This is a genomic window from Effusibacillus lacus, assembly GCF_002335525.1.
Lineage (GTDB): Bacteria > Bacillota > Bacilli > Tumebacillales > Effusibacillaceae > Effusibacillus > Effusibacillus lacus.
In genome coordinates this window covers 1-57,231 of record NZ_BDUF01000015.1, presented here as the reverse complement: position 1 = coordinate 57,231, position 57,231 = coordinate 1, and the positions used below count along the sequence as shown (strand labels likewise).

The 57,231-nt window shown below is 49.9% G+C and carries 61 protein-coding genes and 2 pseudogenes; 8 read left to right on the top strand and 55 right to left on the bottom strand.

Annotated features, from left to right (window positions below):
- Positions 1-435: 435 nt before the first annotated feature.
- Positions 436-687 carry a hypothetical protein gene (locus tag EFBL_RS04260; protein WP_096180894.1) on the bottom strand — a complete coding sequence of 84 codons (252 nt, stop codon included), beginning with the start codon at positions 685-687 and terminating at the stop codon, positions 436-438.
- A 209-nt stretch (positions 688-896) separates the two neighbouring features.
- Between EFBL_RS04260 and EFBL_RS04255 the strand changes: the two genes are divergently transcribed.
- Both EFBL_RS04255 and EFBL_RS04250 read left to right on the top strand, forming a co-directional pair.
- Positions 897-1,412, top strand: a complete 516-nt coding sequence (locus EFBL_RS04255; RefSeq protein WP_096180893.1) for an RNA polymerase sigma factor — start codon at positions 897-899, stop codon at positions 1,410-1,412.
- Positions 1,409-2,785 (top strand): hypothetical protein, encoded by a 1,377-nt coding sequence (locus EFBL_RS04250; RefSeq protein ID WP_096180892.1) that lies wholly within the window; start codon positions 1,409-1,411, stop codon positions 2,783-2,785. Before EFBL_RS04255 ends, EFBL_RS04250 begins: the two co-directional genes overlap by 4 nt.
- Before the next feature lie 48 nt (positions 2,786-2,833).
- Here EFBL_RS04250 and EFBL_RS04245 read toward each other — a convergent pair whose 3' ends face one another.
- Entirely contained in the window at positions 2,834-4,303 is a 1,470-nt protein-coding gene (locus tag EFBL_RS04245) for an L-lactate permease (RefSeq protein ID WP_165912738.1), read from the bottom strand.
- Positions 4,304-4,381: 78 nt separating this feature from the next.
- Here EFBL_RS04245 and EFBL_RS04240 point away from each other — a divergent pair, with 78 nt between their 5' ends.
- Positions 4,382-4,498, top strand: a complete 117-nt coding sequence (locus tag EFBL_RS04240) for a cupin domain-containing protein (RefSeq protein ID WP_269432677.1) — start codon at positions 4,382-4,384, stop codon at positions 4,496-4,498.
- A 49-nt stretch (positions 4,499-4,547) separates the two neighbouring features.
- On the opposite strand, the gene EFBL_RS04235 is transcribed toward EFBL_RS04240, so the two are convergent.
- The 4 genes from EFBL_RS04235 to EFBL_RS04220 all read right to left on the bottom strand — a co-directional run bounded on the left by EFBL_RS04235 (position 4,548) and on the right by EFBL_RS04220 (position 7,485).
- Positions 4,548-4,898 (bottom strand): type II toxin-antitoxin system PemK/MazF family toxin, encoded by a 351-nt coding sequence (locus EFBL_RS04235; RefSeq protein ID WP_096180889.1) that lies wholly within the window; start codon positions 4,896-4,898, stop codon positions 4,548-4,550.
- A gap of 4 nt (positions 4,899-4,902) precedes the next feature.
- Positions 4,903-5,178, bottom strand: coding sequence for a CopG family ribbon-helix-helix protein (locus tag EFBL_RS04230; RefSeq protein WP_172899639.1), 276 nt, complete (start codon positions 5,176-5,178; stop codon positions 4,903-4,905).
- A gap of 71 nt (positions 5,179-5,249) precedes the next feature.
- On the bottom strand, positions 5,250-6,371 hold the full coding sequence (gene alr / locus EFBL_RS04225) for an alanine racemase (protein WP_096180888.1): 1,122 nt from the start codon (positions 6,369-6,371) through the stop codon (positions 5,250-5,252).
- Between the two features lie 106 nt (positions 6,372-6,477).
- A complete protein-coding gene (locus EFBL_RS04220; protein WP_096180887.1) occupies positions 6,478-7,485 on the bottom strand; it encodes a DUF4367 domain-containing protein in 1,008 nt (335 codons plus the stop codon).
- Between the two features lie 170 nt (positions 7,486-7,655).
- On the opposite strand from EFBL_RS04220, the gene fadH reads away from it, so the two are divergent.
- Positions 7,656-8,435 carry a 2,4-dienoyl-CoA reductase gene (fadH, locus tag EFBL_RS04215; RefSeq protein WP_131927804.1) on the top strand — a complete coding sequence of 260 codons (780 nt, stop codon included), beginning with the start codon at positions 7,656-7,658 and terminating at the stop codon, positions 8,433-8,435.
- A 9-nt stretch (positions 8,436-8,444) separates the two neighbouring features.
- Here the strand turns inward: fadH and EFBL_RS04210 are convergent, their stop codons facing one another.
- The 4 genes from EFBL_RS04210 to EFBL_RS04195 form a co-directional block, all read right to left on the bottom strand.
- A complete protein-coding gene (locus EFBL_RS04210) occupies positions 8,445-9,344 on the bottom strand; it encodes a cation diffusion facilitator family transporter (protein ID WP_096180885.1) in 900 nt (299 codons plus the stop codon).
- 491 nt (positions 9,345-9,835) lie between these two features.
- The gene (copZ, locus tag EFBL_RS04205; protein ID WP_096180884.1) at positions 9,836-10,042 is read right to left on the bottom strand and encodes a copper chaperone CopZ; all 207 of its coding nucleotides are present in this window, start codon (positions 10,040-10,042) and stop codon (positions 9,836-9,838) included.
- Positions 10,043-10,070: 28 nt separating this feature from the next.
- Positions 10,071-12,275: a heavy metal translocating P-type ATPase gene (locus EFBL_RS04200; RefSeq protein ID WP_096180883.1), complete on the bottom strand. Its 2,205-nt coding sequence runs from the start codon at positions 12,273-12,275 to the stop codon at positions 10,071-10,073.
- 37 nt (positions 12,276-12,312) lie between these two features.
- Positions 12,313-12,585, bottom strand: coding sequence for a metal-sensitive transcriptional regulator (locus EFBL_RS04195; protein ID WP_096180882.1), 273 nt, complete (start codon positions 12,583-12,585; stop codon positions 12,313-12,315).
- A gap of 122 nt (positions 12,586-12,707) precedes the next feature.
- Between EFBL_RS04195 and EFBL_RS04190 the strand changes: the two genes are divergently transcribed.
- Complete coding sequence (locus EFBL_RS04190; RefSeq protein ID WP_096180881.1) at positions 12,708-12,983, top strand: ubiquitin-like small modifier protein 1; 276 nt, start codon at positions 12,708-12,710, stop codon at positions 12,981-12,983.
- A gap of 3 nt (positions 12,984-12,986) precedes the next feature.
- Entirely contained in the window at positions 12,987-13,271 is a 285-nt protein-coding gene (locus tag EFBL_RS04185; protein WP_096180880.1) for a MoaD-like domain-containing protein, read from the top strand.
- Between the two features lie 17 nt (positions 13,272-13,288).
- Here the strand turns inward: EFBL_RS04185 and EFBL_RS04180 are convergent, their stop codons facing one another.
- From EFBL_RS04180 to EFBL_RS04145, 8 genes are all read right to left on the bottom strand, one after another.
- A complete protein-coding gene (locus EFBL_RS04180) occupies positions 13,289-14,005 on the bottom strand; it encodes a hypothetical protein (protein WP_096180879.1) in 717 nt (238 codons plus the stop codon).
- Complete coding sequence (locus EFBL_RS04175; protein ID WP_096180878.1) at positions 14,002-14,964, bottom strand: phosphodiester glycosidase family protein; 963 nt, start codon at positions 14,962-14,964, stop codon at positions 14,002-14,004. Before EFBL_RS04175 ends, EFBL_RS04180 begins: the two co-directional genes overlap by 4 nt.
- 157 nt (positions 14,965-15,121) lie before the next feature.
- On the bottom strand, positions 15,122-16,924 hold the full coding sequence (locus tag EFBL_RS04170; RefSeq protein WP_096180877.1) for an aldehyde ferredoxin oxidoreductase family protein: 1,803 nt from the start codon (positions 16,922-16,924) through the stop codon (positions 15,122-15,124).
- A 172-nt stretch (positions 16,925-17,096) separates the two neighbouring features.
- Positions 17,097-18,290, bottom strand: coding sequence for an MFS transporter (locus tag EFBL_RS04165; RefSeq protein ID WP_096180876.1), 1,194 nt, complete (start codon positions 18,288-18,290; stop codon positions 17,097-17,099).
- Positions 18,291-18,444: 154 nt separating this feature from the next.
- Positions 18,445-18,924, bottom strand: a complete 480-nt coding sequence (gene rraA / locus EFBL_RS04160) for a ribonuclease E activity regulator RraA (protein WP_096180875.1) — start codon at positions 18,922-18,924, stop codon at positions 18,445-18,447.
- A 190-nt stretch (positions 18,925-19,114) separates the two neighbouring features.
- Positions 19,115-19,816: an iron-sulfur cluster repair di-iron protein gene (gene ric / locus EFBL_RS04155; protein ID WP_096180874.1), complete on the bottom strand. Its 702-nt coding sequence runs from the start codon at positions 19,814-19,816 to the stop codon at positions 19,115-19,117.
- Between the two features lie 17 nt (positions 19,817-19,833).
- Positions 19,834-20,067, bottom strand: coding sequence for a DUF2249 domain-containing protein (locus EFBL_RS04150; protein ID WP_096180873.1), 234 nt, complete (start codon positions 20,065-20,067; stop codon positions 19,834-19,836).
- Between the two features lie 67 nt (positions 20,068-20,134).
- Positions 20,135-20,767, bottom strand: a complete 633-nt coding sequence (locus EFBL_RS04145) for a LysE/ArgO family amino acid transporter (RefSeq protein WP_096180872.1) — start codon at positions 20,765-20,767, stop codon at positions 20,135-20,137.
- Positions 20,768-20,901: 134 nt separating this feature from the next.
- On the opposite strand from EFBL_RS04145, the gene EFBL_RS04140 reads away from it, so the two are divergent.
- Positions 20,902-22,350 carry an aminotransferase-like domain-containing protein gene (locus tag EFBL_RS04140; protein ID WP_096180871.1) on the top strand — a complete coding sequence of 483 codons (1,449 nt, stop codon included), beginning with the start codon at positions 20,902-20,904 and terminating at the stop codon, positions 22,348-22,350.
- 95 nt (positions 22,351-22,445) lie between these two features.
- Here EFBL_RS04140 and EFBL_RS04135 read toward each other — a convergent pair whose 3' ends face one another.
- From EFBL_RS04135 to EFBL_RS22060, 18 genes and pseudogenes are all read right to left on the bottom strand, one after another.
- Positions 22,446-23,258 carry a M15 family metallopeptidase gene (locus EFBL_RS04135; protein WP_096180870.1) on the bottom strand — a complete coding sequence of 271 codons (813 nt, stop codon included), beginning with the start codon at positions 23,256-23,258 and terminating at the stop codon, positions 22,446-22,448.
- A 95-nt stretch (positions 23,259-23,353) separates the two neighbouring features.
- Positions 23,354-23,704, bottom strand: a complete 351-nt coding sequence (gene spoVAE / locus EFBL_RS04130) for a stage V sporulation protein AE (protein ID WP_096180869.1) — start codon at positions 23,702-23,704, stop codon at positions 23,354-23,356.
- Positions 23,705-23,717: 13 nt separating this feature from the next.
- Positions 23,718-24,722 (bottom strand): stage V sporulation protein AD, encoded by a 1,005-nt coding sequence (gene spoVAD, locus EFBL_RS04125; protein WP_096180868.1) that lies wholly within the window; start codon positions 24,720-24,722, stop codon positions 23,718-23,720.
- A gap of 3 nt (positions 24,723-24,725) precedes the next feature.
- Positions 24,726-25,199 (bottom strand): stage V sporulation protein AC, encoded by a 474-nt coding sequence (gene spoVAC / locus EFBL_RS04120; RefSeq protein WP_096180867.1) that lies wholly within the window; start codon positions 25,197-25,199, stop codon positions 24,726-24,728.
- Between the two features lie 25 nt (positions 25,200-25,224).
- Entirely contained in the window at positions 25,225-26,085 is an 861-nt protein-coding gene (locus EFBL_RS04115; protein ID WP_096180866.1) for a DUF421 domain-containing protein, read from the bottom strand.
- Between the two features lie 55 nt (positions 26,086-26,140).
- On the bottom strand, positions 26,141-26,347 hold the full coding sequence (locus tag EFBL_RS04110; RefSeq protein ID WP_096180865.1) for a DUF1657 domain-containing protein: 207 nt from the start codon (positions 26,345-26,347) through the stop codon (positions 26,141-26,143).
- A gap of 49 nt (positions 26,348-26,396) precedes the next feature.
- Positions 26,397-27,287 carry an alpha/beta hydrolase gene (locus EFBL_RS04105; protein ID WP_096180864.1) on the bottom strand — a complete coding sequence of 297 codons (891 nt, stop codon included), beginning with the start codon at positions 27,285-27,287 and terminating at the stop codon, positions 26,397-26,399.
- A gap of 425 nt (positions 27,288-27,712) precedes the next feature.
- Complete coding sequence (locus EFBL_RS04100; RefSeq protein WP_096180863.1) at positions 27,713-29,233, bottom strand: solute symporter family protein; 1,521 nt, start codon at positions 29,231-29,233, stop codon at positions 27,713-27,715.
- Complete coding sequence (locus EFBL_RS04095) at positions 29,230-29,541, bottom strand: DUF485 domain-containing protein (protein WP_424955060.1); 312 nt, start codon at positions 29,539-29,541, stop codon at positions 29,230-29,232. The genes EFBL_RS04100 and EFBL_RS04095 overlap by 4 nt, the downstream gene beginning before the upstream one ends.
- Positions 29,542-29,768: 227 nt before the next feature.
- Positions 29,769-30,500, bottom strand: coding sequence for a LytR/AlgR family response regulator transcription factor (locus EFBL_RS04090; protein ID WP_341769664.1), 732 nt, complete (start codon positions 30,498-30,500; stop codon positions 29,769-29,771).
- The gene (locus EFBL_RS04085) at positions 30,460-32,292 is read right to left on the bottom strand and encodes a LytS/YhcK type 5TM receptor domain-containing protein (protein ID WP_096180861.1); all 1,833 of its coding nucleotides are present in this window, start codon (positions 32,290-32,292) and stop codon (positions 30,460-30,462) included. Before EFBL_RS04085 ends, EFBL_RS04090 begins: the two co-directional genes overlap by 41 nt.
- A complete protein-coding gene (locus tag EFBL_RS04080) occupies positions 32,280-33,836 on the bottom strand; it encodes a solute symporter family protein (RefSeq protein WP_096180860.1) in 1,557 nt (518 codons plus the stop codon). The genes EFBL_RS04085 and EFBL_RS04080 overlap by 13 nt, the downstream gene beginning before the upstream one ends.
- A gap of 193 nt (positions 33,837-34,029) precedes the next feature.
- Positions 34,030-34,248, bottom strand: a complete 219-nt coding sequence (locus EFBL_RS21810) for a monooxygenase family protein (RefSeq protein WP_165912737.1) — start codon at positions 34,246-34,248, stop codon at positions 34,030-34,032.
- Positions 34,184-35,860: a 2-polyprenylphenol 6-hydroxylase gene (ubiB, locus tag EFBL_RS04070; protein WP_096180858.1), complete on the bottom strand. Its 1,677-nt coding sequence runs from the start codon at positions 35,858-35,860 to the stop codon at positions 34,184-34,186. Before ubiB ends, EFBL_RS21810 begins: the two co-directional genes overlap by 65 nt.
- A gap of 45 nt (positions 35,861-35,905) precedes the next feature.
- Positions 35,906-36,199 (bottom strand): phasin family protein, encoded by a 294-nt coding sequence (locus tag EFBL_RS04065; RefSeq protein WP_096180857.1) that lies wholly within the window; start codon positions 36,197-36,199, stop codon positions 35,906-35,908.
- A gap of 22 nt (positions 36,200-36,221) precedes the next feature.
- A complete protein-coding gene (locus EFBL_RS04060; RefSeq protein ID WP_096180856.1) occupies positions 36,222-36,995 on the bottom strand; it encodes a patatin-like phospholipase family protein in 774 nt (257 codons plus the stop codon).
- A 288-nt stretch (positions 36,996-37,283) separates the two neighbouring features.
- Complete coding sequence (locus tag EFBL_RS04055) at positions 37,284-37,961, bottom strand: LexA family protein (RefSeq protein ID WP_096180855.1); 678 nt, start codon at positions 37,959-37,961, stop codon at positions 37,284-37,286.
- Between the two features lie 82 nt (positions 37,962-38,043).
- Positions 38,044-38,541: pseudogene (locus EFBL_RS22060) on the bottom strand (IS1634 family transposase); the annotation flags it as partial.
- Between the two features lie 107 nt (positions 38,542-38,648).
- Between EFBL_RS22060 and EFBL_RS04040 the strand changes: the two are divergent.
- Positions 38,649-39,104: a phosphate-starvation-inducible PsiE family protein gene (locus EFBL_RS04040; protein ID WP_096180852.1), complete on the top strand. Its 456-nt coding sequence runs from the start codon at positions 38,649-38,651 to the stop codon at positions 39,102-39,104.
- Positions 39,105-39,202: 98 nt separating this feature from the next.
- Here the strand turns inward: EFBL_RS04040 and EFBL_RS04035 are convergent, their stop codons facing one another.
- The 19 genes and pseudogenes from EFBL_RS04035 to EFBL_RS03945 form a co-directional block, all read right to left on the bottom strand.
- A complete protein-coding gene (locus tag EFBL_RS04035) occupies positions 39,203-40,447 on the bottom strand; it encodes a Glu/Leu/Phe/Val family dehydrogenase (protein ID WP_096180899.1) in 1,245 nt (414 codons plus the stop codon).
- A 68-nt stretch (positions 40,448-40,515) separates the two neighbouring features.
- A complete protein-coding gene (gene hypF, locus EFBL_RS04030) occupies positions 40,516-42,777 on the bottom strand; it encodes a carbamoyltransferase HypF (protein ID WP_096180851.1) in 2,262 nt (753 codons plus the stop codon).
- A gap of 18 nt (positions 42,778-42,795) precedes the next feature.
- Positions 42,796-43,047: a glutaredoxin gene (locus EFBL_RS04025; protein ID WP_096180850.1), complete on the bottom strand. Its 252-nt coding sequence runs from the start codon at positions 43,045-43,047 to the stop codon at positions 42,796-42,798.
- On the bottom strand, positions 43,040-44,212 hold the full coding sequence (locus EFBL_RS04020) for an SIS domain-containing protein (RefSeq protein WP_096180849.1): 1,173 nt from the start codon (positions 44,210-44,212) through the stop codon (positions 43,040-43,042). The genes EFBL_RS04025 and EFBL_RS04020 overlap by 8 nt, the downstream gene beginning before the upstream one ends.
- A gap of 39 nt (positions 44,213-44,251) precedes the next feature.
- Complete coding sequence (gene hypE, locus EFBL_RS04015) at positions 44,252-45,286, bottom strand: hydrogenase expression/formation protein HypE (RefSeq protein WP_096180848.1); 1,035 nt, start codon at positions 45,284-45,286, stop codon at positions 44,252-44,254.
- 47 nt (positions 45,287-45,333) lie between these two features.
- The gene (locus EFBL_RS04010) at positions 45,334-46,023 is read right to left on the bottom strand and encodes a HoxN/HupN/NixA family nickel/cobalt transporter (RefSeq protein WP_096180847.1); all 690 of its coding nucleotides are present in this window, start codon (positions 46,021-46,023) and stop codon (positions 45,334-45,336) included.
- Between the two features lie 25 nt (positions 46,024-46,048).
- Positions 46,049-47,167, bottom strand: coding sequence for a hydrogenase formation protein HypD (gene hypD, locus EFBL_RS04005; protein WP_243697781.1), 1,119 nt, complete (start codon positions 47,165-47,167; stop codon positions 46,049-46,051).
- 114 nt (positions 47,168-47,281) lie between these two features.
- Positions 47,282-47,569 carry a HypC/HybG/HupF family hydrogenase formation chaperone gene (locus EFBL_RS04000; RefSeq protein ID WP_096180846.1) on the bottom strand — a complete coding sequence of 96 codons (288 nt, stop codon included), beginning with the start codon at positions 47,567-47,569 and terminating at the stop codon, positions 47,282-47,284.
- Between the two features lie 57 nt (positions 47,570-47,626).
- Positions 47,627-48,727, bottom strand: a complete 1,101-nt coding sequence (locus EFBL_RS03995; protein WP_096180845.1) for an NHL repeat-containing protein — start codon at positions 48,725-48,727, stop codon at positions 47,627-47,629.
- Positions 48,709-49,557, bottom strand: coding sequence for a NifU family protein (locus EFBL_RS22055; RefSeq protein WP_096180897.1), 849 nt, complete (start codon positions 49,555-49,557; stop codon positions 48,709-48,711). Before EFBL_RS22055 ends, EFBL_RS03995 begins: the two co-directional genes overlap by 19 nt.
- A 2-nt stretch (positions 49,558-49,559) precedes the next feature.
- Entirely contained in the window at positions 49,560-49,937 is a 378-nt protein-coding gene (locus EFBL_RS03985; RefSeq protein ID WP_096180844.1) for a hypothetical protein, read from the bottom strand.
- 46 nt (positions 49,938-49,983) lie between these two features.
- Positions 49,984-51,021: a tetratricopeptide repeat protein gene (locus tag EFBL_RS03980; protein ID WP_231705679.1), complete on the bottom strand. Its 1,038-nt coding sequence runs from the start codon at positions 51,019-51,021 to the stop codon at positions 49,984-49,986.
- A gap of 321 nt (positions 51,022-51,342) precedes the next feature.
- Entirely contained in the window at positions 51,343-51,789 is a 447-nt protein-coding gene (locus tag EFBL_RS03975) for a hydrogenase maturation protease (RefSeq protein WP_096180895.1), read from the bottom strand.
- 58 nt (positions 51,790-51,847) lie between these two features.
- Positions 51,848-53,479: a nickel-dependent hydrogenase large subunit gene (locus EFBL_RS03970; protein WP_096180843.1), complete on the bottom strand. Its 1,632-nt coding sequence runs from the start codon at positions 53,477-53,479 to the stop codon at positions 51,848-51,850.
- Between the two features lie 78 nt (positions 53,480-53,557).
- Positions 53,558-54,520 carry a hydrogenase small subunit gene (locus tag EFBL_RS03965; protein WP_231705680.1) on the bottom strand — a complete coding sequence of 321 codons (963 nt, stop codon included), beginning with the start codon at positions 54,518-54,520 and terminating at the stop codon, positions 53,558-53,560.
- A 124-nt stretch (positions 54,521-54,644) separates the two neighbouring features.
- A complete protein-coding gene (gene hypB, locus EFBL_RS03960) occupies positions 54,645-55,340 on the bottom strand; it encodes a hydrogenase nickel incorporation protein HypB (RefSeq protein ID WP_096180841.1) in 696 nt (231 codons plus the stop codon).
- The gene (gene hypA, locus EFBL_RS03955; protein WP_096180840.1) at positions 55,321-55,689 is read right to left on the bottom strand and encodes a hydrogenase maturation nickel metallochaperone HypA; all 369 of its coding nucleotides are present in this window, start codon (positions 55,687-55,689) and stop codon (positions 55,321-55,323) included. Before hypA ends, hypB begins: the two co-directional genes overlap by 20 nt.
- Positions 55,682-56,209, bottom strand: a complete 528-nt coding sequence (locus EFBL_RS03950) for a helical membrane plugin domain-containing protein (RefSeq protein ID WP_096180839.1) — start codon at positions 56,207-56,209, stop codon at positions 55,682-55,684. The genes hypA and EFBL_RS03950 overlap by 8 nt, the downstream gene beginning before the upstream one ends.
- A 335-nt stretch (positions 56,210-56,544) precedes the next feature.
- A pseudogene (locus EFBL_RS03945) lies at positions 56,545-57,050 on the bottom strand (NUDIX domain-containing protein).
- Positions 57,051-57,231 lie beyond the last annotated feature (181 nt).

Here is a 57,231-nt window from a genome sequence, read left to right as displayed (position 1 = left end):
CTAAAACTAAGCCCAAGTGACACAAATAAGGGTTTGAAAGTCTCTTATTTGCATGTCAAGATCAAACAAAAAAGCCCTACATCCACAACAGGGACGAAAGGCTTTGCTCTCGCGGTACCACCCACATTATCGCCCATTAAAGTGACGTGAAGCTTTGCGGCCAACTCCGAGTACTTTAATGGGGCCCCAAAACCAGACACTTAAGGACGATCACTTTTGGCGCTGTAACGGGCACGAACCGGCAGGGATTAGCTGCGCTTGGAAGTAGCTTCGGATACCCTTCACAGAAGAGCCCTTTCAGCCTGGGGGCCCTCTCTCTGACTGTGGCCTGTATCTTACTCGTTTTCCTCATCGCGTTGTCGAGATGGGTTTGTCACTCATTATAACGATTTCCCGTTAGCCGCGTCAACCAGTCCGCTCCCCTGACCATCTCTGTCAGTCCGGCAGACAGTTACCGAACCGCTCTTTGATATCGGGAATCTTGGGAATCAGTTCGTTGATGATGTCGTTCACCTGATCCTTGTCCCGGGTCTGTTCAACTTCCACCACCGAATCCACGTCTAATTCCACTGCAAAGTGATATGTATTCCCTTCCCGTGTGACCAGGATTCCCGCATCATTGTGTTCGGCGATGAACTTATTGCCTACAAAATCAGACCTGCGCTGCAAATGAGGCTTCATGTGCATGACCGGCACCCCTTTTTTCTACAAATTTGTCAAGGATAGTGTTTCCAAATGTGCAACGAACCATCAATCCAAACGCGTCCAATCTTTTGTCGGGTGTTTTCGATTCATTGGGAATATAAGGAATTTAAATTAGGTGTAACCTGCCTGCCAATTTGTTCGTCTGACAGTTTGGATATCAGGTGTATAATTGGCAGAGAGGAGGGGGAACCATGGAGGAATTTATCAAGCGGGCGCTGGTGGATGAAGAGGCCATGACCACATTGCTGCAGGAGCTGGAACCGTTTGTGTTCCGGGTCTCCTATCACTTGACCCGGCATCAGCAGGATGCGGAAGACATAGCCCAGGATGTGCTTTACAAGATCTGTACCAAGCTGTCCTCTTACCGCGGCGACAGTTCGCTTCAAACATGGGTTTATTCCCTCGTCATGAATACGTATAAAGACTTCTTAAGAAAAAAGAAATTCACGCAGTTTGAGGAACTCCCCGAACATGCGGCAACCCGTTCGTTTGAAGATTCCTCGAACTCCCGAATCCTGCTGGAAAGACTCCTGCAGGATCTGCCTGAAATCGATCGCCATATTCTGATTCTTCGCTTTCAGAATGACCTGTCCGTCCGCGAAGTGGCGGATATCATGAACATCTCGGAAGCCAACGTCAAGACGCGGGTGTTCCGGCTGAAAGACCGGTTGCGAGCACTGTTTTTACAAGGAGGTGAAGCCCTATGAAATGTGCGGATGTACAGAACTCCCTCTGGTCAGGGAAACGGTCGCCAGACATTCAAGAACATATTCATACTTGTTTTGCATGCCAGAAGGAGTCTTATGAAATTCAGCAAATCATAGGCTCCCTTCGTTCGATTGAAATTCCCAAGCCTACCAGGTCTTTGATCCCAAGCCCCACAATGATTAAGGAAACTGTTGCAGCAAACCGGAAAAAACCGGTTTTTAAACTCACGAAGGTGGCTGCCGCCGCGACAGTCCTGTTGGCAACTGCAACCGGTGTCAGCCTGTACGGCATTCAGGCTGCGGACGGGCTCCGAAACCATCAATCGACACAAGAGATACCCCAATCCGATGTTTTGACCGAGAATACTGACAAGCCTAAGGTTGAGGTGCGGGACGGCGCAGGAAACCGTGAAATGCTGGCCGCCATTCAAAATTATCTGGCGGAAAACACCAACCCCAAAGAAGTGAAGCAGATCAAGATTCATGAATTCGTTCCAAAGCCGAAACCCGAAGAACCAAAGTCAAAGCCTGTTCAAGACCCCGTCGACCCGGAACCCAAAAGCGAGGAACCAATGGTAACAGGCTATGTGGCTCTGGAAGTGGAATTGCAGCCCAAATCCACATCTGAAAAATTTACGGATTCAGATGGAATTCAAACCAAAGACGTGGTCCTAACCAAACAGTCAGACCAAACCTGGGCGGTTGCCGCATTTGACACGGAAAAAGGACCGAATGTCCGCGACCGGATTCAGCTCTACTTTGACAAGGATCCCAAGGCGTCCGGTGCGAAACTGGTTAAAGTAACAGATTTTCAGGCAGATCCGCAAACTGACCAAAACATCATGACAGGTAAGGCAACTCTGGAGGTAGAGCTTGAGCCGAACGCCAAGTCTTCCTACCAACAGGGATCCAATACAAGATTTTTGCTCCTGACCCGCACGCAAGGAGTTTGGGACGTGATGAAAGTGGGGACGGAACCGTTCACCGTCGATGATGCCCCTCCCTACTACAGAGATTTTGAGAAAGTGGCCCAGAAGCTGCAGGGAAGCATTGTGGACGTACAGATCAACACAGCCGTAGGACCCAATTTTCTCGATTCCATCACCATTAAGGTGGAGAAAAATCTGACCAAGACCAACCCGACATTCAAACCTGGAGATACGGTCAAAATCGTTTATGGAGATACTCTGACCCAAAGCCTTACCATCCCTCAGAAGGGGGATCGGGTGGTTGTTCATACCGCACAGACGAATCCGGCCATCTCCGCCGGCCAGGAAATGTGGTACGGTAAGCTCAACTACTACTTCCACCAGCGGGACGGAAAATACTATGACTACAGCGGCGAGGTCACAGTCGACCCCGCAAAAGAATAAAAGAATAACTTCCTGAATGAAAGCCCCGGTTGCTCTTCACCGGGGCTTTCACAGGTTTTGCCAAAGCTCTCCGAACGCAAGAAACAGAATGCTGCAAACAACAACCAATCCCAATACTCCAAGAGACAGCGGCAGGACTTTCTGAAGCAGTTCCCCTTCCCGGCCAATGATTCCGGCAACAGCAGCCCCAAGTGCCACTCGTGAAGGAGATGCCATCGTCAGATTGGCGGCTGCCGTATTTTGCACAGAAGCCATGACATCTGTCGGCATTCCAAGACTTCTCGCCATACCAGCCTGAAAGTGCATCCACATGGCATTGGCTGCAGCGTTCGAACCGGTCATCCAGCCTCCCAGGCCGCCAATCAGAGGGGCCGCCAAAAGATAGACGGCACCGTCAATTGACATAGACCCTGTAATGATTTCGATCATACCGGCATCTTTCAATAACATTCCCATCAAGACGAACCCGATCGTGGAGAGAGCAGCCGGACGCACCTGCTTCCAAGTGTCCCGCAGGCTGTTTCTGACCTCCTGTCCGTCCATCCGGAACAGGGGAACAACCGAGATGCATGCAACCAGCATGGCCGTTCCGGGACTGTACAAATACGGATGATTTTTGAACCAATCCGCAATCAACGGAATCATATTCAGAAGACGGGTGCCTGCAATCATGGCAAGAAAAACCAGATAAGGAACCAGTGCTTTCATCAAGGAAACAGGGGACTCCCCGGAAAGAAAGGATGGTTGAAGCCTCTTCTCCCTTCCCTTTCTCCAGATCAAGCCCAAACCGCCTGCCGCCGCCAGACCCGCAAACACACAGGCTGCCTCAACAGTCAGAAACCGGTTGGCAATACTTAGACCGGCAAGCATGAGTCCTGCTGCCAACAGGACATCCCAGCTTTGCTTTACCGCTTGCCGCCATCCCGCGGCTGTAACCGCAACCGCATAGGACCAATAAATGAAAATCGGAACTGCAAACAACGTGCTGAGAATACCAATCTGCCGGGGGTGGACTCCGGCAATCTCGGCTCCCAATGTGGTGCCCACCGCCATGGCGCCCCATGGAACCAGATTCTGGGTCAACAAGGAGAGCATCCCTGCCTGCATTCCCTTGTAGCCCAACGCCATAATCAGCGGTCCCGCAAGAACAATGCCGGCGCCAAACCCGCTAACGGCTTCCAGAAACGGAGCAATTACAATCACGACAAACAAAACTCTTCTTAACGGGTCGGGTGAGATCCTCTCCACCGTTCCCGCCATCCGTTCAAGAGCCCCAGTCCGTCGGAGCAGTTGGTAAAGCCACAGGCCTGTCGATAACACATACACAACTCGCAATGCCGGATCCAGCCCGTCAAGTAACGACTCGCCAGTGGCCGACCAGGAAAGGCCGAACATCGACACCCCTGTTGCCACAGCCCAGAGAAGACCTGCAAAACTTGCCTCCACTGCGCTTCGGCGAAACAGCAGCAGCAACACCACCACAAGAATCAAAGGGCTTACGGCAGCTACTAGCAGCATCCCCATCCCTCCAGAGCTGTCCAGCCGTTTCTCAAACAAACTTGTTTCAATGTATACTATAGTAGACTCAGTTATCCCCTGCAATCTGGGGATTCCATGTATTTTGAGGCGGATTGTCCCCACCAATTCCGCAATAATGGCGATAGCGAATGCCGCTATTATCTGGTGATTGACTCTCGGGAAAGCGGAAGTTGAATGGCGGATCGCAAAAAGAGGCTTCCCCCGCCTCTTGGGAAAGCCCCTTCTAGAATTCGATCAGACCGAGAGAAATCATAAGCGCATCATTGACCTTGCTCATCAATTCGTCATCCAGATGCGTGATTTTATCGGTCAATCGTTGTTTGTCTATGGTTCGGATCTGTTCCAACAGAATTACAGAATCGCGTTCCAGTCCGGTTGTTTCCGCTTTGATCTCAACATGCGTGGGAAGTTTCGCTTTTTGAATTTGAGCGGTGATGGCCGCCACAATCACAGTTGGACTGAACCGATTGCCGATATCATTCTGAAGAATCAGGACGGGACGAAAACCCCCCTGCTCAGAACCAACAACGGGTGACAGCTCGGCGAAAAAAACATCCCCACGCTTAACGTTCAAAGGGCTACACCCCGCTAACCAGCCGATCTAGTGTAGTTTCCGCTTCCTCTTCTGCGAGAAACGCTTCCGATGCAATATTCAGGTTGATATTCGCCATCTCCATGTAGCCGCGCTGCATCGTTTCCCGAATACACCGTTTCTTGCGTTCATTTACGTACATGCTCATCGCTCGGCGAATCAGTTCGCTCCGGTTCGATTTTTCCTGTTCCACGATACAATCCACTTCCTGAAGGAGATGATTGGGAATACTGACCATAATGCGTTTCGTCTTTGACAACATCCGGCACCCCCGACACAATATCCTGCCCACTTTGGTATTATACCCATCTTTCTCTTTGCCTGTCAAAAGTCTTAAACACCTACATATTTTCTTGTCACGCGTTTTCCCAAACCGCATACCACTTCATAAGAGATTGATCCCACCAAGTCGGCAATCTCATCCAGTGAAATGAAGCTCTCCCCTTGTCCTCCATACAATACCACTTCGTCGCCGACCGAAACCCCTTCCACGTCAGTTACATCTGCCATGCATTGGTCCATGCAGATCCTTCCGATAATCGGCACCCTTTGTCCGCGAACAAGGACATGAGCTTTCCCGGACAAGCGACGCGAAAAACCATCCGCGTATCCAATAGGTAATGTGGCAATCACCGCTTGCTCCCGCTCCACTTTTGCCGCACCATAGGAAACCCCTGCACCGCGTGGCAGTGTCTTCAGGTGTACAATCCGGGTAACCAAACGGAGAGCCTGGCGCAAATTCACCCTGGATCGGTCTACCTCTTGGGAAGGATACAACCCGTACATCGAAATTCCGATCCTGACCATATCATAGGCCATGTCCGGCAATTCCATGGCGGCCGCACTGTTTGCAATGTGACGCAGGGGAACTGGAATCCCCCTGTTCCCCAACGCCGACAGGAATTCCTTCCATCTGGCCGCTTGCCTTTCCGCGTAAGCTTTATCCAGTTCATCCGCTGTGGCGAAGTGGGAATACACCCCTTCAACCTCGATTCCCTTCAACCGTCCCGCCGCTTGGACGAAATCAGCCGCTTCTTCCGCTTGCAGGCCCAGTCTTCCCATTCCCGTATCTACTTTGACGTGAATGCGGGCGGTTGTTCCCGCCACAACCGCTTCTTGTGCCAGAGCCTCCACCATCTCCATGTGAAAACACGTTTGCCTGACATTCCACCGTAGGATCTCCCTGGCAGCAGATGGAGGTACATACCCGAGTACGAGTATTGGTTCGTCAATTCCGGCTTTTCGCAGTTCAATAGCTTCTTCCAGAGTGGCGACACCCAGGAAAGCAGCGCCTGCGGCTATGGCCTGTTTGGCCACAGGAACGGCGCCGTGGCCGTATCCGTCCGCTTTTACAACCGCCATGATGCGTGTCTGTTCAGGCAGAATCCTGCGGAATTCCCGTAGATTGTGTGCAATATGCCCAAGATCAATTTCTGCCCAAGTTGGTCGAATCATGCTGCACCCTCACTTTGTTTTTATAAGCGTAACAACGCGGGACACGCGCGTCAATAGATGCAGAAAAAGGGGCGGTCCCCCGCCCCGACAATAGTCCACCGTTCTGCTATTTGCCCGTCATCCCCATTGTCGACTGGGCAATTTTTGCCATTTCCTGAACAGGAAGTGAAGCGGTCATTGAGAACTCCACGCCCCGTGCAGTCCAGTACATGGTCTTCACATCACCCGCCCCTGTTACAACTGCAGGGATGCCATACAGATCATGCACTTCGGATTCCGGCAGAACGGCCACGCCCGGCGCCGGACGCCGTTCGACAATTGTCAGCGCTTTGCCTTTTCCATCCTGATAAATCAGGTAAATGGCACCTTCTTGTTCCTTGATTTCCTTGAACGTGAAGTCCTTGGGTAAATAGGTCGGTTCGATTGCGCCAAAATCGGTTTTGCCCGCCGTAACCGGGACCGCCCCTTTGTCTTTGCCCATAGCCATGGCCGCTTCCGGTGTGAACGCATCCTTGTTAAAGCTCATTCCGGTTTCAAAGGATTCATAATTCACTGTCACCACCGGCTGTTCATCCTTGTTCAGCAAGATCATTTGCTTCGGATAAAGTTTTCTGTCATCCAGCAAAACCTGTTGCTTGGAGATGATCGGATTTTCGGGCATCATCGGCATTTCAATGACAACCGCTCCTTCTTTCGCGGAGAACTTTTTATCTTGTGATTTTATAATCCTGTCAATCATTGCATGGTACAGATAGACGTGGCCTCCATGCTCTTCCGCCCAATCGCCCCGGAACCGGAAACTCTTTTTTAACTGGGGATTCACGACAAAAATACCTTCTTCGTTCCGCACAATCACTTGGTTGATTTCCTTCTGTTCATTGCCAAGGGCAATCCGATAAAGATTGGGTGCCTGATACCAGGTTTCAATGTAATACTTGGTGGTCGATTGGGGCTGCTGCACCACCATCATCGCTTTGCTCTGGTAAGATTTCAGGCTTTTCTGCACCCCTTGCAAATCCTTGACCACATTGTCCATCGTTCGTTTACCGCAGCCGGCCAATCCCAGACTCAACACAAGGATGGCCGCCATCAGAAGGGCAAACGATTTGCGCATGTGAAACCACTCCTTTTTCGTTCAACGGCTGTCCACTCACCTGTTCTCAACATATTCGGCAAGTCCAGGGATTAGTACAAGACGGTGACGAAATAAGAAGGGAATATTCAGATAACGGCGAAATTACAAATGGAACAAAGGAGGAGAAGAATATGTTGGCAAAAAACACGCTGCACGGTCAAGTGGCAATCGTAACCGGCGGGGCCACCGGAATGGGGCGCGCAATGGCACTCAAATTTGCCGATCTGGGAGCGAAGGTCGTTGTGGCAAGCCGCAACCTGGAGAATTTGCAGACGGTGGTACAAGATATTGAAAACAACGGGGGAGAAGCATTGGCGATCCAATGTGACGTAAGAAATCCCGATCAAGTGGAGAACATGGTGGAGAATACGATTTCCCATTTTGGATCCATTGACATTCTGGTTAACAACGCGGCGGGAAACTTCATTTGTCCTGCGGAGAAACTGACGATTAACGGTTGGAATTCGGTAGTCAATATTGTGCTGAACGGAACCTTCTATTGTTCCCATGCGGTGGGCAAACGGTGGATCCAGGAAGGAAGAAAGGGCAACATTCTGAATATGGTCGCTACTTACGCGTGGACGGGGTCCCCCGGTGTTGTTCATTCCGCTTCGGCGAAGGCGGGGGTCCTAATGATGACGCGAACCCTTGCCGCTGAATGGGGTCGGTATGGCATACGGGTAAATGCAATTGCTCCCGGTCCAATTGAGAATACGGGTGGGGCAGACAGGCTGTTTGGAACGCCGGAAATCGCTCAGAAGGTAGTTGAAGGAGTTCCTTTGCGCCGGTTGGGAACACCCGAAGAAATCGCCAACCTGGCAAGTTATATGGTGTCGCCTTATGCTGATTACATGACAGGCGAATGTGTGACACTGGACGGCGGAGCTTGGCTGGACAAAGGTTTTTTGGGATATGCGGGGACTTTGTAGTCCCCTTTTTCATTTTTCCTCATTCTCGTACCAAGGGTTTACATGCACCAAAACCTCCTTTACATCGGGATGATCACGTTTGATGGAATCCCGAATGGAACGGGCCACATCGTGTCCTTCCTGAACGGTGATCGTACCCGGCACCCCCACTCGTACATCCACCAATATGTAATGTCCATGGGCGCGGGCCCTAAGTCGATCCAACCGCTTGACATGTTGGACGGAAAAAATGGTGCGGCTGAACGCATGCAGCTTATCCGGGTCGACATTTCGCTCCATCAGGATCTCGACCGCTTCCCGCCCTGTCTCATAAGCCAGCTTGAGAATCAGTAAAGCCACGACAAATCCTGCAACCGGATCAGCGTAATAAAAGACCGGCATCTGTAAGCGGCTTCCGATCAACGCGGCACCGATTCCCGCCACAGCGGCAATCGAAGCGTACACATCCGCCTGATGATCAATAGCCGTTGCGACCAACCCGGGTGACTTCAACTTCTTGCCGAGACGCAAAGTATAGGTATACAACAATTGTTTCAGGATCCAGGAGAAACCTGCAGTGGCAAACGCGATCCAATGCGGTTTGTGAGCGGGCTCCGTCAGGGCCTCAATGGATCCGATGCCGATTTCCAACGAAGCTACCGTCAAAACCCCCGCAACTACCGCAGATGCGATGACTTCCGCTTTTCCATGACCATAGGGGTGATCTTCGTCAGCCGGACGGTTTGATACTTTCATGGCAATCAGCACCGCAACGGATGCCAATACGTCAGCAGCCGAGTGATACCCGTCGGCCACCAGTGCATTACTTGCAAAGATATATCCGATAACCAGTTTCAGTACCGTCAACAAGATATTGGAAGCTACCGCAATCCATGCTGCCAGTTTGCTTACCCGTTCCCGGTACTCCACCCCATCACCTCCCGACTTTTTTCATTATTCCAGTGAAGACAGGTCTCTATGCCGGGTTCTCCGCAGGTGCCGATTTTGCCTGAAGCGGGCTTTTGTCTCTTACATTTGAACGGTCATCCGCATTATATGTAGTGATGACTTCCAGAAAGGGGGACTCGAGATGTACGGTTGTTTTGGGGCTTATACACGTTGGGCAGTCGTGTTCCTGATTATTTTCGTATTGTTTCTTCTCCTGGTCCCAAACGGCGCGGATGCCTGACATAGAATGGCAAAAAACCTGCAGGGCTGCAGGTTTTTTGCCATTCTATCATTTTTTGCAAATTCTATCAGATCAAGGTATAAAATGCGTTTTCCCCGCCTATACTACTATCAATAAAGATTTGGGAGGTTGGTAGAATGATCACCCCATTGGAACTGTTCATCCGCAACGGTCAACTGGATCTGCAAAGCTATTTGAACTACTTGTTTATCCTGGTTAACCAACAGGAGTCTCAGGCCACATCGTAGCCTGCATCTTCAATCGCTTCTTTCATTTGATCAACGCTTACGGATTCTTCCCGGTATTCCACCGTAACGGTGCCTCCTTGCAGATCTACAAGGGCCCGTTCCACCCCGTTCAACTCGCCAAGTGCTCCTTCAATCGCTTTCACGCAATGTCCGCAGGACATGCCTTTTACATTCAGTGTTACAGTTGCCATAGTTAATTCCTCCTTGATAAATGGTTTGTTATGAAGCTTTCCAACGCTTCAACAGAAGCGAATTGGATACGACAGAAACGGAACTGAGAGCCATCGCGGCCCCTGCAATGATGGGACTCAAGAATCCGAATGCGGCAATGGGAATTCCGATTACATTGTAAATAAAAGCCCAGAACAGGTTTTGCCTGATCTTTTTCATGGTCATCTTAGACAGGCTGATGGCATCCGGTATACTCCTGAGATCCCCTCGCATGAGGGTAACGTCAGCCGCTTCCATGGCGACATCTGTACCGGTTCCAATTGCCATACCGACATCGGCTGCCGCCAAAGCAGGCGCATCATTGATGCCGTCGCCCACCATGGCCACAACCTTGCCTTGCTCCTTCAGTTGGCTGACCTGCTCCGCCTTATGCTCCGGCAACACCTCCGCCAGCACCCGCTCAATTCCCACTTGCCGGGCAATGGCTTCTGCCGTGCGCCGGTTGTCGCCTGTTATCATGACCACTTCGATTCCCATTTGCTTTAACGCATCGATTGCCTCTGCGGAAGTCTCCTTCACCGTGTCGGCCACCGCCAGCAAGCCGGCCAGGCTTCCCTCAACCGCTGCCATCATAACCGTCTTGCCTTCGCTTTCAAGCTCTTCCATTTGCCTGGTCCAGTCTGATACATCCACCCCCCGGTCCTTCATCAATTTCAGGTTGCCGATGAGAACCTTCTTCCCGTCCACTTCCGCTTCGATTCCGTGTCCCGGAATGGCTTGAAAATGACTGGATTCCGCAAGATCAATGCCTTCTGCCTTCGCCTTCTCCACGATTGCCCCGGCCACCGGGTGTTCCGACCCGATTTCGCCGCTTGCGGCCAACCTCAGCAGTTTCCGCTCTGAAAAAGAACCGGCAGGCACAAGATCGGTCACTTCCGGTTTGCCCTTGGTAATGGTTCCCGTCTTGTCCAGTACTACAGTCGTTATTTTATGGGCTGTTTCCAGGGATTCTCCGCCCTTGATCAAAATTCCGCTCTCGGCCCCACGACCGGTGCCCACCATAATGGCCGTTGGTGTGGCCAGCCCCAGGGCACACGGACAGGCAATGACCAGAACCGCAACTGCATGAATCATGGCCGTTTGAAAATCAGTCAACAGCCAGGTGATCAGGAAGGTGATAACGGCGATTCCCATGACAACCGGTACGAATATGCCGGCAATCTTGTCTGCCAAGCGCTGAATGGGAGCTTTCGATCCTTGGGCCTCGTCAACGAGACGGATAATCTGCGCAAGGGCTGTGTCTTTTCCCACTTTTGTCGCTCGAAACCGGAAAGATCCGTGTTTATTTATTGTGGCCCCAATTACTTCGTCACCGACCGCTTTGCTCACCGGTACGCTTTCACCCGTAATCATCGATTCATCCAGTGTGGAATGGCCTTCCGTGATGATGCCATCAACAGGCACTTTTTCTCCGGGACGAACAAGAATAATGTCTCCGACCCTTACCTCTTCAATCGGAATGTCCTGCTCCCGGTCACCACGGATTACACGCGCGGTCTTTGCCTGCAGTTTCATAAGCTTCTTGATTGCCTCGGAAGTGCGTCCTTTGGCGCGCAGTTCCAAGAACTTGCCCAACAGGATAAGCGTGATAATGACGGTGGACGCTTCGTAATAGATATCGCCCGGCTCGACGAACGTATAGTAAACGCTGTAAAAATAAGCTGCGGATGTACCGATCGCGACCAGCACATCCATGTTGGCGCTTCCGCCACGAAGGGACTTATACGCTCCTTCGTAGAACCGCCACCCGATCCAGAACTGGACAATGGTTGCCAGCCCGAACTGTAAATATTCGGATACCATGACTTCCGACTGGGCGAACATTCCTGTCATTTCAATCAAAAACGGCAATGTCAACAAGGAAGCTATAATCAATCGAAGTTCGAGTTTTTCGTATTCCTTCTTCCGACGCAGGCGTTCCTCATCTTCGTTTACCTGGACGATTTCCTTAGCGCCGTAACCCGTTTTTTCAACCAAGTCGATGATTGCTTTTACGTTCGTTGCATCCGCATCATATTCAACCATCGCTTTCTCACTGGCAAGGTTAACGTTTGCCTTCAAAACTCCGGTTAATTTGTTCAGCCGTTTTTCTACACGGGTTGAACAGGCGGCACAGGTCATCCCGGTGATCGCCAGTTCCACCCGTTCTTTGTGGATGGCTTCCTTTTCTGCTCCAGCGGCGGTGTGACTCATCATGACCCTCCTTCTTCCATTGTTTCACCAGGCATCTTTATTTGGTGAAGACCCGGATCACTTCCATTAATTCCTCGATATGTTTGGAACCATCCCCTTCTTTAATGGCGTTTGACACACAGCCTTTGGTGTGACTGTCAATCAGGCTCAGTCCCACTTTGTTTGTGGCCGCTTTGACGGCAGCCAACTGTGCCAAAATGTCCACACAATAGCGGTCTTCTTCAATCATCTTCTGAATGCCTCTGATTTGCCCCTCAATCTTCTTCAGTCGTTTCAACAAATCCTCTTTATCGCAATGGTAGGCGTACATAACCGGAACCCCCCTTCCTCTGACACCTCTATTATATACAATACCCCCCTACCGTAGTCAATAAACAAACTGTGAAGAATTACAAAACCTGTGGTACTCTTAAGAAAAAAGGGGGGAGTTCCATGGTGGTTAAAGTTTTCGCCACTTTCCGCGAAATTGTCTCCGGCAAAGAAGTCTTGCTGGATATCCGGGAGGGTCAGACTATTCGGGAGTTATTGACATCTCTTATCGACAAATATCCCGCTTTTCGCCAGGAATTATTCGATGCAGATGAGCGATTGAGACAGCATGTGCATGTGTTTGTCAACGGGAAGAATATCATCCACGGGAACGGTTTGGACACCATTCTGTCTGCAACGGACGAAGTGGCCCTGATTCCACCTGTAGGAGGAGGTTAATCCTTGATTCGCCTGGAGTTTCGGGGTCTTTATCAATCCACCTACAAACAATTCCTTCTTGACCTGGGTGGAAGAGAGCTGGAGATCACTGCACAGGGTTCGCGCCAAGAAGGTTCCACCCTGATTGAAGGGGAAGGTTGGACTGCCCTTCTGGAACCGGAAGATTCGGTATCATTCTCAAAAGTAATGAAAGTTCCCCGCACATTTATCACATTCTGCGGGGAACCGGAGGTTGTGGACGTGTTGGTTTCTCAATTTCGTCTGAAGGCACTCCGTGGTGGAGGATAATCTATACGCTGGCCTTCTCAAGGCCTCAAATGTTGATTCTGGGGAACCTCCACGCGTGGCGGTGCCGGGTCTTCCTTCTCTCCTTCGAACTTGCCGTTTGTGAATTTTCGGATCCGCTCCTGCTGGTCCTTGATGTAAAGGAGGCCTTCTTTTTCATCCAGCCAACTGTCCTTTAGACCAATTCCCGCCAGTGAACGCGCCTTCCAGCCCAGGATGGACTCGTAAGAGGCAACGTAAAGCTGATTGTCCTGCCGATAGATTGTATATATGATCTGGGAGTAGGAAGCGTAATAGACTTTCTCGATTTTTACGTTGCCGGACGGAAGGACATGCAATGGGATGACCTTCTTCTGCGGGACCTTGTATACCCCTATTTCATTCCGGCTTTGGACTTTCCGGATATAGAACAACGTGGAGCCGTTGTCCAGCCACTTGAGGTAATGAAGACCGGGCAGTTCCGCTTCCGCCAAGACCTTGTCATCCCGGTTCCTGATCTCCACCCATTTCTGTCCGTCATAGATGGCTATGGTGTAACCCTTCTTGTCAATGTCATACAATACATCGCCATCCGGCGGCTGAATTTTCTTTTCTTGAGCGCTTGCCGTTGCGACTGTGCTGAAAGTATCCACATGGGACGGAGTTAGATACAGCTCGATCGTGTAGAAGACGCTTAGCTGCAGGGTGATCAGCGAAGAAATCGCGATTGCCCATTTTTTGGTAATGTTTACCTTCATTTTTCCTGGCCCCCTCGCGACTTGGCAACAATAAATGCAGTGGCAACCGGTCGTTCCCCCAAAGGGTTGGAAGGAGGCACGATCAATTCTCCCTCCATCCACATTTCCGCACTGAAACCGCCGTCCAGATTGCATGCCGTAACAGCTCCATGCTGCAGCAGGATCCGTTCAAGGTCTTTCAAGGTGGCACCGATACCGCCGCTGCCTCTTCCCTGAACCACCAGCATCAATACCGCGCCGTCTTCCCGTTGTCCGATAGCGGTTCGTGCCGCACGGCCCCAGCCGCCGTCCCCCGAAGTAATCAGACCTTTCCCTTCATGGATAAGCTGCGGCCCGAAAGAAACTGCCTCCTGCAACCCAAGTTTGGCGATGTCCTCCGGCTTGTACTTCCCGATCACAAGCGCACCTTCCTTGGTGAACCCGATAATGGGATCACCAGTGGGTTCGGTAATTTGTTTGCCGCCCGAGATGGTCAGTCCCAGCGGGATGCCGCCGGTACCCCTGCCGGCCACGTCGGAAAAACCTCCCGCATTGATGGCCGCTACCGCATCTGCGCGCTGTGCCATTTCGCTGACAAGCTCCCCTACATCGTACAGGTGCTGCGTTACCTCCACCTTGATGCGTTTCGGGTCGTGGACTATCATCAACTTGCCGGTAAACATTTTCTCTTCGATGGGCAGTACTTCAATCCTGTCGTCAGTAATATTTTCAAAACTCGCCAGGTCATAACTTCCTTCCACTCCCGCGTCAACCCTCATCGGCTGGTAATGCTTCAATTGTTCTTCCGACAGAAAGAAGTGTGCATATTGGGGGTGGCGCGAGGTCAGAATCGACCCTACCACCGTTGAACGCAAGTGTTCAAAGGGTCCGTAGAAAACCAGCAACAAGCTGGATACACCCAGATAGGCAAACGTACCCAATGCGAGTAACGTATATCGGAACCATTTCCTGGTGGCCATTCAATCGCATCTCCCCAACAGATTCTACCCCATTCTACAAGTTACTTTAAAGGGGCTGAAATTGGCAAGGGGGCAAATTTAATATTTCAATGAATAGAAACAAAAAAAAGGCGCATCTTCGCAATGCGCCCTGTCAAATGCAGTCGAACTCCCTGTTTTAAGCAATAATCTCCAATTCCCGCAGTTTGGATTCCGGCACCTGACCATCCACCCAACCCCGGACCTCATAATATTCTTTAAGCATTTCCGGCAGCTTGCTGACTTCGCCTGCACTTCCGCCTGTTCCGCCTTCCGTCAGGAAACGTTCAGGCAGGGTATCGTCTGCACCGCCAAATCCGGCAAGGTTATTGTAGTAACGTTCCAGGTTGTAGATTCGCTCCCCAATCCGCAGTACATCTTCCGGGGTAAGTTCAATCCCCACAACTGCCGAATATTGCTCGGCGTACTCGGGCAACCCTTCCGCAAACGCGGAGAACTTGCAGATGTCAAGGGAATCGGAGAAGGAGTGAATATCCTGAAACAGCTTTACAAGGGCGCCTTTGCCCTCCGCTTTTAAACGGTCCGTCGGCTCGGGAATCCCCATGATCTCGCTGGCTACGGAGTACCCGCGCAAATGACATGCCCCGCGGTTGCTGGTGGCATAGCCCAGACCAATCCCCTGAATGCCGCGCGGATCATAGGCGGGAATCGACTGATTCTTGACAACCATCGCCAGTTTCGGGTTGCCAAAAGCAGTTGCAGCACGTCCGGGACCTTCTGCCAGAATGTTGCCAATTCCTTCACGAAATGCGGTTTTTCGGATCCATTCAATCATCAGATCCACATCCCCCCAATCGATCCGCTCCTGATGCAGCCCCTTCTCAAAGGCTTCCATGGCGGTTGAGAGGGCGTTCCCCATTTCGATGGTATCAAGGCCGTATTCGTTGCACTGGTCAATCATATAGGCAATCGCGTCACGATTGTTGGTTCCACAGTTGGCCCCCAGCGCCCAAGCGGATTCATACTCGTAAGACTCTACGCGAGTCTTGTACTTGCCGTCCGGCACCTCCACCAACTTTTTGCATGCCACCGGGCAAGCGTGGCAGGTGGGCTCTTCAACAAGTATCGTATTGCGCACTGTTTCTCCGCTGATATCATCCGCACCTTCAAAATGCGAAACCTGGGAGTTTCGGGCAGGCAGTGCGCCAACCGTGTTGGTCACGTTCATCAATACGTTGGTTCCGTAGAGTGACAGACCGCCTTTGTTCGGTGCTGTAACCGGACTTTCCATGATCGCTTTCAGCCCGTTCCGGATCGCCACTTTGTACTTTTCTTCATCTGCCGGTTTGGGCATGTTGGACTTGCCCTTGATCACGATCGCTTTCAGATTTTTGTGGCCCATAACCGCCCCCGTACCTCCACGCCCTGCTGAACGGTCATGTTCATTAATAATGGAGGCGAATTTCACCAGATTCTCGCCTGCTTGGCCAATGGCCATCACACTTATGTCATCACTTCCATATTTGTCTTTCAGCTTCTGAATCGTCGCCCGAACTCCAAGGCCCCAGAGGTCGGAGGCATCGCGGACTTCCGCATTGCCGTCTTCCACATACAGATAGACAGGTTTTTCACTCTGCCCCTTGAAGACCAGAGCGTCAAAGTTAGCCCACTTCAACCGGGCGGCGGTCCAGCCCCCCATATGCGAGTCGGTCACTGTTCCCGTTAACGGCGATTTGGTTACCACGCATAAGCGACCGCTCATATTGACACGGGTTCCCGTCAGGGGGCCCGTCATTACACATAGCAGATTGTCAGGTGAAAACGCTTCCACTTCAGGCCCGTTATCAAGCAGCCACTTGACGCCAAGGCCGCGGCCGCCGATATATTTGACGGCGTCTTCCTCATTGATTCCTTTGTATTCCACACTTCGGTCAGACAAATTCACCCAAGCCACCCTGTTGCGATATCCTCCCAGCTTCATTCCAACCCTTCCTTCCCAAAATTTTTTAAATATTTGTATGATTGCAACTCTTTATGGGGACACAAATCTCCTTTCTATAAAAAATATTCGATCTCTTACCAGATATGATACCACAACTAGGCTCTTGAAAAAAGAAGCATTGCTTATGAGTTCCGCTTCACATGGCATTATCCTATAGAGATGCGGAAGCTGCCGTACCCTTCCGGCCATCCTTTGGCAACCAGACTCCAAGCAGCCAGCCAAGGATTGGGAAAACCAGCAACAGTTCGATCAGGGTCGTTATGCCAAGGACATTTGCAAAATACCCCATAACGGCAGCCCCCACTCCTCCGGCTCCGATGGCAAAGCCAATCATCAGGCCCGATACCATACCGACCTTTCCCGGAACCAGTTCCTGGGCATAAACAACCGTTACGGCAAAGCTCGACAAACAGATGAATCCCAATGCAAAGATATTGATCAGACCGGCCAGTCCTGTTAAATAAGGAATCAGCAGCAGGAACGGAACCCCTCCCACCATCGAAAACAGCAGGATGTGCCTCTTGCTGAACCGGTCAGCCAGCGAACCGCCGACAAATGTTCCGATGGCTCCCGCCATCAGGAAAACAAACAGGTATACCTCGGCCGTTGCGGTATTGAATCCTGTCACATTAATATAGTAGAGCGGCAAGAAACTGGCAATGCCGCTATGCAGCCAGGAACGAATGCTGACGACGGAAACAAGCAAAGCCAAAGCCCCATAGTGGTTGGTCCCGGCCCCTGCATGCCCTTTCTTCTCCCAGGTAACGGTCCAATGCTTATACCAGCGGGCCACTATAAGCAAAGCAGCAGCCCCAAGCAAAGCGGGAACCAGCAACCAAGCCGCCCCTTTCAACCCGAACGGGAGGAACAGGAGAGGAATCATCAGCGGCCCAACGGCCTGCCCCGCATTTCCCCCTACCTGAAAAATCGACTGTGCCAGTCCCTTCCGTGGTCCCGCCGCCAAATGGGCAACACGGGACCCTTCCGGATGAAATGTCGCCGAGCCCAGACCGATCAGGACGACCATCAGCAGAACTTCGACAAAACTGTCCGCAAGAGCAATACCGGACAGCCCAAGTCCTGCAAACAGCGCCGCAAGAGGCAACAACCACGGCAGCGGTTTCTTGTCGGTCATATATCCCAGTGCCGGCTGGAAAAAGGATGCGGTGATATTGGCTACCATCACCACAATCCCCAATTGGGCGTAATTCAGTCCCAAGTCCGTCTGCAGGACGGGAAGCAACGCCGGAACCACCGAAGTCAACAAATCCTGCAAAAAATGGGCCGCACAAACATAATAGAGAATCCGATACTGGGGCTGTGACCCCTGCCTGAGAGCTTCCAAATTGTGCCGACCCCTTCCGGTTTTTCTTACTATCATACTACAATTCTATTGCCGTCTGTACAGCTACATTTCCAAGAACCCCAACCGTTCCCGAAAACCCTCAAACCGTTGCACACGGAAAGACAATACCACCATATAGATTAGCAGCAAATCTTTACAGCAAAGCCCTCCCGGCAATCACAACCCCATCCTCGTCCGCATAAACATAGTGGCCCGGTGTCCACACAACGCCGCCAAACTGGAGGATTACATCCCGCCTTCCTTTGCCCTCCTTCTTGCTCTTTAACGGCATGCTGCCAAGGGCCAACACTCCAAGATTCAATTCGGCCATGTCCGCCACGTCTCTTGCGCAGCCGTTGATGATCGCACCTTCCAAACCACGGGACTCAGCCAGTTTTGCCAACATGTCCCCCAACAGGGCACACTTTCTTGAACCTCCGCCATCCACCACCAGCACCGACCCGGCAGGCACCGTTTCAATCGCCTGGCGCACCAGCACATTGTCGTCCAGCACCTGAACTGTCACAATCGGTCCGCAAAAACGCTTCTTTCCCCCGTAGGACTTAAAGCTTGTCTCGCAAATCTGCAATTCCGCCGAAAATTCATCACACAAATCTGCCGTTTTGAAACTCATGACCGATTCCTCCCTGCTGGATTTTTTGTCATAAATATATCACAAGGCAAGCACTGAAACTTGTCGAATACGTTGGTAAACATAACACCACGGAGGGACCACCTGCCCTTTGAAAGAAAGGAAATAGCCTTGCCGCGAAAACAAATGAAAGCGGACCACAGTGAATGTGATCCGCTTTTTTTGCTCCCGGTCAACTTGCCAACCGCCTGAACAGGATATTGTTCTCCAGGTGAATGTGCTGGAACAGATCGGACTCCAGTTCCTCCAGCTTCTGGAATGTCAGTGTGTAGGTGCGGCATGCCCCTTCCGGCAGGGTGTACTGATTCGTGATCTCCCGCATTTCTCTCAGAATATCTCCCACCCCTGTATGTTCCTTCTCCAGTTCGTCGATCACCTTTATTGCCTTGTTCCTGGCTTCTTCGGAACGGGTTTGTTCAAATTCGGCAATCAAAGGGAAGATGATTTCTTCTTCCTTGATCAGATGGGACTCCAACTCCATCTTCAAAGTGTGAAACAGCCTGTGCAGTTGTGCCAATTCTCCATGAGAAGCTCCATGCACCCGGAGAATCTTTGTCACATACTCGCTGAGCAGCGGAAGTTCTTTCTGCAGATAGACATGGTGTGTATTTACGATATGTTCAATCAGATCCAAGGATCCCATGGACGGAAAGTCAAGATTGGACTCCTTGAGGTTCACCATATCCTGATACATCCGATTCAGCCTGTTTAGAACCTCTCCATCGTCCAGGCCCTTCTGCTTAAGCACTTCGGACAAAGTCCTGTTGCCTCCGCAGCAGAAATCGATCCGGTATTCCTTGAAAAGATTGCTTGCTTTCGGGAAGTTTACAACAATATCGCCGACTTTTTCTTTCCCTGTGAATACGGTCTGCATAGTCTTATCCCCCCGTGTTAGTTTTCTCTATAAAACTGCACGACAAAATGTTCCGGCTCCACCTGCTCGATTTTGTGGGCAAACCCTTTGGTCGCCATTAACTTCAACAGCGGAGCCGGCTCAAATGTGGTGTGCAATTGCAGACAATCGTTTTCCTTCAGTTCTTTCACATGTTTCATGATAATGTCAAACGGCTCCTGTTTGGCCCGAAGTATGTCCCTGACGTCAAGATCGACGATATTTCTTTCCATCCTCGCATCCTCCTTTTTCAATTACTGACACCTTTAATGTACCGCATCCAGATGAAGATGCTGTGCGTTACGTCACAGCCCCCGGCCCTCTCCCTCCGAAAAGAATGTAGCCAGCGGCACCCCAGATGATGATAGCCGATACTTTGTTCAAGATGAACATGAAACGTCCTGACTTATCCAGTTTGCCAGCAATCCGTCCTGTCAAAGCGAGACCTGTGAACCAAACCCAGGATACCAGAATGGTGGAAGCGGCAAACACCACTTTCTCCATTCCCGTGTAACTCAGCGAACTGGTGCCGATCACTCCAACGGTGTCCAGAATGGCATGCGGATTCAGGAGAGAGACGGAAGCGGCAAAAGCAATCTGTTTTCGGGGAGCGAATGTACTCGCATCCTCGCCGGTATCACTGTTTCCCGGATTGCTGTTCCATGTGGACCATCCCATGTAGAGCAAGAACAGAACACCGGCAGTAAGCAAAAGGGTCTTGATCCAGAAAGACCCCAGCACCAACACAGAAACTCCCAAAACCGCCAACAAAATCAGCAGCGTGTCGCAAATGGATGCCGTTACGACAACCGGCAGCGCGTTAAGAAATCGCTTGTGCACGGCCCCTTGATTGAACACGAACACATTCTGTACACCAAGCGGCAGAATCAGTCCAAAAGCAAGTATGAAACCGTGTATGAAGGCTTGTATCACTTCAATTCCTCCAAGTTTCATCGTTGTATATCTACAATCATACACAGGATTTTGGATCTGTCTCCAGCCAAATGGTTGGAAATCAACCCAACCAAGTTTAAGATAGAAGCAGAACCTAACCTAAGGAGAAACAAATGTCACAACTTGGATGGAAACCTGACTCAACTTCCTCTATTCCGCTCTATCGGCAGATCTATGATTTTATTAGAGTAAAAATTGAAAACGGCGAATGGCCTCCTGGCAGCAAAATTCCTTCCCAGCGCAAATTGGCCGATTCCTTTGGCGTGAACAGAAGTACTGTGATCATGGCTCTTGATGAGTTGATTGCGCAGGGTCTCCTTGAAGGCAAAAGCGGGGGTGGCACGAGAGTCGTCAACAATTCCTGGTCCTTGCTCTCATCTGCGCCGCTTCCCGATTGGAACTCCTATGTGCAGGCGGGAATTCATCATCCGAATATGCCCACCGTTCAGGAGATCAACAGGGCGGAATTCGCCCCCCGCATGATCCGCCTGGGTACGGGAGAACTTTCCCCGGACTTGTATCCACGGGAACTTATGGCCAAAGTGTTGGAGCAATTACCGGCTCGCATCAGCTCCATGGGGTACGAAGAGCCGAAAGGACTGCTTGTCCTTAGGGAAGAACTCGGCAGGTATCTGAAATCACTGGGAATTGAAGCTTCTCCTTCCTCCATCCTGATTGTCTCAGGGGCACTGCAGGCACTGCAATTGATCTCGGTGGGACTGCTGCAGCCCGGGTCGACCATCTTGCTGGAGAAACCCTCTTATTTGAATTCCCTGCATGTATTTCAATCTTCCGGGATGAGACTGTTCGGAATTCCGCTTGATAACGAAGGAGTTCAGATCAAAGCGGTCATGGAACAGAAAAACCGCCAAAACGGAGCTCTGCTGTATACCATTCCCTCTTTCCACAACCCAACCGGAATTGTAATGACGGAAGCAAGAAGAAACCAACTGATGGAAACCTGTGAGAAGGAAAGGCTGCCTGTCATCGAGGATGACGTATACCGGGAACTTTGGCTGGATGCTCCAGCTCCCCCGCCCTTGAAAGCATCTGACAAAAACGGTCTGGTTCTCTATCTTGGCAGTTTGTCCAAGACATTGAGTCCCGGACTGAGAATTGGGTGGCTGGTCGGTCCGGAACCGGTGATTGACCGCTTGGCTGATATAAAGATGCAGACTGACTACGGGTCCAGTTCCCTCGCACAATGGGCGGCAGCCGAATGGTTATCCAGCGGCATGTATTACGAGCACCTGGAAACTGTGAGGAAATCTTTGAAGGAACGCCGGGATGCTACTGCCGATGCGCTGCAGAAGCATTTTAAAGATCTGGGGGAATGGACCTTGCCGACAGGCGGTTTCTATATTTGGCTTCAGCTGCTTCCTTCTCTATCCGTCCGAACACTTTTTGAGAAAGCCTTACGGGAAGGCATCCTGTTAAATCCCGGTACCTTGTATGATCCACATGCAGTACAGTTTCTGAGACTTTCGTATTCTTACGCCTCCCTGTCGGACCTGACACAAGGTATCCGCCGACTGGCGGAACTCATAAGAAAAATGCAATAGCTTCCCTTGGTGTCTCAAGCATATTGCTATCCTACCTGCTCAACAATAGTGCTTTGCAAAAAAGGAGGGATGTCCCCTCCTTCTCGTTCAGCATGTTATTTCTTGGTCAATTCGGTTTTTCGTTGGTGGTACTCTTCCAATGTAATGCCTTCCCTTTGAATGGTTCTGGCAATGTCAGTTCCAACATACCGAATGTGCCACGGTTCATAATTGTAGCCCGTGATGGCCTCTTTCCCTTTCGGATAGCGAATGATAAACCCGTATTCCGGAGCGTGCTTGTCCAACCACTTGGCGTGAGGCGTGTCGGCAAAGCAGTCTTCGGCCGCACAGGTGCCTTTGGTATCCGACACATCCATGGCCAGGCCTGTTTGGTGTTCGCTGTGCCCAGGTTCGGCACTATATTGGCGGGCCGTTTCTTCTCCTTGCACACTGATATAATAGGTAAATAAGGATTTTTGCGAATCGAAGGACCGGTACCCGGAAACACCCGCCAGGTCGATGCCGTCCTTCCTGGCCGCGTTGAAAAGTTCTTCGAGCGCTTTGGCAGCTTCTTTCCTCATCAAGCGTCGTTCTTCTTTTTCCTTGAAGATAAATGGCACGTTCGGCTCCACCAGATCAGAAGGTGTGTAATTGGCAGGAAGTTTGTTTTGTTTATTGACCAGAACCGCGACATCATCGGGTTTGTTTGCTATTTGCAATTGGTCTCGCTTGTCTTTTTCGGTAACATCACTGGTCACATTACCTGATCCGTGAGGCGACGGGTCTTTATGCTCAACAAGAACTTTCGGAGAAGATAAAGAAGCCTGGGCGATTGGTGCATCCGGCTTGGTTGTTTGAACGTTGCATCCTGCCAATAAAGTTATTGTTGCAGACATTGTAAGAAGTTGAGCCGTCGATAATCTATTCATAAGCCCTTCCTGCCATCTTCTAAAATTAAAAGTCTACCAATACTATATCACATTTAAAAATCGATATCTTCTCTCCCACAGCCGTGATTGACGATTTAGCCTCTTGCCCGAAATACAAGCGCGCCCAAGAACCCAAATATTATGGCAGCCGAGATGCCAGCGCTCGTCACCTCAAAAATGCCGGTTAGAACCCCGATCAATCCGCTGCTCTCTGCCTCTTGCATGGCACCATGAACCAGGGAGTTGCCAAAACTGGTAATCGGTACCGTAGCTCCGGCTCCGGCAAACTTGATTAACGGATCGTAGAGCCCAACCCCGTCCAAAACCGCGCCTGCAACTACAAGGGAAGACATGGTATGGGCGGGAGTTAACTTCACAACGTCCATTAAAAATTGGCCAATCAGGCAAATGAATCCCCCGATCAAGAACGCCCAAAGATAGATCATGCGTCTCTTCCCCCTATTCAGTTTCAATTGCAACCGCATGCGCTATGCAAGGGATGCTCTCGCCCTGCTGGTAGGATATCGGAGAAAGCAATGCGCCGGTGGCAACCACCAGGAGCCTCTTGATCTGCCCCTCGCGCATGCGTCTGAACAAATGTCCATATGTAACTGCAGCGGAACAACCGCATCCACTCGCTCCGGACCAGACATTAGGGTTATCCCCGTAAATCATCATCCCGCAATCCTGATAACGTTCCAGAGGAATTTCAATGCGGTGTTGCTGCAGAAGATCACACAAAATGGAATGCCCTACCTTGCCCAAATCCCCTGTAACTACCAAATCATAATGGTCATAAGGAATCCGGAGATCCCTGAAATGGGCTTCGATGGTGCTTAATGCGGCAGGTGCCATTGCCCCTCCCATGTTAAAGGGATCCTTGAGCCCCATATCCACCACTCTGCCGATTGTGGCAGAAGTTACATGCAGGCCCTTTCCCTTGGCCGAAACTACTGCAGCTCCCGCTGCGGTTGCTGTCCATTGTGCTGTGGGAGGCTTTTGCGATCCGTATTCAGTCGGATACCGGTACTGCTTTTCTGCTGTTGCATTGTGGCTGCAGGTGCCAGCCAACACATAGTCCGCCGATTGACTGTCAATAATCAAGGAAGCGACCGCCAGGGTTTCCATGGATGTGGAGCAGGCTCCAAACATCCCGAGAAAAGGGATAGTCAATGTGCGGGCACCGAAATTGGACGAAATGATTTGATTCATTAAATCTCCGGCGAGAAAAAAATTTACGTTTTCTTTGGTGATTCCCGCCTTCTCGATCGCTTTGTCACAGGCTTCTTCCAGCAAAACCCTTTCCGCCTTCTCCCAACTGTCCTGACCGAGCAACAAATCTCCGTGAAGGGTGTCAAAATCCTCGGCAAGTGGTCCCTTCGCTTCAAATGGCCCCCCAATGGCAGCCGATGCCAGAATCACAGGTCGATTTGGAAACAGCCAGGATTGATGGCCCTGCAGCATACGTTACCCTCCCATCTTTACCAGCGTTTTGATCATACCGATAATGAATGCCGCCACCACTCCATAGACGATGACCGGGCCTGCAAGTTTGAACATTTTCCCTCCTACGCCCAACACGAAACCTTCACTTCGGTGTTCGATGGCTGCGGAAGCAATGGAATTGGCAAATCCTGTTACGGGCACTGCCGTTCCGGCTCCTGCCCATTGCGCTATGCGATCATACAGACCCAGGCCGGTTAACAATACGGACAGGATGATCAATACGGCAACGGTAGGATTGTTGGCTGTTTTTTCCGAAAAATTGAAGAACCGCATAAAAATATCATGGATGCCTTGCCCTATAAGGCAAATAAACCCTCCAACAAGAAATGCGCGAGTAAAGTTGCGCAACAAAGGTCGTGGAGGTTCATGACTTTTGGCCACATCCTGATATCTCTGCTGGGTTGGCGTGAGCTTTTTCAGTTTTTGATTTGCCATGTTTATACCACCTGGTAGAGAAATTTTAACGTGTCATCAAGGGAGTGACGTTCTCGACAACCTTCTTCAACCGGGATGCCTCAAGTTCGTACATGTTCTTCGTTTCTTCGTTTTGTGCGGACAAAGCATACAACTCCAGATCTGCCTGGCACTTTTTAAGTGTTGCATAGGTCAACTTGACAGTTTGTGGGGCCGGCACCTGAATTTTATCGTCATAGAGATCCAGAAAAAGCTGTCCATTGTCGTCGACTTGCCCCAAAAAAACGTTTTCCAAAGCCACGCCTTGTTTCTCCAGTTCCGTTTTCAGCCATTTGCGATTGAATCCGATTGTGGCAAGCGGTTCGTCCATTATGACACCGTCCATGATTACCGCTTGCGGTTCTTTCACGGGAGCCACCGACAACCCAAGATGTTTGGGCGTAAGCGGCTGGTTTTCCGATTTCAGTAATACACTGACCGATCCGTTTGGTTCCATAACTGCAAACTCCACGTCTGCGACCTTAAACGCGTTTTTCATCCGGAGCTGTTCCATCAGTTCTTCTGTCGTTATCCGTTCTTTTTTGAGATTGTCTTCCAGGATCTTGCCGTCCTTTATAAGGACAGTTGCATTTCCGTCAACGACGTTGCGAATCGTTTTGCTTTTTAGCTGCAACCATCCTATTAATACTGGGAACAAGGCGAAAATGGTCAAAGCAAGGAATCCGTGCAACACGGGTCCATCCATATCTGTTGCAATAAAACCTGCAATGGAACCAATGGTGATTCCGACAATGTATTCAAAGAATGTAATTTGTGACAGTTGCCGTTTGCCGATCACCCTGGTCAAGAGGAATAAGTACAGAACTGCTGCGACAGAGCGAATCGTTATATTCAGCCACTCAGGCATCCCTTACCCTCCTTAAAAAAGGGAGAGGACTCCCTCTCCCAGCCGGTGCGGATACTTAGAATCCTTTATATTGCGGCTCCTCTTTCTCAATTTCGTTTACCCTTTTCTCCAGCGTGTTGATAATGGATTGGGTGCTTTGAGCTGCCTGGGTGTAAGTTTGCTTTGCATTTTTGTTTTGGGTGTTCAAAGCAAATGTCTCCAAATTCGCCTGGGCGCTCTTGAGGGATGCCAAGGTTTGCTTGACCTGGGATGCAACAGTCATTATGAATCACCTCCTCACACGAGATATATTATCAACAAAAACCGAAACGTTATTCATGCGAATCGCAATATTTCACTTCAATACGTTCATTTAACCAGCCAATTATATACTGATAATTCGGGGTATTATGCTTGTCCTGTAACAACCGATGTTTGGCATTAGAAATCGATATAAACTTTTTGTCTTTCACCTTAAGACAATCGTGAAATTCTCTAACGGAGTCAGGGTCTACAAGTGGATCCTCTTCGCCACATAGACTTAATACAGCATTTTGAATGGCACCAGCTTTTTTTAGAGCATAGTTGGCATTAATAAGAAATTCGTTACACCAACGAACTGAGTAATAAGTTATAAAAGACGGCTCGATTTCTGTTGACACCCCATTTTGCATGCGCAGTTCAAACCCTAACTTTGATAAAAATACGCTCCACATATTCAGATCAAAGCACAACTCTGGAGTTAACCAAGATAATGCTTGACATGCAAAACGAAGTGTCTTTGGTATCTGAAAACGAAGTTTCAACGCGGGGGCAGACAAAATTATTCCTTGAACATTGTTTTGTCGTTCTTGCACATAGCGGATGACGATGATTCCTCCAAGGCTGTGCCCCAATAAAAATAAGGGGATTGGCTCGTGTTGTTTTCTTACTACTGAGATAAAATCATCCAGATCCTTCAGATATTGAGAAAACGTATTTATATGACCACGCTGTCCTGTTGATTGACCAAACCCCCTGAGGTCAAGAGCATAAAAAGCAATACTATGCCGAAAGCAAAATTCCCCCAAATCAAAAAACTGCCCCGAATGTTGACCTGCACCATGAATCATGATCAGGATGATTCTTGAATCCGACGGAACCAATGCACGATAAAAAAGACCTTCCTGATCATGAGCACGAAACCTTTTCCCATTATTCCAACACATTAATTCAAACATCATGCCAATGCGAATCCTCCTCCAGATTGTTGCAAAGAACCATGTTAAGTATGAGTTTTGACACAAATTTTTAGTACCGAAACAGCCCAAATTCGTTTATTCGAAAGCGAAAAAAATATTCGTAAGAAGCAATGAATATAAGTCGTATCCCTCTGAACATACTTTGTTCGTTGAATATTTTGGAAACAGGAGGATTGCGTATGTATAAAAACCCCTTGATTTCAATTACTTATCAAGCAACCTGACTAGTTGCAAACAGGATTATTACAATAAACCCGGTAACTGCTTTAAAAAAACAAAAAAGCATCAGCCAATAGGGTTGATGCCTCTTTACCAGGCTGCCCACTCGACAGCCTGATTTGTTACGCGTCCCTTTATCGCTAAAAAACCGCCGGTGCGAAGCCCGGCGGTTTTTTGTGTTTAAGGGGTTATCCCAATTGTTTAATTCCGGTATTGGCTTGAACGAAGATTTCCGTATACTTCTCTTCTTCCTGTTCCGAAACCTTACCCGATAAAACAGTGCCAAGATATGCCGCAAGGAATCCAAGCGGTATCGATACGATGCCAGGGTTTTTCAAGGGGAATATTGCATCCGCGGCAGGCATGATGTTCGGGCTGATTAAGATCAATCCGACAGAACCAATAAGACCGGTCAGCATCGCGGTAACAGCTCCCGTAGTATTAAATCTCTTCCAGAAAATCGTCAAAACGATAACCGGCAGATTTGCGCTCGCTGCCACACAGAATGCAAGAGCCACAAGATACGAAACGTTAAAGCTTTTTGCCCCCAACGCAAGAACGATAGAGAACACAGCGATCCCAATCGACGCCCAGCGTGCTGCCTTCATTTGCTCGGCTTCGCTTGCTTGCCCCTTCCGCAAAACATTCGAGTAGAAATCGTGCGCAAACGCGCTCGCTGCCGAGATTACCAATCCGGCCACTACTGCCAGGATCGTTGCAAAAGCAACAGCCGAAATAAAGGCAAGGAAAATGTCACCGCCAAGATACGCGGCCAATTGGGGAGCCGCCAAGTTCCCTGCGGCATTGGCCTTCTTGATGGAGTCTTGCCCGACAAAATAAGCGGCTCCATAGCCGAGAATCGGTGTCATAAGATAAAACAGCCCGATAATCCAAGTAGCGAACACAATTGATTTACGTGCTGTCTTCGCGTCGGGAACCGAGAGAAAACGAATTAAGATGTGTGGTAAACCTGCTGTGCCAAGCACTAACGCAAGATTGAGCGAGATGGAATCCAGGCCCGCCGTGAAGGTGGTAGGCGCAGGTGGTGTCACCGCTTTATCCCCAATTTTGGCAGCGACTTGGTTAAACAATTCGACCGGGTTAAAGCTAAAGTGAGCAAGCACAATCAGTGAAAGAGCAATCGTTCCACCCATTAGTAAAACTGCTTTAACGATCTGAACCCAAGTCGTAGCCAACATCCCACCGGCCACAACGTAGACTGTCATTAATATTCCGATAATGATAACGGAAGTCGAATACTCCAAACCGAGTAACAGTTTAATTATTGCACCGGCACCTACAAGTTGCGCAATCATATAAAACGTGCTGATTGCCAAGGTATTGAGCGCGGCTGCAGAACGAATCGCTTTTGCATTAAAGCGGGCTGCAATCATATCAGCCATCGTATATTTGCCGAGGTTTCTCAATGGTTCAGCAACGATAAGTAAAACCACCAGATAGGCAACCAAATACCCGATCGAATAAAAGAATCCGGAAAACCCGTTCAACGCAATTGCGCCGGCAATACCGAGAAAAGAGGCAGCAGACATGTAATCCCCTGCAATCGCGAGCCCGTTTTGCCAGCCGGTGATGTTTCCGCCAGCCACATAGAATTCACTGGTCGATTTGTTTTTCTTGGCTGCAAAATAGGTGATCAAAAGAGTAAGAACTATGATCCCCACAAAAAAAGAAAATGCGGTGGCATTCATTCTGCTTTCCCTCCTTTATCTGTTATTTCCTGTTTCACCTTATTTACCAGTTCATCAAACTTGTTTGCCTTCCTCATATAGAGGTGGCAAAGCCCCCAGGTCATCGCAAACTGTGCAAACGCATAGAGATAGGCCCAATTAATTGCCCCGACCGCCTTTTTATTCAGTACCGTTGAATAAGCGGTCAGAACCGGAAGAATAAAGTAAAAAACAAAAAAGAAAATAGTGGCTGGAACAATAAAGGAACTCTTCTGACGGATCAGTTCCTGAAACGATCCTGTCTGAGCCACGCGGCCCCAGTCTCCCATTTCTGCCTTCGGCTGCTTACCATTGCCCATGGAAGCGTTTACATTGGTTTTAACATCTGCCAGCACGTCTTCCTCCCCCTTGCATGTTTTTTTGATCTAATAATTCTGAATTATTATCATTTTAAAAGAAATGTTCACAGTTTTGACAATAAAATCGCAAAATGTTGTTTTCATTGTCTGAAATGTCGAATTTTGAGCTTGTATTGTCCGATTTGAGGAATACTCTATTACTGCTTGAGGATTCTAAATAGTTCCTTAGCCGCCGTTCGGCTAACCGGGATTTTGGTTTTCTCTTTGTTCTTCAAAATAATGTTATAGGCTCCGTTAAACCAAGGTGTAATCTCATGAAGATAATCCAAATTCACCAAATAGCTGCGATGTGGGCGAAAAAATGAAAAGCCCCTCACCTTTTCCTCCAATTCCTGTAATGTCATTCGTGTATGAATTTTTCCTCTGTCTGTAAAGATTTCTATAAGTCTTTCCGTGCGAACCGCATAATGAATCATTTCGGGGGTTAACACAACCACTTTTTCGCCATTATCAATCAGCAACTTGGAACTTCGGGATTGTTGGGAATCCGGTATGGGTGACGTCGTAGAATAATGCTTATCAAATGAAAAATGTTTACGAACACGTGAAATCGACAAATTAATGCGTTGCAAATCGTAAGGCTTTAAAAGATAGTCAATAGCTTCCACTCCAAAAGCTTCGATTGCATACTCTTCATAAGCGGTCGTAAAAACGAGTAAGGGTGACCTTTCACCCCTTTGGGCAGACTTGGCAACCAATTCTTTTGCCGCTTCCATGCCCGACAATACAGGCATGTGAATATCCAAAAAAATCACATCCGGCCGATACTGATCGTAAAGTTCTAACAATTGTTTCCCATTTTCCGCGCCGGGACAAAGTATAAAATCGTCATGCTGTTGGATCAGGTAGCCTAATTCCTCCCGTGCCAACCGTTCGTCCTCGCCAATCATGACTCGAATCTTCATGAAAAACACTCCGTTCTTCGTTTGCAATGGGGATCCGAAATGAAACGCAACATCCTCCGGATTCCAGGTTTTCAATCTTTAGAGATGACCTCATACCCAATAGGCCGATCAATCGCTGATTTACGTTGTGAAGGCCAATACCTGTGCCTTCCTCACTTGGAATCGGCTGTTTACCCAAATTGCCTATTAACTTGCTCGGTATGCCAATCCCGTTATCCCGTATCTCAAGTTCAATCTCTTCTCCCTTCTTTCGGACGCACAGTTCGATCTTGCCCCCGCCTGATACATGCTTAAGTCCATGCTTGATGCTGTTTTCCACCAAAGGTTGCAGAGTCGAAGGCGGGATCAATGCTGTTTCAATCCCTTCATCAATATGGCAGTCAATCGTGAGCTGGTCGGCAAACCGAACTTTGACGATTTCAATGTAAGCATACAAATGCTCGAGTTCTTGTTCTAAAGAAATCAAAGGAGACGCTGCAATTTTTAAGTTGAGCCGCATAAAATAACCAAGCTGCACAATGATATGCCTTGCCAAATCGGGATTCACACGGATCAGACTCGAAATCAGGTGCAGTGTATTAAAGAAAAAATGCGGGTTGACCTGCGCCTGTAAGTTACTCAGCTCCATTTCTTGCAACAGGTTTTTCATTTTTTCCACCGCCAAAACATCCAACTGGTTTGAAATCAATTTTCCCAGCCCCTGAGCTATTGCAATTTCCACCGCTCTTAATTGTTGAGGACGTTGAAAATACAACTTGATTAATCCCACTACTTCTCCCGACTGACGCAGCGGAACAAGAATAGCGGCTTGCAACGGGCAGTCTGAGTGGCTGCACTGAATTTGTTCACCGTTGACTGCAATCTGGATTTCACCGCTGTCAATTGCTATATGTGATATGTGTGTCTGCAGCATTTCCCCCTGTTTATGATGGTCGGAGCCAAGTCCAATATGGGCCAATACTTGGGACTTGTCTGTAATCGACACGGCCGCCATTTTCAACTCGGTATGCAGCAATTTTGCAATTTCAGCAGCAGTTTCATATCCTAAGCCCTGTTTCAAGTGAGGCAAAGCTTCCTCCGTAATCCGTAATGCCCTTTGAGTTTCGATTGCAGCTTCTTGTTCCTGCTCACTAACAGCTACCTGAATCATTGCGGTAAAGATCGCAATCGCCAGACTGCTCGTGACGACAAGAGGCAGTCCAATCGTATTCACGAGTGAAATTGATTGTTCTGGCGGTGATGTAAATAGTAACAAAAGACCCATGTGTATAATCGGCGGAAACATCCCTATAAACATCGCTTTCGCTGGCGCAATGATACGTTCGCTGGAAAAAAAACGCGCAGTTAAACCCGCCAGCAATCCGGCGATGGGATTGATCGTTCCACTCGCTAACTGCGCTTCTTGCAACCAAAAATAATAAAAGGTACCAGCAATGGCGCCTGACAGGAACCCGACAGACGGGCCGCCTAACAAGCCGGCGATGACAACGACGATCAATGTGGATCCCACAAGTGTTTCGCCTTGAACCAATTGAGACTCTAACATGTCAGGAATTGTGCTTCCCTTGGCAATGAATTCACCCATTAAGGCTCCCAAAATAGCAAAAGCGCCAAAAATTAGGGAATGAAAGACAATGGTTCCCCAATTGAGTTTTCGATCTAATAGATAGCGAAAAGACGTAACGCGAGTCAGCATGAAAGCCAATATCAGGAGCAGGCCAACCCGTTCAAATAAATAAATAGTCAGTTCTCCCATTGACCGCTCACCTGTACTTCATTTGGTTTGATGCCGGTTTGTGATTGTAGAAATACTCTTAGAAAATTCTCCTCATCAACAGGCTTCCTGGAACACAGCGTACCTAGTATGGCGCCAACAAAACCCAGAGGAATGACTATAATGCCGGGATAATTTAAGTGGAGAACGGAATCAACTTCCATCCCGCCGTCGAATATGCGGTTCATGTGCGGTCCGAAAAGAACAAATGTTAAGGATGCTGCCATTCCGGTAATGATACCTGTTGCCGCTCCCGTAGTATTGAATCGTTTCCAATAAAGTGTAAACAAGATTAGGGGCAGATTGGTTGAAGCAGCAACAACAAACGTAAGTGACACAGGTAAAGCTACATTTGTATTTTTCATCGTAACAGCTATTAGAATTGAAATGAGACCAATAACAGCTGCTGCAATCTTTGCCATTTGCAGTTGGCTTTTCTCTGACGCCTTCCCGTTTCGAAGAAGATGGTTGTACACGTCATGCGAAAATGAACTTGCAGCCGTGAGGAGTAACCCTGTCACCACTGCCAGAATGGTAGAAAAGGCAACAGCCGATATGAACGCCATAAAAAATTCTCCCCCCAATGCGGACGCCAATAACGGGGCTGTCATATTTCCTGTGGGGTCAACGGAAACCAGCTGATTCCACCCTACAAACGCGACAGCACCGAAACCCAAAATCAGTGTGATTAAATAAAAAATCCCGATCACCCAAGTTGCCGTTACTACCGATATTCGTACAGAATGTGAATCCTTAACGGTAAAAAAACGGTTCAAAATATGAGGCAATCCGGCGGTTCCCAAGATCAGAGAGAGGTTTAGAGAGAGTGTGTCCAATGGATTGGAAAACAGATTTCCAGGGCTGAAAAACTGCTCGCCATAGGGAGTAACTTGTTTCACCCGATCAAACAGATTCAATACGTTCCAATCGAAACGAGACAACACAACCAAAGAAATGAGCAAGGTTCCCGAGATCAACATTACGGTTTTGATGATCTGTACCCATGAAGTGGAAACCATTCCCCCGAATACCACATACATAGTCATCAATATACCGGTAACTAATACGGCCATCGAAAAGTCAATCCCCAGCAACAAATGAATGAGAAGACCCGCCGCCACCAATTGGGGAACCATATACAAAACAGAAATGATAATTGTATTTAACGAAATGACAAATCGCAAACTGTCAGAAGGAAAGCGGGCATATATCACATCTCCAAGCGTGAACCTGCCCAAATGACGTATCGGTTCGGCAATAAATAGAAGCAATAAATACGAAACAAGAAATCCGATCGAATAAAGAAAACCATCAAAACCGTAAATTGCAATGGCTCCCGTGATTCCAAGAAAAGAGGCGGCGCTCATATAGTCACCTGCAATGGCCAATCCGTTTTGAACTCCTGTCAGACTCTGTCCGGCGGAATAAAACAGATGTGTTGAATTTCCTCTTTTTGCTGACCAATAGCTGATCACTACAGTCCCGATGAGGATAGCTATAAAAAAAATAAAATAAGTTGGATTCATAGGCTCCCCTTCAATTGAGAGACCTCATCGTTCACCAACGAGGCCTCCCTTTCGCATCCACCAAGTGTCAGGTATACGCTTCCCGTAAACTGAACAAATCGGATTTGTATAGATTTTAGACTATTTTTTATAGTCTGATCAACAAAATCATCTGTATTATTTAAACAATAATGAAGGACATTTTTACCCGATATTACCCCCTGCAGAAAAAGAAAAAGCCAAGAGGCTGACCTTCCTGAACAATAAATGTTTCGTGATAAAAACCGACTTCACCTGTGCTGGTTACCTTCTTGTTGAAGTTCCTCCATGAATTGCAGAATCTAGTCGTCAGTGTAAATAAGATAATGTTAAAACCTCCCCGACTTGAAAATTGAATATAATAACCACAAAAACATGAGTGTCGCCACCGCAAAACCAATCTCGATCGCTGGAATTTTCCATAACAACGTAGTTTGCCTGCCCAACGAGGAGCCTATTATGATTCCCACCATGATAATGCTGAAAGCCAATAAAACAATGCTGAATGACAAGCGGTTGCTGATCCGTTCCAGTTTCCTCAAAAAAAGATCAAGTTCGGGGATATCGATCTCGAGTCGTAGCCGCCCCCGCTTGATCAAAGATTTCAACTCTTTAATGTTCCCAGGAAGATTGGACAGAAACTCGCCGTATTCGGCAGCATGTTTCCATAGAATTTCGGCCACGGTCTTTGGATGAATTCGTTCCTTCAACAATTGGCGTCCGAACGGCTCTGCTATGTCAAGTATGCTAAAGTCAGGATCGAGTTTTTCGACCACCCCTTCAACTGTAAGCAGGGTCTTACCCAATAAAGTCAGGTCGGCCGGAATACGGATTCGATGTTGAAATGCCGCAGCGAAAAGGTCGTTGACAGCCTCTCCAAGACTCAGCTGACTTAACGGGACTCCGTAATATTTTTCCTTTAAATTCTCTACATCTTTTCGTAATTGGGCCATATTCACATCATCAGGAACAATCCCCATGCGAAGTATAGCTTTGATTACCCCCTCCGTACTTTGACGCATCAATGCAATAACCAGTGAGGAAAAATGGTATTTCATTTCCGGAGTAAGGCGTCCCACCATGCCAAAATCCATAAACGCGATGACCTCTCCTTGCAACACCAACACATTTCCAGGATGAGGGTCGCCATGGAAAAAACCTTCAATGAAAATCTGGCGAAAGATCGCATTTGCCAAACGTTCTGCCAGAAGTTTCTGGTTGTATCCTTTTTCAATCAGTTTTTCCGGTTCATTGAATTTGACACCTTCGATGTATTCCATAGTTAATACCTTTTTGGTGGAATAGTCCCAAAACACTTTAGGAACATAAATTTTAGGGTCATTTCTGAACTGATTGGAAATCTTCTCTGAGTTACGACCTTCGATCGTATAGTCAAGTTCGGCGCGAAGAGACTTTGAAAATTCCTCCACCATATCACGAATTTGGTATCTTTCCGCCCATTCTAAACGGTGCTCCGCAAGGATGGCCAAATCCTGGATAATTTCTAAATCGCTTTCAATAACGTTGATGATGTTGGGACGTTGGACTTTTACCGCTACATCTTCACCCGAATGCAATGTGGCCCGATGAACTTGTCCAATGGAAGCGGCGGCTAAGGGAAACTCGTCAAAGTGATGGAAAATTTCTTCCACCTTCCCGCCCAATTCCTGTTGGACAATTTCACAAACCTCTGGAAAGGAAAACGGCGGAACCCGATCCTGCAATTTTACCAGTTCCCGAACGATGTCCTCCGGAATGAGATCGGGTCGAGTGCTTGCAATTTGCCCCAATTTAACGAACGTTGGACCCAAATCTTGCAGCACAAGCCGTATCCGTTCACCAATTTTCTTCCCATCTCTTTCCTTTGGTTCAGCGAGTAATCTTTGGGGAAAGGAAAGCAAATGGGCAAAACCAATTTCCTCAACAACGATTCCAAACCCGTGACGAACTAAAGCTAGTGCGATATCTCGATAACGACTGATGTGCCGCATCCTTTTTCCAATCATCTCAACGTCCCCTTCTTAATTAGGGACCGAGTCCCCATCCTACAGCTATTGTTCTTGATTCTCCAAATTTTGTATGCGCCGATCCAATCGGTTTATGTCCTCTTTGGTGGCAATATTGAGTTCAGCCAAAATCTGTTTGATCTCCTCTCGCATCATGCGTTTCAGTTCTCGTTGTTCTTCCTCTCCTCTTTGAATCAATCGGCTAATGACTTCCTTCGACTCCTCTTGACTCATTTCACCCTTTTTAACCATCTCGTCAACAACCTTTTCCACTTGCTCCTTGCTTGTTACGGCTAGCCCGATTCCCAATGCCAGTCCTTTTTTAATCAAGTCAATCATCGCTCAACAACCTCCCTAATGTTTATTTTAGTAATTTTTTTACTTCATGAATCCTGTTTTGAGCCTCACGTTCGCCGGCTTCAATGCAATCCCGAATCTTACTTGTTTCAAAAGCCAAAATATGTCCAACTTCGGGTCGAAAAACAACATCCGCATACCGCAGATTGGCACGTCGTTGTTCTGTGGTCATAATGGCAAAAGAACGGTAGACCACTTCAAAAATATTGCGAGGTTCCTGTTCTTCATGTTCTCTTTCAACATCCACCGCCAAGACTACATCCATTCCCTGAGCACGCAGCAAATCTGCCGGAAGGTTATTCAAAACTCCCCCATCCACCAACACTTTGTCTCGATAATGAACGGGAGAAAAAATGCCTGGGACAGATGTAGTGGCTCGAATGGCTAAACTAAGACTCCCTTCGTCAAAAACAAATACTTTCCCCTTGATCAAATCTACCGAAACCGCCCGAAAAGGGGTCTTGAGCTCCTCAATTCGAATATCGCCGAGTCCTGTTTGTTCCATAAATTGAATCAGCATGGCGTATATTTTGTTCCCGGCTAAGATACCCCTTTTGCGAATTCCAATATCTACAATTCGATACGATGGAGTGGTTAGGACAAACTCCTCAATTTCCTCGATGTCGATACCAGCGGCCACCAACCCCCCAATTACTCCACCCATGCTGGTACCTGCTATAAAATCAATCGGTATTTGATGCTTCTTAAAAACTTTTAACACGCCAATATGTGCGAATCCGCGTACCGCCCCGCCCCCCAAAGCCAATCCCACTTTCATGCTTATTCTGCCCTTTCGCTACAGGATTTATATGGAAAACTCTAAATCAGCACAGACGCTACCATTTTCTGAAGACATTTTTGATTTCTTGCAGAATTTCTTTTAGGAATTCAAGAAATTCGCTCATAAATTTCAGAAAATCCTTCAACATTGTGATCTCCTTACCCTCAATTTTTATCTATGACATGCATTCTGTCCTCTTACCCTTGTCATTAAAAAACACAAATAACACAAAAGACCAAAAAATTCAACCAAATGAATGGTCAAGGTAGACACCGTTGACCACAGTCAGGCTAGAGCTTCATTAAGAAAATCGGAAAGCATTCCCCTTTCTTGATCAGAAAGGTCGGTAATCGATTTCAGATATCGTCCGACCAGTTCCGTTACCTCGATTCCAATCTCGTGGTTCATCGTTTGAATGATAGTGCCAAGGACGGTCCCCACAAACATCGTCATTCGCATTTCGTTTGTCGGGGCGTTTTGAACAAGACTGTTAATCAATGACTCGGTTCTCCCTCCCAACTTTCGGAGATATATAAGAAGAAGTCCGATGAAATACGCGCAAAAGACTACCCGCACCTGTACTTTCGGAATCTCCTCCAATACCTTTTGAATGGCATCGCTCATGCTGTACCCTTTTAAACTGTTCAGAAACTCAAGCACCTTCGTTTTTGTTTTATGCCACTCTTCCGAATTTATGATTTCAGAACGTTTTTGTTCGAACAAGCTCGAAGCTTTGATCGTCGGCAGAAAAACGATTTGGGAACGTCCTGTTTCGCCGGGATTCACAGCGTAATCACGGGTGAGATAGCCAAGCTTTTCAAGTTCCTTAAGCATGTCATATGCCGTCCATTTGCTGACGCCAAGAGCTTTCGCCAAAGTTTCGTAATGAACAGGCACGTTTGTCTTTTGGTATAAGTCGATCAACTTCTGAAGAAATTGCTTCCGACGTTCAGTCAAAATCATTTCACTCTCACCCCCCAAAAAACCAAAAAATAAATTCTGAGTCAAATATAAAACCAATTCATAACTGTTGTCAATAAATAATCCCACGAATGGAGAGCAGTTCTTGCGTCTGTTGAGACTTGCGGAGTTTGACGCCTACGACATATTCCATGTCCAGGGTACGAATTTGTTCCAAATTGGCTTCACTCGCCATTCCCCTGTCTCCCACAAGAATCACTTTTCGAACGGAGAATCGTTGCTTCAGATCCTCGATGACCATGCCAAAGGTTTTGGTGTCATGCCGGTTGCCGGGGAATACTTGATGGGCAATTGGAATGCCTTGTTTGGTCATCAGCAGACCCATGACTACCTGCTTTCGATCTCCACGATGGTCTTTGGAGTACCCGTATTGGGCAAGGTCGTCCGTTTCCTCGCCTTCAAATTAGGTGCTGGTCGTGTCATAAAACACCAAATCAAGATCCAGTGTGGTGAGATCGGTGAGCCGGCCGTAAAGTTGCTGTTCAATCAAATCTTTATGCTCAGCCAGAAAATCCAGTGCGTGGTAATAGTGGTGCAATTGGATGTCATCTAATCCCTCCGCTAGCCTATCTGAATCTGCCGTCAACATTGTTGTTGCACAACATATTATTGTTGTGTATATTGTTATATAACAGAAATGTTGGCTGTTCATTTTGGGGGGAGTGACTCATGAAAAAAAGCGTCGAAAAAGCCTATCAAATTGCAGAATTGATTATACGCGTCTTCGAAATCGGGCTGTCCTTTTTTATAGTGATTGGCATCTTCGTCGAAGGAATTTTGCACGCAAAGCGGCTGTGGAAAGTGACTTATGAAGGCGAATTGCAGTCATTTCAAATTTTTCTCGATAACGTCTTATTGTATATCATCGGTCTCGAAGTCGCTATGATGTTTGTCAAGCGTGAACCGAACATTATGGTGGACATCCTGATCTTTGCCATCGCGCGAAAAATGATCATTGATACATCAAAAGGCATCGACTTTCTGTTTGGAGCGTTTGCCATCCTTATCTTGTACATCGTCAAATGCTATGGGATCCGTTGTATTTTGCTGCCGGGATATTTCCGGCGTGCGGCAAACTCTCCGGATTCGAATCCGCATTCCTCCGACGCTCAAAGCTCGGGTTAACCGTCCAGTTTGGCCGCATCACCCTCTCTCTCCGAGAAAATGGCACAAAAAAACCGCCGGGCCGGCGGTCTCATGCCATGAATCTCCTTGTCCGCGGATTACACCCAGCCGCGGGCTTTCATGGCGTCCACAATTCGTTGCAGGGAAATCATATAGGCTGCAGTCCTCAGATCGGTCTCATACTTGTTTGCAGCTTGATTGACCGCATGAAAGCTGCGAACCATCACCTCTGACAGCTTAACGTTCACTTCTTCCTCACTCCAGTAATAATTCATCAGGTTTTGCACCCATTCAAAGTAGGAAACCGTCACGCCTCCTGCATTCGCCAAAATATCCGGAATCACCCTTGTCTTGTTGACCGCAAGGATTTGATCCGCATCCGGGGTGATCGGGCCGTTTGCCGCCTCCGCAACGATCCTGGCTTTGATCCGGTCGGCATTCTCCACTGTAATAGAGTTTTCCAGTGCGGCCGGAACCAAAATGTCCACATCCAATTCGAGCAATTCCTGGGGATCGATTTGATAATCAGAGTCATAATCCAGTATGGAGCCTTGATCTTTCAGGCGCTCTACTTTCGTAATGTCGAGCCCGTCCGGATCCAAAACGGCCCCTTTCGAATCGCTGATCGACACGATTTTGCATCCCAGTACCGACAGCAGTTTTGCCGTAATTCTCCCCACATTGCCGAAGCCTTGGATGGCGACCGTGGCATCTTGCAAAGGCCGGCCGAGTTCTTTCATCGCTTCCCTGATCGTGATGACACAACCGCGGGCGGTTGCCTCGGTTCTTCCTTTGGAGCCTCCCAAAATCAACGGTTTTCCGGTGATGACGCCGGGAGAGAACGATTTATTCAAGCGGCTGAATGTATCCATCATCCAACCCATCACTTGCGAATTCGTGTAAACATCCGGTGCAGGTATGTCTTTGTCCGGACCGATGATCTGGGCAATCGCTTCAATAAATCCCCGGCTGATCCGTTCGAGTTCTCCGGGGCTGAGATTGCGCGGATCACAGATGACTCCGCCTTTGGCACCTCCGTAGGGAAGCCCTACCACACCGCATTTAAAAGACATCCACATCGACAGAGCCTTGACTTCATCCAGTGTGACATTTGGATGAAATCGAATCCCGCCTTTGGTCGGACCGATCGCATCGTTATGTTGGGATCTGTACCCCTCAAACACCCGGATCGTACCGTCATCCATTTTCACCGGGAAGGACACTGAGAGAACCCGCATCGGTTTTTTCAATATTTCCACGATGTGCGAATCCAGGCGCAGTTTGTCTGCCGCAGTTTCAATCTGTTTCTTCGCAATTTCGTACGGATTCAAAGTTTCTGACATAATGATTTTTCCATCCTTCCCTGATCTGGTTCCCCAAAATGATTCTTGCATCAATCCACAGTCGCATCCTACCGATATCGGCATATGGCCGCCACCAACGCCGCCTGCCCCAGACTGATGCCCCCGTCATTGGGAGGTATCTGCCTCCCCAGCCATACGTTCATGGCGCTTTCCGCAAACAGTTCCTTCAGATCGGCCAGCAAAAGAGTATTTTGAAAGACACCGCCGGCCAGTACAACCGTGTCGACCCCGTGGGCTTCTCCCAAAGCAAGGACGCTTTTATATACGCCTTCTGCGATGCTCCTGTGAAACGAACGGGCAATCGCCGCCACGTCCCGTCCGTTCAAACGATCTTCGAGCAACGCATGCAATAGAGGACGATAATCGAGCTCTTTTTCATTCCACGGAAAAGGGTACACCTTTTCCACCGGAACAGTGCGGGCAAGATGTTCGAGCCAAATGGCTGCCTGGCCTTCAAAGGAAATGGCATCAGTGAATCCCAAAATGGCAGACGCTGCATCAAACAGCCGACCGACGGACGTGGTGGGAAAAGTGCGGAGTTTTTTTTTCACCAGTTTGAAGGCGGTAAAAAACCGTTCCGGAAAGGCAAGCCGTCGGCCCATATCCATCGCCAATCCCGGATCGTCTGCAAAGAAACCGGTCATCGCCTGAAGCGGTATGCGAGCCGCCGCATCGCCGCCAGGCAGCACGGCGTAACGAAGATGGCCGCACCGTTCCAACCCTTCTGCAGCACTTCCGACAAACAGCTCCCCGCCCCAGATTGCCCCATCGTCGCCAAAGCCTGTCCCGTCAAATGCCACTCCGATCACCCGTTTGTCCAGGGCCTTCCGTTCCGCCAGCACGGATGCCACATGGGCACGATGATGCTGGATGCCAAAGTGCTCGCAAGCTTCCAAACCAAGTGCAAATTGGGCGGAGCGATGATCCGGATGGAGATCATACGCCACGACCGTTTCCGACAATGGGACGTCATACATCGACATCAGGTCGAAGACGGTCTGTTCAAACGCCGTATACGCCTCGTACCGCGTCAGATCCCCCAAATGTTGGCTGATGATCGCTTGCCCTTTGACGACCAGAGTAACGGTATTTTTCAAGTCAGACCCGACAGCAAGAATGGACCGTTCTCCGGGAAATTGAGTGACAGGAAGCGGGGCGTACCCCCTCGCCCGGCGGAGTACTGTGGGGCCGAATGCACTCACACGGACGACGGAATCGTCGACGAAGCGGGCAATGGGACGCTCCCCGATGAGCCAAGCGTCGGGAAGTCCTTGAAGCTCTTCCACAGCATCTTCGTCTTTATAGACGATCGGTTCACTGGAACGATTGGCGCTCGTCATCACGAGTACAGGCGGCGCACCGAAATGAAACAACAAATGATGAAGCGGCGTATACGGGAGCATTACTCCCAAGTCGGTATTGTCCGGGGCCACGCCCGGGAGTGACCGGTGTGCCCGGGCCAACACGATGGGACGGGCCGAAGACACAAGGAGTGCTTCTTCTTCGGGGGAAAGATCAATAAGCGTTCGCGCCGTCTCGATGTCTTTTACCATCAGGGCGAACGGTTTCGCCCCGCGGCGCTTCCGTTCCCTGAGTGTCCACACTGCCTGGCTGTTTTCTGCATCGCACGCCAGGTGATACCCGCCAAGCCCTTTGATCGCCAGGATGCGTCCTTCGCGGAGAAGTTGGGACGTTTGTTCGATGACTTTGTCATCTCCTCGCATCTCGCCGCCCTGCCACCGCATGTAATAATGAGGCCCGCATTCGGGACAGGCGGTTGGTTGCGCGTGGAACCGGCGGTCGGTCGGCTCATGATATTCAGCTGAACAAGCCGCGCACAGGGGCCACACTTTCATCGTCGTATAGGGACGGTCATACGGCAGGCGTTGTATCACGGTATAACGGGGACCGCACTCCGTGCAATTGATGTACGGATACAGATAGCGGCGGTTTGCAGGATCGAACAACTCGCTTAAACACGCCGGACACACGGCAAGATCGGCAGGGATGTACACCGTCGGCCGATCATTGCGAATGCTTTCACGGATTTGAAAATCGGGCAACCCTTCCACATCTGCGTCTTCGATTTCCAGACCGGTAACCTGGGCTAACGCAGGAGGACGTGTCGTGATTTCTTGAAGAAACGACTGGAGGGCATCTGCGTCCCCTTCCAAATGAATCTCGACGCCCCTTTCCCCGTTGAGCACCCATCCACTGAGCTCCCACCGCTTGGCCAAACGAAAGATAAAGGGGCGGAACCCGATCCCCTGGACAACGCCATAGACGCGAATCCGACGTGCCGTCTTCATAACCAGCCACCCACCTTTTTACTTAGACGCATCTTCCGCGGAAGAAGGGCGTGCCACAATGCAGCCTCGTCCCAAATACCCGATTTGAATGACCCGTTCGTCTTCCGCCAGTACAGGAACAGTGGTTCCACCTGTCAAAGCGATCAGCCGTCTTAACGCCTCCCGGTCTTCTTCCACGTCATATTCTGCAAACTCCTCCCCGTCCCACAGCAAAGATTCCCGCAGATCCTTCGTGTAGGGGCATCCTTTCGTGCCAAAAAGTTCAAGCATCCTTTACCAGCTCCTCCAGACCTTCACGGATGATGTGATAAACGCTTGCTTGTGCTTCCTGGATGCGCGGAATGTAGTCGGAGCGAATGACGATGGGAATGTCCGCCAAGCCGTTTCGGACGATCTCGCCCCCGTCGTAGCCGAGAAGGGCCATCGTCGTCAACCCGCGTCTTCTCGCCTCCGCCAGGGTCATGAGCACGTTTTTCGAGCCACCGCTGGTGGAAATCGCAATGACGACGTCGTTGGCTCCGGCTTGGGCAATAAGTTGACGCAAAAAAATGACCTCCGCCCCCACGTCATTTGCCAACGCCGAGAGAATCGCCGGTTCCATGGCCAAAGAAACGGCTGGATAGGGTCTCATCCCTTTAGGCGGGAGCGTCATATCCAATGCCCAGTCGTTGGCATCGGTGGCGGATCCGCCGTTGCCGAAGACAATCAGTTTTCCTCCCCGGTCAATCTGCTCAGCCAGGGTGTGAATAGCTCGGACAATCTGTTCCGATTCTTCTTCCGCCACTTTTTCCCGTAACTGTTCCACGTCTTTCGCCTTTTCCTCGATCGATCGGGCCACTTCGGTTACGACACGCGACATGTCTTGCCTTTCAGATCCGAGAAACGGATATAAAAACGATGCTTCCCCTGCTTCCCGGCCAAGTTCCCGATGTTCAAAAAAGACGTGAACCGTCTCCCACAAGGTATGATACAAAATCTCGATCAATTCTTGTTGAATAAACGGATCCTCGTCCGGCGGCGCCACAGCGTAATCGCCGGTCCTCCCCGGCAAAGCAAACGTTTGCGCGCCCTTTGACCGGGCAAAGGCCAACGCCTCATCCACCGCTGCGTCCCCTTCCGGAGGCGAAAACCCCATCACGATGTCCTCCGGTCGGATGATCGTTTTTACCCATTCAGAAAACGCCATGGATAGATCCAGAGCGGGAAGCGCCCGTTTGCCGACGATAACGGGGTGCACAAACTCGACGGAAACGTGCTGTGCGTCGGTCGCATATGCCCCACGGCCAAACGCAAGAAGGCGTCCGCCGTTGAGGAACCGTACGGCCATTTCCTGACATGCTCGCGCAAGCCGTTCCGATTCTTTGGGGAAAAAGCGCCGCGAGGCCTCGTTACGCGAATAAAGGCGTTCCTTTACCCATATCGGGAAACGTTCCATAACCAGATCCCTTCCTCTTAGATCCCTTCCTCTTATCTGTTAGCAGATACGCGGCAACGGATCACCCACAAGCATATCAATGACCCGCGTACCTCCATACCGGGACCGCGCCAGGACGACTCGATTCGGTTCTTTCTGGATTTCTCCGATGCGCCGCGCCTCCTCCCCGCCTGGTACACGTTTGAGAGCGTCGATCGCGATTTCGGCATATTCCGGAGAAACAATGGCCACAAACTGCCCTTCATTGGCAATGTGGAGTGGATCCAGGCCTAAAATTTCACAGGCACCGCGCACCGCTGGACGTACCTGAATCGCTTCCTCGTCCAGCACGACGGCAACCCTGGCATCTCGTGCCAATTCGTTTAACGCTGTCGCCAGTCCGCCCCGCGTCGGATCACGCATCCACCTCAGTCCAGGCGCCGCAACCTCGATGAGAGCCGCCACAAACGGCCACAGCGGGCGCGTATCCGAGGTGAGATCCGCTTCCAAATCCAGTTCTCCCCTGGCCAGAAGGACTGTGATCCCGTGATCCCCTATCGGTCCTGACAGAATCACCTGATCACCGGGTCGAACGTTTTGAGCCGAAAGATGGACGCGTGGATCTGAGAGACCAATACCTGCAGTGGTAATGTACAGCCCGTCCGCCTTCCCGTGTTCCACCACCTTCGTATCGCCCCCCACCACGGGCACTCCGGCACGCTGCGCCGCCTTGGCCATGGCCACCACTTCCCGTTCCAGTTCGGATGCGGCCAAACCCGCTTCTAAAATCAGCGTGGTAACCATCGCCAACGGTTTGGCGCCGCCCATGGCCAAATCGTTGACCGTCCCGTTTATGGCGATTTCCCCGATGGACCCGCCTGGAAATACAAGCGGCTTCACCACATAGCTGTCCACCGTAAATGCCAATCGCCGGCCATCCGCGTCAACATACGCCGCATCGTTCAACTCCGTCAACGTGTCTTTCATCAAGTAAGGAACCAACAACCCCTCGATAAGCCGTCGGCTGGCTTTCCCGCCGGCGCCATGGGCCAACTCAATGTGGGGATCGGTAAAATGCACTTTGGTGGTCTTCATAGAGATTTCTCCCCTTCATCCATAGCAGAATATTTTTGAACGAGTTCTTATGCCAACAATTCGGGCAGGATCGTCCAGATCATATAACCACCAAAGAATAAGCTGACAAAACCCGCCACCGTCCGAATGCCGGTGTGGACAGCGACCCGCTTGGAAGCCATCGTAAGGGCTGGCGCGGCAATGAACAGCGTCATGGCAAACATCCCTAGGGTCGTACCCAAGGCGAAAAGCAGGAGCCAAAGAATTGCCATCCCCAGGCTTGGCGAAGCCTGCATGGCCAACACTGCGACAGCGCCGCTTCCCGCGAGGCCGTGCACCAGACCGAACCCAAAGGTGATCCATTGACGGCGTTCCAACTTCACCGTCGGGTGGCGATGGCCGGGACGATGAAAATGTCCATGCACCGTTTTATTGTGGGAATGGACATCGAAATGGACACGTTCTTCGATCACGCGCCGGAGCGTAACCACGCCCAGTAACACCAGAAGAATAGCTACACCCAAGTCGGTGAATTGTTCAAATTGAGGAGCCAACTCTAAATGCAAAATTAAAAGAGGGAGCCCCACGAGGGCGATGGGAATCAAGTGACCGACCCCCCAACTGAAGCCAAGCCACGCGGCAGGCCAAAGTCGCCGTTCTTCAGAAACCAGGGTAGAAACAGCCACCACATGATCCGGGTCTAATGAATGACGTATACCGAGAAAAAGGGCTATTCCGAGCAGAACCAACCCATCCATTGCTGTATCTCCTTTCGATTTTGAACTACTCGCCCACCGCCTGACGCAAATGGACGTGATGGTAATATGCGGCGCATGCCCCTTCTGACGACACCATGAGGGCGCCCACAGGGTGTTCAGGCGTACATTCTTTGCCAAACAATTTGCATTGATGCGGTTTCAGCACCCCTTTTAACACTTCACCGCATTGAGCCGCCTTGGGATCGGTGACGCGAACGCCTTCGACTTGGAAGTGAACTTCCGCATCCCACCGGGAGAATTCGGGTCGCAGTTTCAAAGCCGACTGGGAGATGAAGCCGAGACCGCGCCATTCGAAGAAGGGCCGGACTTCAAAGACTTCGTTCATTGCTTTGAGCGCGGAAATGTTCCCATCCGAAGGGACAACGCGGCTGTACTGATTTTCTACTTCAGAACGGCCTTCCCGCATCTGTTTGACCAGCATGAGGATGGATTGCAATAAATCCAGCGGCTCAAAACCGGAGATGACCACAGGTTTTCCGTAATTTTTTGCGATAAATTCATAAGGACGAGCGCCGATCACCGCAGAGCAATGGCCAGGTCCAATAAATCCGTCGATACGCATATCCGGAGAATCCAGGATCGCGCGTATCGCCGGCAGAATGAGCACATGATTGGAAAAAACGAAAAAATTCGGCACATTGAGTTCGCGGGCGCGCAGGAGCGTCAGCGCCGTGGACGGAGCCGTCGTTTCAAAGCCGATGGCAAACAACACCACTTTCCGATCGGGATGATCGATGGCAATCTTTAAAGCGTCCAAGGGAGAGTAAATCATACGGATATCGGCTCCCTTGGCCCGGAGTTCCAATGGGGTTCCCAGCCGCCCCGGAACCCGCATCACGTCACCGAAAGCGGTAAAGATCACATCAGACTGTCGGGCAATGGACAAGCCGTCGTCCATACGACCCATGGGAAGGACACATACAGGACATCCCGGCCCATGGACCAGTTCGATGTTTTCCGGCAGCAGGTTCTGCAACCCGAATCGGAAAATCGAAAACGTATGACCTCCGCAAACCTCCATAATACGGTAGTGGTAATTCGGATCGACGAGACGACGGATTTCTTCCGATGTCTTGAGAATCAATTCCGAATCGCGAAACTCGTCAACATATTTCATCGTCATAACCCCACCTCCAATACTCTGCCTAACGCTACGTCCATATGAACCAACAAGATCTCCCCGGGTTGGATGTCGGGGACAAAGTAAATGGCAAGACTCACTTCCTTCGCCATTCCTTCACCCTTCTTTCCCATGTTCATCAAACCGGTACCCCATTACCTCCTGCATGGCCTCGTCTGACTCTCCCAACATTCTGAGCAGTCTCAACTGTTCATTTGCTTGTTCCTCACTGATTTTGCTCATGGCAAATCCCACATGGATGAGCACCCAATCTCCAAGACGGATTCCTTCATTTTTCAGCAGGCCAATGTTAATTTTTCTTCGCACGCCGGAAACGTCCACCATGGCATAATGATGATCATCGTCAAAAAGCTCCACAATTTGTCCGGGAATAGCCAAGCACATGGAACACGTCCCCCCTTTTTAGATTTCGCCAATAAACATTTTCTCAGCATTCACCGTTTATGAAAATTCAACCCGCCATACCATGACACGGTTATTTCCGGAATCGGCAATCGCCAGACGGTTCCGATGAAACCAGATTCCATAAGGCCAACATAAAGTGTCCCATGCCACAGCCTGCCAACGGTTTTCTCCCGATCCATCGAAGTCGGTCTGGCCGATCACGTGGGACGCAGGATGATACGCTCCTTCTCGCGGCAATCCGGTATAAAGAAGAACACGGCTGTTGGCCGTATCCGCCACCGCAAGCAGATCGCCGAATAATGCAATCCCGTAGGGAAACCGGAACCGCCGGGGACCTTGGGGAACATGCGGGAGTTCGAATGACCCGGTGAAATCTTTTTGTCCGAGCACAAGCTCGGCGGGCCGGTCCTTCTCGGGGGGTGGCGTGTAGCCCAGCACACGATGGTTGCCGGCATCGGCCACAAACAGCGTCCGGCCATCGCCGGCAAGAGCGTGCGGCCAGCGGAACGTGTCCTCCCCCACACCCTTTCCCCGGTTTTCACTGTTTAAGTAAGCATCCGGCTGACCGAGAACAAGATCGGGATCGCGTCTGTCTTCCGGGATGCCTCTCCACCCCAAGACCCTGCGGTTCCCCGTGTCGGCCACGTAAAACCAGCCATCAATCCAGGCGAAACCATAAGGCCAGTAAAATCCCGTCGGGCCGACTTCGCCTCCCCGGTTCGGAGCCGTGCCGGCCAAATCCGGCTGACCAAGGACATGATCGGGAGGCTGGTCGTTTTCTTCCGGCAACCTATCCCAGATGAGAAGACGATGGTGCCATGCGTCCGCGACAAACAAGCGCCCTTCGATCACCGCCACACCGGTCGGAAGGTGAAACAATCCGGGCCCCTCCGTCTCAAAATCGGCCTGTCCCAAAACGACGTCAGCCGGTGCATGATCGTTCCCGGGCCAACCGTACCAAATCAGCACCCGATGATTGCCGCTGTCAGCCACCACGATGACGTCATCGTCCATATACACCCCCCTCGGCGCATACAGATGAATCCGGTTCGGCCGGGCCGGCGGAAGTGCAAGTCCTCCGGGAGCTGTTCCCCCCAGCCAACGCTCGGGGTAAGCGGTCAACCTATCCGTACCCATATCCACTGATCCTCCACTCGTACCGGAAACGGTTCCAACTGCATATGGGGGGCCGTGATACATTCCCCGGTTGACAAATTAAAACGAAAACCGTGCCACGGACAGGTAATCGCATTTCCGTCCACGAGCCCCCCGTCGAGAGACATCCCCATATGGGGACACTGATTCCGGAAGGCCATCACCTTTCCATCTATGCGCACCAGCAAGATGTCGCACTCCTCAAGGGACACCCGGACCTGCCGCCCTTCTTCCAGCTGCGAAATGGACGGACCTCTCAACCATCCATTTTGTTCCAGGTTTCCGGCATCATCGAGAACGGGCAACAGCATATAGCCGGTATCAACTTCCTCCTCCGCCATGACCACCTCTTCAATCTCCGGAATGCGTGCTTTGATTGCTTCCTCGACTCCGTCTTTCAACGTCTTGGCTGACATGGAACAGCCGGAGCATGCGCCGTGCAGGCGGACGTACACCGTTTCCCCTTCAACTTTCACCAACTCCACGTCGCCGCCGTGAGAGCGCATATAGGGACGTACTTCTTCGAGCACTACAGCAACGCGGGTGAACAGATCCTGCTTGATGATCCCATGCATGAAAAGCATGGCATAAACGGCTGAATCTTCCACCGCTTTCAGCAACAATCCCTTGCCCGCGTCCGTTTCACGAATGGTTCGGACAAGCTTACGAAGGGCATGTTCATGAAACGCCTCAATGGCCTTTTTTAATTCCAGCGCCTTCGCGCGTGTATCCTCCGGCAGCTCTTTGATCGAGTCCAACACCCGGTCCACGTGTTCGGCCAGGGCCTGGAAGTCCTCCTGCTCGACTCTCATCGTCAATCACCTCCAAACGCCAATGTCTGCTCCAGCACTTCTTCGGTTTTATTCTGCAGCAAGGTGGCAAAAGTCTGTCCGGCCATCTTTTGCAGCATCTCCCCGACTGTGCCGCATTCAAGTATAGAGGTTGGATCGGAGAGACGTTGATTGGACAATGCTTCTAAAATCAAGCACGCCCCAGCCGAATTATCCAAGAGGGCATCACGGAAAAACACGTCCACAAATTCTTGCAACCATACGCCCTCTCCATGAGGGTCCGTGCGGAGTCTATGCAGCGCGTTTTGTGCCCCTTCGTTGCGCTGGATGATACGTTCACTAAATCGATCAACGGCCATGGCCAACAAAAGATTGAAGTACTGTTGCTCATGGAGATCCATGAGACACGCCCCCTTCATTCGGTTACACCTTGTGTCCTGCCTCGTCTCACGTTGTTTCCGTCGATGTCGTTTCCGCCCGTTTGCGTGCAATTTCAGCCAAAATGGTCTCTACAGCCTCTGCCGCATCATGTTCACCCTCTGCCCGGAACAGGTGACATGCCTTCTCCAGGCGGGGTACCGCCCGGGAAAACGCACCCAAATGTGCCAAGGCATTTCCTTGGTTGGCCAGAACCCGGGCATATCCAGGCGGATCGTCCTCAGGGCGGCGGACTCCAAGCACGTCTTCATATAGCGCCACAGCTTCCCAAAGGTTTTCTTCCGGGTGAGACGTTTTCACATGCTGCAAAGCGTTGGCCAGATTGATGGTTGCGCTTGCCCAAAGCTCCGGATGTGTGTCTTTTTGAAAAATGCGCAAGGCTTCCCGCAGCGACTGTATGGCGACAGCAGTGCGCAAACTGGCGCCGCGGTCCAAAGAGGGCATGGCCAGATACGCCAAGGCCAGATTCATATGCACCATCGCATAAGCTTCGGGATGCGTGTCCCTTTGATAGACTTTTAACGCCTCATGGTAACATTTGACCGTTTCCAGGAGAGGGCCTTTCCGCCCATTGGCGTCACTTTGATACGCAGTTCCCAACTGAAACCAAAGTTCTGCCCGGGCTTCCTGGAAGGAAGAGGAATCCAAAAGCTTGATGGCGCTGCGGTATCCCTCCACCGTATCCTGTCCATGATCACCAAGCATCTGTTTCGTAGCCGCCCATTCTGCCTGGAGCCTGGAGGAAAAAACCGGCGACACATCCTTGACCGTGTTGGCCGCTTCCAGAAGGATGTCGAGTCCATTTGACCAATCGTTTTGTTGAATCGCCTCATAGGCCTGGGTGGCCAGCAGAAACGCCCGCACTTCCCCGTCGGTGTTGGCATAAGGAGGAGGCGTATCGAGCAAACCAAGACGCCATGCCACAGCGTCCAAAAGCAGGGAAACGTCCCCATTGAGCGCTTGTTTGGCCAAAGTATAGGAGTGGATCTGCGGCTCCAGGATAAAACGGTTGTACAGTCCTTCCGGGCTGTTCGGCAATAACGCCAAGATGTCCTCCTCGTCTCTCCCCTCAATGGCTGCAGAAAAAAAGCGCCAGTCATCCGGCCAAACGTCAGGAAGATAACCACGGAGGAGATACGTTAAAAGATTGTCTGCTTGTGGAACAGACGGTAAAAGAAAAAAGCCTGCTATTCCAGGAAAAACGCCGATCGGTTGCGGCCGCAGCACAGTTCCCCCTCCCCGCTGTTTATAATTCAAATCTATGATGCGGTATTTGAATGAAAAAGAGGGATGCGAAGCGTGCCAAGCTTTTCATCCCATCCCGCATCGTGAACCCCTGATGATTCAAGTTTCATCCACTTTCTTCCCTCACAAACGCTGGAGCAGCTCCTCTGCCAAACGGTCTGTGGCGGCTTCCACCGCGGGAGACAAGCCAAACCCGTGGGACAAGTTTTCTGCTTCGACGAGGAAGACCGTCACTTTTTTCGGGAAGCGGTCTTTAAGCAGCCAACGTCCCACGGCAATTGCGTTATCCCAACGAAAATCGTGGAGATTGGCATTTTTTAGAGGGGGCGCTTCTACTTCCTCTCCGGGAACTTCAAAAATTGTACCCGGTTCAGCTCCTGTCTTGCAGACGTCAACCAGGATTAATTCCTCTGCATCCCCGATCTGAAAGGTCACATCCATACCGGCCGTCCCGCCATCAGCCAAGCGCACTCCCGGGGGAACCCCATGCTCCCACAGTTTTCGGATCAGCATCGGACCCGCCCCGTCATCGCTGCGCAGTAAATTGCCGCATCCAATAATGACGGTCACTTCCATTCCTCCTTCTTTCAATGCAGCCGGTTCATCTCCCAAGAATTATCGCGTCGCCTTAGATCTTGATGACCTCATATTTGGCCAATTCTTTATGCGACTTGGCGTCGTAAGCATGAACGGTACAGACCAGGCACGAATCGTAGCTTTGCGCAAGATGGGCCAGTTCGACCGGATCTTCAGGATTCCTGACGGGCACGCCGATCATGGCCGTCTCGATGGGCCCCCGCTGGCCGTGGCGATCCCGCGGGCTGATGTTCCAAGCAGTCGGTGTGACAACCTGATAGTTTTCGATCTTTCCGTCCTTGATGTGAATCCAGTCAGCCAGCGCACCACGGGCCGCTTCTGTAGCCCCAAACCCGCGCCCTTCCGGCAGTTCTTTCGGCTTAATGTAAAATTTCTCATTTAAATCGATCTGCTTCAGCCACTCGTGCATGCGCAAATAATACTTGGCCGCTTCGTGCACACGAGCCAGAACCCGCACCATCGCACTGGGCCCGACTTCCTTGATTATATTTAAAAAGAGAGGATCATAATCTTGCCATTTTTCGGCTCCCGGTCGACCAGCCATCACTTGTCGGGCCAACGGCCCAACTTCCATTGGAATCTCCCCAACGCCCGGAAGGTCATACCGCGGCGCTTTGGCAAAGGTATATTTCCCTTCTTTTTGCCCCTCTACCGGATCAACGGGTTCAGTTACCCCTTCAAACGGGTGCAGGGAACCGGATCCTCGATAGAAGGAATGAGTGTGGTCCTCACGTACACGAGCTTGATCAAAATCGTGGTATTCCTCTCCGTCAAACACTCCGGAACGGGCAATTAACGCCTCGTTGCGACCCTCAATGGTAGGATAGCGGTATTTCTGGGGATGGAAAAAGTTCCCCGCCGCTAAATAACGTCCCGGACCCGCCCCGTATTTGTCCAAGCCGATTTCCATACCGTATCGAATGAATAATCCAAGGTCGGAATCTCGGTGCTCAGGTTTCTCATCGAGCCATGCCAGAACGTCTGCCCAGGTTTTGTTTTCCAACCATCGTTCAACGGACGAGCCGAGGAAAATTTTCTCCAGCCAATTTTCACGATAATATTCCAAAATCGAAATGGAACGGGTAATGTCGGACAGTGAAGGAGCACTTACCACACCTCCAGGAACCATGAAGCTGGAATGGGGCCATTGTCCGCCGAAGATCGCATAAATTTCCACAGGTTTGGCCGAGACGGTGACACCAATTTCATAATGCTCCCCCTCAAATGGGGCCCAACGGCGAACCACTTCATCGTACAGTTTGGAAGAGGCATAGTTTTGATGCGTCAAACCGATGGCGAACAGCGCATAGAACCAGCGAGGAATGCTCTGGATCGTTTCGGCTGCCTGGGCAATGTTGCGAATAAGCGTCGCGTTGGGCGGTACTTCCGTACCCCAGGCTGTATCTAACGCATAGACTGCCTTGGTAAGATGGCTGCCGCCGCAAATGCCGCAGATCCGTGGGGTGACAATAAGACCCGCCAGTGGATCTTTTCCTTTCAGAATCATTTCAAATCCACGGAACATGGTGGCTTCCGTCCAGGCATCCACCACGACCCCATCTTCAACAATCACTTTAACGTCCAAATCACCTTCCACTCGTCCAAGCGAATGGACTTTGACTTCCATTTTTTGGCTTTTAAACATCGTTTCTTGCTTATTCATACTGTTAAACCCCACCTTTAAAATGGTTTTCCCTGAAAAGAGACATGTAGGGGTAAATCATCCTGAATCCTTATCTGTTTATGGAACAAACATATCTTCCTTCGCCAATTTTGGCGCCACCGTCCGGGCCATTGCCGCATTGACGGAGTAGCTTAACGGGTCGGTCCCTGTCGGCACTTCCTTAGGAATGGAGCCAAGAACCTTTTGTGTCTTGAAGACCGTACCCGGTGCCAAATCGAAGTAGGGGAACTGAGGTTCCGTACAACCGATGCAGGGCATTCCAGCCCGGGTCTTCGAAGATTGACGGTTCCAGAGAATGCGATTGCATGACGAACGGGTCATTGGACCCCGGCAACCTTGTTCATAGAACAAACAGCCTTTCCGCGTACCCTGCCCGAACTCTTCCACAGGCTCCTTCCATTCAAAGAATTGATTACGGGTGCACCCGCTATGGGTAAATGTCTTAAAGAACGTTTGCGGCCGCTGCAAATCGTCTAACTGGACGTCTCCCACGCGGCCTGTGGCAACGGCGACGAGAACCTGCGAAACCCAATCGGGGTGTATCGGGCAACCGGGAATATTGATCACCGGCAATCCCGCTTTTGAACGGAAATGAGATCCGAGAAATCCGCCGCGTTCCTCCTTCAGATATTGGAGGCCTGTCGATTCTGACGGATTGGGTTTTGTTGCCGGAATTCCGCCCCAACATGCGCAGTCGCCAACGGCCACAACGTACTGGGCTTTCTTGGCAAATTCCAAAATCCAATCTTTCTTCGGGCGATCAAAAAGCATATCGTAGTGCCCGGTTCCGTTCGGCCCCTGAATGACGGTCCCCTCGAAAACAAAGATATCCAATGGGACTTCATCATTTAGGATTTGATCGAACAAACGGTGCACCTGGTCGCCAAATTCCATGGACAGCGAATGATGATAAAGAATGTTGATGCCGAAATCGGTGATCAAATCAATCACTGTCGGTTCTTCGGCATTCAAAAACGATTGGGTGTTCCCATTGCATGCACCACCGTGCATCCAAAGCACGTTCGCCAATTTCCGCACCTCCAAAAAAATGTTTTACGCGACATGTTTTGCCCGAGTCTGCATCGACACCGGGCGTGAAATAGACAAAAAAGTCCGAAATCAAAAAATATGAAACCATTGCCGATCACAAGGAACCGGTCGCTTTTTCAAACGCTTCCCTGTCCGCCTCCAGGCGGGTTATCCATTCGTCGATCCCTTCCCCGGTGCGTACCGAAACTTCCAGAACGGGGATGCCTGACCGGACATCGTTAAGCGCTTCATAGAAGCGTTCCCGCTGAAATTCCACCGCCTCAGCCAAATCAATCTTCGTAATGATCGCCAGGTCGGCACTGTTGACGATGGTGGGATATTTCACCGGCTTGTCTTCGCCTTCGGTCACGGAAAAGAGAACGACACGCTGATTTTCCCCCAAATCGTAGCTGGCAGGACAAACGAGATTGCCAACGTTTTCGATAAAGAGAAAATCGATCTCGTTTAAATCCCACCCTTCCAGGGTTCTCTCAATCATGTCCGCTTCCAGGTGACAAACTGTCCCCGTGATGATTTGACGCACTTTCGCCCCGCTTTGACGCAGTCGTTCCGCATCGTTTTCCGTGGCCAGGTCACCCACCAGCGCCGCTGCTTTATGCCGTTTCCCAAGACGGCTGAGCAATTCTGTAAGCAGTGTAGTTTTCCCGGCCCCAGGGCTGGAGACCAAATTGACCACATAGACGCCGGTCTCCTGAAACCGCTTTCGCAAATCCCGTGCAAGTAGGTCATTTTTCTTAAGTACGTTCTGGCGAATTTCAACAATCCGGGGGCTAATTGTCGTCTCCTGCATCTTCTTCACCTCCTTCTAAGGCATACAATTCCATCTCGCGTCCCTCAATCACTTGGCCTGTTTTTGTTCCGCACAGTGGACAGCGCATGGGAAACGGTTCAGGCAGAACACGGGCTTCCCGGCAATTCGGACAGAAGATTTTTACAGGAACGTCCTCAATCACAAGCCTTGCTCCTTCAAGCGGCGTTCCTTCAATCACCACATCAAAGGAAAATTCCAAGGCTTCTTTTACCACACCCGACAAGACACCAAGTTTCATGTAAAGCGCTTGTACCCGCCTAATCCCGGAATTTTCCGCCGCTTCGACTGCCAATTCAACCAGACTGTGAGCTATGGACAGTTCATGCATCGCCTAGCTCCTTCGATAAATTACGCGCAAAATGGAGAACAAAATTGAGAGCCGGCTGCAGCTCCGGTTCAGTCAATGCCCGCATGAGTCCTAAGAGTCCGATGCGTTTCGCTCCCGTCTGGGACGCTTCTGTAGAAGCCTGGATCATTGAACGGGACACCTTGCCAACCAATTGCACCGCACGCACATCCAAAACGTCGGATTTGAACAACTCTTGAACTTGGGGCGAATCGAGAAACTCCTGCATCCGGCGCACAGCGGCAAGAGCTTGTTCTAAACGTGCCACGTATTCGGGCTTGGACAAACTTTGTCGCATCATCACCACGACATCATTGATCGAATCTGCGATTTCAGGCCCACGACGCAGAAAATTTTCCAACATGTCAAGGAAAAATGTGACATTCTCCAGCTTGTCGAGCAGGCGTACCAGATGCTCGATCGTCTGCGGATCCGACAGTTTCTCTACCAAAAGTTGATCGATCGGCGCCTCCGCGACAGCTCCTATTCTAATTTCTGTCATGGAACCCCCTCCTTTCGTGGTAATTTAGTATAGAGAAAAAAGCGCATCCTTCCGGAAAATTATACGCTTTTTCTCTTTACGTATTACTAGCGTTTAGTTTGCTGACAATGGAAATAGACTGAATTGAATTAATAATATTTGAATATTGACAATATACTACCGCACAAAGATTTCATCCGTCAATCAACTAGTTGGATTTGCTTTTATGTGAAAAAAATACCAATCTACTGTGATTTCGACCTGCTACGTGTTGTCCCAGACGCATGCGGCACCCGTGTTCATTATTAATATAGGATTGAACTATCGATCCCCGTTTTAGTTCAATGAAAACCCAATCACATATCTTCACTCGTCTGGTTTCCTAAAGGTGGTTTCTGAAAGAAGGTACTTTCTGTTGCCTTGGGATAAAAAATCTCTTTGGGGTATGGGAACTGAAGATCAGGCATAGCAGAAGGGTTAAAGTACCTAAAATCCGCCGATTCACCGTCGATCGCGTGCAGCGTTCCGCTTTCAACTTCACATTCAAAAACGAAGGTGACATATTCAACTTGGTTTCCGTCAGGATAAATCCATCGAAAATCCTTTCCACCAAATACTCCAAGTAAGTGTTTGGGACTCACCTTTAATCCCGTTTCTTCCCACACTTCACGAATAACTGCTTCAGCAGGTGTTTCGCCGAGTTCAATCGCACCAGCGGGTATGCTCCATATATTGCTGATGGCATCAAGCATTAAGAGAATTTCACCTTGGTCATTACGGATAATTGCTGCCACGCTAGGACTGAAAATGAGTTCAGTTTCAATTTTTTTCGTAGTTCTTTGTAATAATCGGAAATTGGCATATCCCGCACCTCCATAAGGAATGTAGTCCATTTCAAGTTGTACTTTTTTTCTTAAAAACACTCATGAGAGCCGCACCTTAAATTTCCATCTATCCTGAAAATTAAAGGCCACAGACTCACGTAAAAAGGCAATACCAAACTAAGCCCCCTAAGCCCATTGTTAATAAATGGTTGGTGGGTT

Bases quoted from the DNA above. Each gene is read 5' to 3' on its own strand.
- EFBL_RS04260 (WP_096180894.1), bottom strand. From the start codon at position 687: ATGCACATGAAGCCTCATTTGCAGCGCAGGTCTGATTTTGTAGGCAAT.
- EFBL_RS04255 (WP_096180893.1), top strand. From the start codon at position 897: ATGGAGGAATTTATCAAGCGGGCGCTGGTGGATGAAGAGGCCATGACC.
- EFBL_RS04250 (WP_096180892.1), top strand. From the start codon at position 1,409: ATGAAATGTGCGGATGTACAGAACTCCCTCTGGTCAGGGAAACGGTCG.
- EFBL_RS04245 (WP_165912738.1), bottom strand. From the start codon at position 4,303: ATGCTGCTAGTAGCTGCCGTAAGCCCTTTGATTCTTGTGGTGGTGTTG.
- EFBL_RS04230 (WP_172899639.1), bottom strand. From the start codon at position 5,178: ATGTTGTCAAAGACGAAACGCATTATGGTCAGTATTCCCAATCATCTC.
- alr (WP_096180888.1), bottom strand. From the start codon at position 6,371: ATGATTCGACCAACTTGGGCAGAAATTGATCTTGGGCATATTGCACAC.
- EFBL_RS04220 (WP_096180887.1), bottom strand. From the start codon at position 7,485: ATGCGCAAATCGTTTGCCCTTCTGATGGCGGCCATCCTTGTGTTGAGT.
- copZ (WP_096180884.1), bottom strand. From the start codon at position 10,042: ATGGCAACTGTAACACTGAATGTAAAAGGCATGTCCTGCGGACATTGC.
- EFBL_RS04200 (WP_096180883.1), bottom strand. From the start codon at position 12,275: ATGAGTCACACCGCCGCTGGAGCAGAAAAGGAAGCCATCCACAAAGAA.
- EFBL_RS04195 (WP_096180882.1), bottom strand. From the start codon at position 12,585: ATGTACGCCTACCATTGCGATAAAGAGGATTTGTTGAAACGACTGAAG.
- EFBL_RS04190 (WP_096180881.1), top strand. From the start codon at position 12,708: ATGGTGGTTAAAGTTTTCGCCACTTTCCGCGAAATTGTCTCCGGCAAA.
- EFBL_RS04180 (WP_096180879.1), bottom strand. From the start codon at position 14,005: ATGAAGGTAAACATTACCAAAAAATGGGCAATCGCGATTTCTTCGCTG.
- EFBL_RS04175 (WP_096180878.1), bottom strand. From the start codon at position 14,964: ATGGCCACCAGGAAATGGTTCCGATATACGTTACTCGCATTGGGTACG.
- EFBL_RS04170 (WP_096180877.1), bottom strand. From the start codon at position 16,924: ATGAAGCTGGGAGGATATCGCAACAGGGTGGCTTGGGTGAATTTGTCT.
- rraA (WP_096180875.1), bottom strand. From the start codon at position 18,924: ATGAGTTTCAAAACGGCAGATTTGTGTGATGAATTTTCGGCGGAATTG.
- ric (WP_096180874.1), bottom strand. From the start codon at position 19,816: ATGCAGACCGTATTCACAGGGAAAGAAAAAGTCGGCGATATTGTTGTA.
- EFBL_RS04150 (WP_096180873.1), bottom strand. From the start codon at position 20,067: ATGGAAAGAAATATCGTCGATCTTGACGTCAGGGACATACTTCGGGCC.
- EFBL_RS04140 (WP_096180871.1), top strand. From the start codon at position 20,902: ATGTCACAACTTGGATGGAAACCTGACTCAACTTCCTCTATTCCGCTC.
- EFBL_RS04135 (WP_096180870.1), bottom strand. From the start codon at position 23,258: ATGAATAGATTATCGACGGCTCAACTTCTTACAATGTCTGCAACAATA.
- spoVAE (WP_096180869.1), bottom strand. From the start codon at position 23,704: ATGATCTATCTTTGGGCGTTCTTGATCGGGGGATTCATTTGCCTGATT.
- spoVAD (WP_096180868.1), bottom strand. From the start codon at position 24,722: ATGCTGCAGGGCCATCAATCCTGGCTGTTTCCAAATCGACCTGTGATT.
- spoVAC (WP_096180867.1), bottom strand. From the start codon at position 25,199: ATGGCAAATCAAAAACTGAAAAAGCTCACGCCAACCCAGCAGAGATAT.
- EFBL_RS04115 (WP_096180866.1), bottom strand. From the start codon at position 26,085: ATGCCTGAGTGGCTGAATATAACGATTCGCTCTGTCGCAGCAGTTCTG.
- EFBL_RS04110 (WP_096180865.1), bottom strand. From the start codon at position 26,347: ATGACTGTTGCATCCCAGGTCAAGCAAACCTTGGCATCCCTCAAGAGC.
- EFBL_RS04105 (WP_096180864.1), bottom strand. From the start codon at position 27,287: ATGATGTTTGAATTAATGTGTTGGAATAATGGGAAAAGGTTTCGTGCT.
- EFBL_RS04100 (WP_096180863.1), bottom strand. From the start codon at position 29,233: ATGAATGCCACCGCATTTTCTTTTTTTGTGGGGATCATAGTTCTTACT.
- EFBL_RS04095 (WP_424955060.1), bottom strand. From the start codon at position 29,541: ATGGGAGACTGGGGCCGCGTGGCTCAGACAGGATCGTTTCAGGAACTG.
- EFBL_RS04085 (WP_096180861.1), bottom strand. From the start codon at position 32,292: ATGGGAGAACTGACTATTTATTTATTTGAACGGGTTGGCCTGCTCCTG.
- EFBL_RS04080 (WP_096180860.1), bottom strand. From the start codon at position 33,836: ATGAATCCAACTTATTTTATTTTTTTTATAGCTATCCTCATCGGGACT.
- ubiB (WP_096180858.1), bottom strand. From the start codon at position 35,860: ATGATTGGAAAAAGGATGCGGCACATCAGTCGTTATCGAGATATCGCA.
- EFBL_RS04065 (WP_096180857.1), bottom strand. From the start codon at position 36,199: ATGATTGACTTGATTAAAAAAGGACTGGCATTGGGAATCGGGCTAGCC.
- EFBL_RS04060 (WP_096180856.1), bottom strand. From the start codon at position 36,995: ATGAAAGTGGGATTGGCTTTGGGGGGCGGGGCGGTACGCGGATTCGCA.
- EFBL_RS04055 (WP_096180855.1), bottom strand. From the start codon at position 37,961: ATGATTTTGACTGAACGTCGGAAGCAATTTCTTCAGAAGTTGATCGAC.
- EFBL_RS04040 (WP_096180852.1), top strand. From the start codon at position 38,649: ATGAAAAAAAGCGTCGAAAAAGCCTATCAAATTGCAGAATTGATTATA.
- EFBL_RS04035 (WP_096180899.1), bottom strand. From the start codon at position 40,447: ATGTCAGAAACTTTGAATCCGTACGAAATTGCGAAGAAACAGATTGAA.
- hypF (WP_096180851.1), bottom strand. From the start codon at position 42,777: ATGAAGACGGCACGTCGGATTCGCGTCTATGGCGTTGTCCAGGGGATC.
- EFBL_RS04025 (WP_096180850.1), bottom strand. From the start codon at position 43,047: ATGCTTGAACTTTTTGGCACGAAAGGATGCCCCTACACGAAGGATCTG.
- EFBL_RS04020 (WP_096180849.1), bottom strand. From the start codon at position 44,212: ATGGAACGTTTCCCGATATGGGTAAAGGAACGCCTTTATTCGCGTAAC.
- hypE (WP_096180848.1), bottom strand. From the start codon at position 45,286: ATGAAGACCACCAAAGTGCATTTTACCGATCCCCACATTGAGTTGGCC.
- EFBL_RS04010 (WP_096180847.1), bottom strand. From the start codon at position 46,023: ATGGATGGGTTGGTTCTGCTCGGAATAGCCCTTTTTCTCGGTATACGT.
- hypD (WP_243697781.1), bottom strand. From the start codon at position 47,167: ATGACGATGAAATATGTTGACGAGTTTCGCGATTCGGAATTGATTCTC.
- EFBL_RS04000 (WP_096180846.1), bottom strand. From the start codon at position 47,569: ATGTGCTTGGCTATTCCCGGACAAATTGTGGAGCTTTTTGACGATGAT.
- EFBL_RS03995 (WP_096180845.1), bottom strand. From the start codon at position 48,727: ATGGGTACGGATAGGTTGACCGCTTACCCCGAGCGTTGGCTGGGGGGA.
- EFBL_RS22055 (WP_096180897.1), bottom strand. From the start codon at position 49,557: ATGAGAGTCGAGCAGGAGGACTTCCAGGCCCTGGCCGAACACGTGGAC.
- EFBL_RS03985 (WP_096180844.1), bottom strand. From the start codon at position 49,937: ATGGATCTCCATGAGCAACAGTACTTCAATCTTTTGTTGGCCATGGCC.
- EFBL_RS03970 (WP_096180843.1), bottom strand. From the start codon at position 53,479: ATGAATAAGCAAGAAACGATGTTTAAAAGCCAAAAAATGGAAGTCAAA.
- hypB (WP_096180841.1), bottom strand. From the start codon at position 55,340: ATGCAGGAGACGACAATTAGCCCCCGGATTGTTGAAATTCGCCAGAAC.
- hypA (WP_096180840.1), bottom strand. From the start codon at position 55,689: ATGCATGAACTGTCCATAGCTCACAGTCTGGTTGAATTGGCAGTCGAA.
- EFBL_RS03950 (WP_096180839.1), bottom strand. From the start codon at position 56,209: ATGACAGAAATTAGAATAGGAGCTGTCGCGGAGGCGCCGATCGATCAA.